The following is a 50,870-nucleotide window of genomic DNA, read 5'->3' as shown; positions in this document are numbered from 1 at the left end:
CGCCACGAGCCGATGGAGGATCAGGCGGAAGCACCCGATGACGTCGATCTGCGCATCCTGCTCGATGGTATGCACATCGGATCGCACCCAGGACGCGAAGCGGTCGTTGGGGGCGGTATGCGCGCACAAGATCTTGGCCTGGGCGCAGGCCTGCCGGAAGGACCGTGCGCCTGCGCGGGTACGCGCCGACAGGTTGAGCACGTCATTCTGGCCGAGGCCGGCCAGCGCGCGCAGCGCGCTACCCTCGTTGGCGCCGGGCAGGCGACCGAGCAGCGTGGCGGCGTCTGTCAGCCGATATCCGAAGATGGCTGCGCGTGGGTGCTCCAGATGGCGGTCCAGCCAATGCAATAAGGTGTCGGCGGGATCGGATGGGCGAAGAACGGTGCTGTCGAGTACGAAATTTACCCGGTCGCCTTCCGGCTGGGCAGTCAGGATCGCCGCGCCGACCGGGATGGTTCGGTCGAGGCCGAGCCTTGAACCGACATCCAGTTCGGCGATGTGCACGGTTTTGATGGGGGCAGGTATCATGAAGATGCTCCGGATGCACGACATCGACCCAGACCGCGCAGGGCGGTGGACATGAGGACGCGCAGTTGCTGGGGATGGCCGGCAGAGCCGACCTCGACGAAGGGCTGATCAAGCGCAGCTCGGCGGATGCCGAACTTAATTTTCCGCTCTTTCAGAACCTTCGCTTCAACCTGCCTTCAAATTCACCTTGGCCGAGGGCTTTTCCATGCTGCCGTCATGGCAGCGGCCGACGTCGCAATCTGCTAGGCTCCGATCGCAGTATTCACACCCGGTACCTGTCCAATCACGTGATCGTCGGCCGCTGCGAGAACTGGCGGGCAGCGCGCTGTTGGAAGCGCCGATTTGCCGCGGCCTGTTCTTCGACCGCCGCCCAGAGCTCGGATCCAAGCCGGCGCAGCTCTTCGGCGGCGTGTGGATCCTTTAGCGCGACAGCCGCGCGACGGTTGCGCTCGCCAATGGGGATGCTGTTGCCGGCCTCCGCCTGGGCACGGTGCGCTTCCAGCCACTGCGCGACGAGTGGGTGCTCGGCCGCAGGGGGTACAGCCGGCACTCGATCCATCGGAGCTTCAGCGACAGGTTGAACCGGCGTGGGCGTCGCTGGCCGAACAGCCGGCTCGACGGGCACCGAGGCTGATGGGATGGGTACTGGAATCACAAGCGCTCGCGCCTGCGAGTTCTCCTTAGCGGGCGTATGGATGGTCTGTTGCGCAGCGGGCGGCGCTACGCGACCCTCCTGCGAACGCCGAATGGCCTCGAGCCGGCGTTGTGCGGCTGCCCCCTCCAGGGACTCGCGCTCGATACCCAGACGGTTGGCGTCGGTCTCACGGATGGTGAAGCCGTTCTCGCCCTGGTGAATGGCGATCGCTGCCCTGGATATTTCGTCGATCGCCCGATGCACCTGCGGCGCGACGCCCCGATTGGCGGCCTGCTCCGCCAGCCCCTTTTCCTGCGCCGCGCGCAGCCGGTTCTGAACATCGGGATCGACGATGTACCGCTTCAGGCCATCCTGAAGATCGCCATCGCGATGAGCCAGCGTCCATTTGCCGTTCGCTTCCGCGGGGATGGTGAGGATCCCGGGTGCAGCTTCCACCGCTTTCACGATCCTGGCGATCAGGTGGTTCTGGCGGTCCCTGATCCTGCTGAGCGCCTTCAGCTGCCCCGGGGACGCGATGTTCAGCATCTCCACGTCACGGGACGTGATATCCAGGGGTTCAACCCGCCCATCACGCAATTTGAGTCGCCGCCGCTTGCCCTCAATGTCGGCGAGCCAGAGGTCGACCTCTTCCGGGTAACGAGCCGTTGCCGGCGTCGCCGGATTTGCCGATGTGGCAAGTGGTGGAAGACTCGTCTTGGCCGGCCCCGGCAACGCGGTTGCGGGCTTTTCGTCGGGGATGCTGGCTGCTGGAGCGGGCGGCACAAGCACGGGCCTGGGAGCCAGGCCGCGATCAGGTTGGACCTGGGTCGCCGCATTCTGTACGGCCACTAGCTCTGCATCGATACGCTTGAAAGCGACCTCGGCATCCCTGATCAGGGACTTGGCGAGCTCGACCTCGGGCGCGAACGCCTCTTCAAGGTCTGCGAGATAAGTGTTCGCCTCTCGCACCCGCTGCTCATAGGCTTGAAACATCCGATTTGCCGCTGGATCTTTGCCCCTGGCGCGGCACTTTTCAGCTTGTTCGACGGCGCGCCCCTTCATCTTCCGGGCGGTCTGCTCGGCGTTGCTGCGAGCCATGGCGTGGAAGATGTCGAGTAGAACTTCGCCCGTCCAGGCTGCGGCACGCGCCTCTGTCTGCGCGCGCTCCAACTCCGTCAGCTTCTCGCGCGCCTGAGAGGTATCGCCAAGGTTGGTGCGGAGTCCGCGAAATCGCTCTTCATCCGCCTTCTCGGCCTCCGCGAAGCGCTGGATCATCTGGAATTGACGCGCGCTCCACCCTTTCCGAGCGTTTTCGCGGTCCTTGCTAGGGGCCGCCCCACAGTCGGCAATGAACCCGACGCTCCGACCGAGGTGCTCTTGTGGCTCGGCGCAAAGGTGCATGTCGGCATACGAACGGGGATCGTAGCGGCGGACGCTTCCGATCGCCTCCAACTCAATGTTTACCGCTGCGGCGAAGCGCTTACGCATTTCCATGGGCCAAGTCTTGTGACCGACGCCGCGGTCCTTATTCTGGCGATGGGGATAAGTATCTCGAAAATTTCGCGTAGAAGACCGTACTTTCTGTACGATCTCAAAGTCCCATTGGTCGCCAATTTTGTCGCAGGGCCTTTCGTAATAGAGCAGGTGAAAATGCCAGTTGCGATTGTCGTTGGCAGCGCTCGGCGCGTGGAGTGCTACGAAATAGCGCAAGCCGCGGCGCTCCAATTCCCGTACCAAGCACTGCAAGACATGGCGACATTGGCTGAGATCAAGTTCGGCAGGCAGTTCGCCGGTGATGCGGCGCTGGACGATGCCGCCGCGCCCCTGACGGAGGTACACCTGCCCGAGGGCGTCGTGCTTTTTGAGCCAGCTGCGACAGCTGGAAATGTCGGCGTCTATCTGGAAAGGATGCGTCTTGCTCTTCTCGCTTGAGGTTTTCGGTACGCGATGTGCCTCCGGGTCTTCGAGGATGCGCGCGATGCCGGTCTTTAGCGCGGGTGGAATTGTGGGAACGTCGAGCAGCGTCCGCAACGCCGGCTCGTCGTAGGATTGCGACAGACAAATCCCGTCGAGGTGGCTGCTATTCTCATGCTCGAGCACTTTGGCAAAGAACGCCGCCGGATCTTCGACATTGGTCAGTATGATGGCGGTGCCGTCCGGATCGAGCGCAACCGCCTCGTCGCGAGCGACGTAACCGACATGCGCAACAGCCTCATGCACCTTCGGGGCGAGATCGGTGGCGACGGCCTCTTCCCGGGCCACATAGCCGACGTGGAAAACAGGGTCTGCATCTTTACCATCATTGGTCCGACACTTCCCGTCGACCCCTTTGGTGACGTTCGTAAGCGCAAAGTGAAAGGATTGGCGGCCATCCCGCGTGGTGGGGCGCCCACGTGGGGGACGCGGTATATGAAACTGTGCCGGAGGCAGACCCGAGCGAGATGGGTGCGGTGTTTCAGGGTCAAGCTGCCGCTTGGGTTCGTCCATCGGTCGCCGGCGCAGCAGCTTGAGCACGTCTGTTTCGCGGCCGGTGATGTAATCGTCCGATAGGTGCGCTCCATACTTCGCCATCGCGGCTCGAGCGCGCGCAGCCTTGGGCGCAGCAAGCGCCGCTGTGGGATCGAAGTCGAAGTCGAGCTGAATAGCCATGCGCATATTGTCCGATGCGCGCGACTCTAGCGCAATAAAAAACTGAAATTTGCCAGCCACTTCAGGTTATAGGATGGACTGGAAAAAACTAACGGCGTATAGCCGCCACTGCCGGTGACGGCAGTGACTATCACGAAGTGACCGCTCGCCAGAGCCTCCCCAATCTGGATGCACTGCATACGGAATTGGGGAATTGCGCGACTGGACTAACCTGGGATCTGACTTCCCAGAAAATGGGTTTGAAAGCCCTCGAAATCCGGGTTTTAAGGGAAACCGGATGGGGTCTGCCTCCCCAGAAATGGGCTCGGAAGCCGTGGAAATCCGGGTTTCCGGGGAGCCGGATGGGGCTAGCTCCCCAGAAATGGGCTCGGAAACCGTGAAAATCCGGGTTTTCAGGGAAGCTCCTGCAACTGGCGCAACTGGAGCAGCAGCGGCAATATTCGGAGCGGAGCGGAAAAACGGGAAAATTTCCGGCAGCGGAACTTGCCCCGGACCTGCCCGGGCGAATTTCAGCTGCGCTCCGCCACGAGCGAAAGGTCGAGATGCCGGCCGCCGAGCTTTTCCATGCTGCATTCATGCGCGCCCGCGCAGAAGGCTTGATCGAGGATGATTTCCTGGCGGGTGCGTCGGCCGGAGCCGAAGGTGACGTGGTCGGCGCCCTTTCCACCGGATTCGTGTTGCCGCCGGCGGACTTCGAGAAATCGGGCCGCCCGATCTCGCGACCCTATTGGGATGCCGTCCGAAAATTCCCGTTCCATTGGCCGCTGGATCTCCCGATCGGCGATGGCTCGAATTTCGAGTGGGAAGACGATCCCATGCCGCGCTTCGCCAGCTACGAATTGATGATCCAGAAGGACGACACCTTCGCGTGGTGGGCCAAGCAAGCGCAGACACGCTTCGCCAACCTGTCGATGCTGATCCGGATGATGCACCAGAGCCGGCGCAATGACGACGAGGATATTCGACAGTGGGCTGACCACGAATATACCGAGATAATCGGCTCAACTGAAGCGGAAGTGCCCGATCGAAATCTCGCGCGTTTGTTGGGCGAGGACTACAACATTCTCATCGACGATGAACGACTGCGAATTTGGTGGAACTGGGCAGAGTGCCATTGGGCAATCGCCGGCTTTCTTTCGCAACGGCACGGCTATCACACGGCGGCCGATCCATTCGACGATGATCTCATCGCGACTTGGCTGTTCCTATTGGTCGGACGGCACGTGACCAACGAGTGGAGCCAGCCGGCATGGTTGCGCAGCCGCCTGTTCGACTGGCGCCAGCTACCGCTGTTCGCGGTGCCCGTTCCGGCGGCGCGCCTTCTCGTACCGAAGGGCGCGCTGCCGCTTCATGGCCCTGCGACACTCAAGCAGGAATAGGCCGGGCATGCACGTCGCGGCTTTCGCTTAGCCGCAAGCATCCGACGAAGGCCGTGAAGCTCATGATCGACGTCGAACGCGGGAAGACGTCTCCGCGATAAATTCGATCTCGACTAGAACGACTTACGCAGCGTGAAGCTGACCATCCGCCCCAGCGGATCGAGATACGCGGGCTGATAGCTGAGCGGCGTGTTACCCGCTTGATCTCGGACGGACGGCCGCGTGTTGAACAGGTTGGTGATGCCGAGGGTGGCGCGCGCACCTTTCAGCCATTTGGGCGCGTGAACGCCACCGAGGCGCTCGGCAAGGTTCGCGAACACGGTGAGGTTCACGACCGCGTAGCCGCCGAAGTGCAGATCGCCCTGGGCACTGCCCCATCCGCGAATTTCCGTCCCGCTCTGCCAGTTGACGGTCATTCTGGCGCCCAGGCCGCGCTTGAAGGCCCCGGCCTGGAACTCGACTTCGTGCCGGCGGCGACCACCGCGTACGTCCACCGCACCGCCGTCCAGCAGATCAAGTCGCGCGACGCCTGCCCGTGGCAGGATCGAGTCCTCGAAATACCAGTTGTGATAGACGCTGAGGAACAGTCGGCTCGATAGATTTCCGATGCTACGGGCCGCGGCGCTCCCCGGATCGGCTTGGGTGAACACGGCGCCCGGAAATGCGCGGCGCGCCTCCGCTTCGCTTCCGAACACCCGAACGTTCCCATTCTGCAGGCCGGGCGGCACCGGACCAAGCGGCTTGACGAAGTTCACGCCCCAGCGCAGCTGCTTCTGCCGGGCATCGGCGAAGTTCAACGGCCGTCCGTCAATCGCGGACAAGACCCCGTCACCGCGCCGCGTGAACCGGCCCGGAAACGCATCCTCGATTTGTGGCGTCAGGATCGGGAAGGCGGCGATCGGGCTGTCGATGCGCGACGCCACATAGTCGATGCTCAAGGTCAGATCGGTCCGCGGGATCGGTCGGAGGGTCACGCCCAGCTTGACGAGGTGTCGATCCTCCGCGCGCAGGGCGGCATTGCCCCCGAAGATCCGGGTTGTGTCGACCACCTCCTGCCGGACGAGATCGAAGGTGCGGACGTTCGGTGTCACCAGCAGCGGGGCACCGAGCTGCTCCAGGGTCGGGGCGGTCTGGTCGTCGGCCACGGACAGGATGACGCCAACCGCCGACGACGGGCTCCAGCGCAGACCATAACCGAAGCTCCGCAGTCTCCCCGCATCGGAAAGCTGCTCCAGCGCAAGGTTCACATTGGCTGAGAGATTGCCGAGCACCGCCCCGTGCTTGTCGCCGCGGTGGAAGATGGGCAGATCGAGGTCCAGCTGCGCTGCCCCGCGTTGGCGCGAGGGAGAAACGTGCCCGGCAGTCGCACCGAGGCCCCAGCGGCTGTCGAACGTCGAAACCTCCACGGCCGCGTGCGCGCTTGCCGACAAGGGCCCCGCCGGCAGCGGCACGATCGGCCCGTTGAGCAGCAGGTCCGCCATGGTGCGCGCGTCCGTGGACCGCGCCGGCTCCCGCCCCGCAGCGCCGTCGCCCAGATCCGTGCGGGTGTTGCTGGTCGACCGATCGTGTCTGGCGGTGACGGTCCAGAGCCATGGGCCGCTGCGCCCGCTCAGTGTCGTGCCGAGATGCGCGACGCCTCGGTCGCTATGGCGGCGCAGCGGACGAGTGCCGATCGCACCCAGCAGGCTTTCGGTCCGCGTTCCCTCGAAGCGGCCGTTCAGCGTTGCCGCGATATCACCGGGGAGCTGCCCGCTCACCATGCCTTCCAGCGTCACCTGGTCGCTGTTGGGCAACAGCGTTCGAAACTGCCCGAGCTCGGGTGTGTCGGCAAACTGCCGCAGGCTGCGCGCGCTCTCCAGCAGCGACGCGGCGCGGGTGTAGGTCGCGCCCAGCGAAAGCCGCGTATCGCCGCGGATCGCGAGATAGTCGACCTTGCCCGTGCCGCTCTCCCGGCCGCCTTCGGTCGGCGCAAGCAGACCCAGTTGGCCGATACGGGATCGGAAGCGCTCCAGCGTGACGACGTTCAGGACCTTTTGGTCGGCGCGGTAGCCATAGCGAAGCGCCAGTTCCTCCGGGAACACCTCCATCCGTTCGATCGCCTCGGCGGGGATCCGCGCGACTTCCAGCAGGCTGGATACGCGCCGGCCGTTCAGCAAGACGACCGGGTCGCTATCTCCCCGCCCACGCGCGCTGGCCAGCTGGGGCCCGAGGATATCGAGCAGCGCACCGATATTGTCCGCGCCGAGCGCGCGGACGTCGAGCGGGCCGAACGTGCGCTCGGGAGGCACGTCGCCGATCACGGCGCCGCGCGCGCGGCGGGTCGTGACCAGAATATCGTTTCCGGTGCCGCGCTGCTGCTGTGCGCTCCCGTTGCCCAGAAGCGCGGACGGATTGTTGCGCAGCTGCTCTTCCAGCTTGCGCTGGATCTCCGGCGGCAGCGGCTTGCCATCCGCACCCCGAAACTGGACAGGGGCGGGGCTGTTCTGCCCCGGCGTCGGAGAGCCGGCCGGTTGCGCCGCGGGGGAAGACTGGGTTGTCGCCGCGTCGGATTTCGCGCTTCCCGCGGGCGATGCCTGCTGGGCCTCCACCACGGCGGGGACGATACCGCCTATCACCCCGACAAGTCTTCTGATCGTCCGCCCCACGTGCACCTCCCGAACCTGTGTTGGTGGGATTGCAGCAGAAGGGCGTAGCCTGGGGATGCCCGCTCGGTAGCGCGCGCTGTTACGCAAATGCTACAATGGGCTGCTACACATTGTGCATGCACGCAGAGGTGATTGCCACGAACACGGTCCTCATCGTCGACGACGATGCCAGTATTCGGGATGCGCTTGCCGACTTCCTGAGCGGCCACGGCTATGCCGTGCGGACCGCCGCCAGTGCAACGGCATGCGACCGCCAGCTCGCCGAAGCGTCTGCGGATCTGATCGTGCTCGACGTGATGATGCCCGGCGAGGATGGGCTGTCGCTCTGTCGCCGCCTGTCGAATGCGAACACACCGATCCTGATGCTCAGCGCGCTCGACGCCGTCACGGACCGGATCGTCGGTCTCGAAGTGGGGGCCTGGGACTATCTGACCAAACCCTTCGAGCCGCGGGAGCTGCTGGCGCGGGTGCGGGCGCTGCTGCGGCGGCCGTCGCGGGCAGGGGACGAACAGCGCCCCTCCCGCGGGGGCGTGACGTTCGCCGGGTGGTGGCTCGATCTGGAGGAGCGGCGGCTACGCGATCCTGCCGGGCGTGCCGTGTCGCTCAGCGAGGGCGAACACGCGCTCCTCGCCGCTTTCGTCCAGCGCCCGGGACGCATCCTGACGCGCGATGCGCTGCTCGACTTGGCGCGGGGCATGGACGCCGCACCCTATGACCGCGCCATCGACGTCGCGGTCAGCCGCTTGCGCCGCAAGCTCGCCGAGGCGGACCCGATGCCGGTGATCGAGACGGTGCGCGGCGTCGGATACCGCTTCCTGCCGACGGTGCGAGCGGCGTGAAGCGGGCGCCCAGCGCGCTCGTCGCGATCGGCGGCTTCGGCGTGGCCGTGGCGACGCTGAGCGTGGCGACCACCGCCGCCATCGTGCTCCTGGCGCCGCAGCCCCCGGCCGTTCGCGTCAGCGCCGCCGAGGCGATCGCCGCGCTCCGCAATCCGATGCCGGGCTTCGAGCGCCGGATCGTCCCCGAGCCGCTGCCCGGACCGCGCACGGCGGTGCTGGAAGCGATCATCGCGTCCGAGCTGCGGCGGCCTATCGGCGATGTTCGGGTCGTATCGTCCGGCGCCAAGCCACTGGGCGATAAGGCCGCGACCGTCGTGGGGAGCGTATTGCGGGCCGACAAGACCGATGCACCCCCGTCCTTCGTGCTGGTCCAGCGGGGGCGCGGAAGGTTCGAGATGGTGTCGCCCGGTACGGTGAGCAGCGCGATCCGCAATGCCATGATCGGGCTGCCGGTGCCCGCCTTCACGGCAAGCGTGCGGCAGTCGGATGGTCGATGGCTGAGCGTCGCACCTGCCCGGCCGTTCTTCGCGCGTTGGCAGGTGAACATCCTCATCGCCCTGGCCGTCAGCCTGATGCTGCTGGCACCGATCGCCTGGATCTTCGCCCGCCGCCTGACCCGGCCGTTCCGGACCCTCGCCAATGCGCTCGACTCCGGTGGGGCGGTGCGCATCCCGGAGGAGGGGCCGCGCGAGCTGCGCGAAGCCGCGGCGGCGATCGCCGCGATGCAGGCACGGCTTGCGGCGGAAGCGGCCGAGCGGGCACGGATGCTCACCGCCATCGCACACGACCTGCGCACGCCGCTGACCGGGCTGCGGCTCCGGATCGAGAGTACGCCCGAGCCCCAGCGTGGCCGGATGGTCGCCGATGTCGAGCGCATGCAGGGAATGATCGGCGAGGTCCTGGCATTCGCACGCGACGCAGCGACACCGCCCGAAGCGCTCGACGTGCGCGCGCAACTGCACGCGATCGTGGACGCGTTGAACGAACGCGCTGCGGCGATACGGCTGCTGCCTGGCGACGAGGCCCGCATCTTCGCGCCCGAGCCCGCCTTTCGCCGCGCCATCGAGAACCTTCTCCGCAACGCCGTCGACTATGCTGGCGGTGGGGAGATCGGCGTACAGCGGATCGAGGATCGAGTGCTCATCTCGGTTACAGACGCAGGGCCGGGGGTCCCCGCCGCAGATCGCGAACGCCTGCTGCTGCCGTTCGAGCGGGGTGAAGCCTCACGGAACCGCGAGACGGGCGGGGCGGGGCTGGGCCTCAGCATCGTCCGTGATTTCGCGATCCAGTGGGGCGGCGACTTTTCTTTGGGTCAAGCTCGCAGCGGCGGCACCGCTGCGAACCTGTTGTTGCCCGTTGCTTGATTTTGCGCGCTCCGCGCACGCCCGCAATCAGGCGGCTTTGGTATCCACGAACCCGCTACGCACCTCGCGCAAGCGCTCCGCGATTTCCGCGTGCGACGCACCGACACCAGCTTCGCCAGCGAAGCGTGGCCAGTCGGATACTGCACCATCGACTGCGTCGACGATCTCCGCGATCCGGCGCTCGGCGATGCCATGCATCCTGCCGATACGGTCGACATGCTCGCGCGTCGGTCGCCGCCCTTCGCCGGCAACCGCGAGATAATGCTCGCCGCCCGGGCCGGTCGAATAGGTCAGGTCATAGGCTGGCGCCAGCCGCCAGCGCCCGGTCTGGTCCATCAGAAAGGCATGCTGGCGGGTATGGTCGTCGCGATTGCAGGCCAGCACGTTGAAGACCATACGGCGGAACGCTTCCTCCACGTCGCGCACGTCGCGGGTGATCGCGAGAGTCGCCCGCAGGAAACCGTCATAGTCGAGGCTCGGCACATGCGGCGGCGCCTCGACAGCGCCGGCGAGGCTGAGCATGTGCAAACGCCGGCCAGCCCCGGGACGGTCGAAGCGGCGGGTGGCGAAATAGCCGGGGCCCTGCCGCGCCGGCAGCAGGCGGCTGTCGGCCATGGTGATACCCGCTGCTCGCGCCATCTCAGCATAGGCCTGCTCGATGGGGCCAATATCGACGGGATCTAGCAACGCGGGAAACTTCACGATCCAGCTTTCGAAGCCGGGCGCGTTCTCGCCCTCGTCGATGCTGACCGCGCCGTTGGCATCGAAGCCGACATGCACCTTCGGTCGCGCGCCGCCGGAGGCACCGCCAAGTCGGGCAAGGACATCGACAAGGTTGGCATCGTTCCCCAGCAGAATCGACTGCGACTGCGCGGCGAGCGCATCCAAGTCGAGCCCCGCTACCTCGGCAGGCGGCGTTGTCGCCGGCGCGAAAACCAGAGCCCCGCGCCCTTCCTCGCCGACAAGCGCAAGGCGATCGACGGGGTCGAGAGTTTCCCAGCGCGTGCCCAGGCGCTCCACGCGGCGCTTCATCAGCAAGGCGCCCCAGCCATCCGGCAGACTGTCAGCGAGGAAGCCATGCAGCCCATCGAAGGCGCGGCTACGGGCTTCAACAAGGCCTCGTTCGGGCGGATAGAGCAACGGGGACACGGCGATGCCGGATGCGAGGACTTCCTTGCTCCACTCCAGCATCCCACGACCGTTCGCCATGACCGCCCGACCGACGGGCTGGTCGTCCGCACCATCCTCAAATCGCAAGCCGATCGCAATCGGCGTCCCCGGTGCGAGCTGCGTCACGTTGCCGACCTGGCTCGAGCTCGGCGACGCGGCGGAGCAGACCGTTCCCGTTTCTGCTGCTTCAGCAGATCGTCCATGCTGGCGGCCGCTGGGGGTGGGAACAGCTCCGCCAGCTGATGCTCGCAGCGGAGCAGGATCGCCGCCCGCGCCAAGTCTTCTATCGAGGCCTTACCCTGCGTTTCGAGGCGGCGCCAGGTACTGTAGGACACGCCGGATCGCTCTGCCGCCTCGGCCTGGGTGATTCCCATGGCAGCTCGACGTGCTTGAATACGAGCACCCAACTTGGCGATCGACTCGGATGGCGTGATCAACATAATCCTTATATGAGCACTTATGCCGAGATGCGCAATAAATTGCTCATATAAGGACATTTGGATTTGCTAAGGGCGGGCGATTTGCTCGATTGGCTAGCGGGGCCGTCGTCCTCGAGTCCCGCCGAAATTCTGGCGGTCCTTGGACCGAAGTTGCAGTACTCTCGGCTGAATATGCGAGGTTAATGGTGTCAACCACTGCAGCGCATCCAGCTTATCTTCGGGGGGGGGGCGGGTATCGACTACGTGCCCAGCTGGTACGGGAGCGGGGCGGGCTGCATGCGGCTGCATCCCGTCTCACAGGGTATACCCGGATGAACCATCCACATGAGACACCGAGAGCGTCTCAATAGGATTGATTTTGACCTATGAGACAGGCTATCGCTCATGGTCTAAATCCTATTGAGACGGAAGGACCATGACGACCATCATCGGCTACGCGCGTGTCAGCACGGACGATCAGGACTGCGCCATTCAAGAGGATGCGCTCCGAGCTGCGGGCTGCACCATCATCCGCAGCGAGAAGCGCAGCGGGACGACCACGGAGGGCAGGGAGGAACTGGAGACCGTTCTGTCGTTCCTCCGGCCGGGCGACACCCTGATGGTGACCCGCATCGATCGACTCGCCCGATCCGTTCGAGACTTGGAGGGCATCGTAGCTCGCCTGCGGGAGAGAGGCGCGCACCTCCGCGCGACGGAGCAGCCAGTCGACACCGCAACCGCCGCTGGGAAGGCATTCCTTCAGATGCTGGCAGTGTTCGCCGAGTTCGAGACGGCCATCCGCCGTGAGCGCCAGATGGAGGGTATCGCGAAGGCCAAGGCCGCAGGAGTCTACAAGGGGCGGCGACCGAGTGTCCCGACTCAAGAGGTGCGCGAGCTTCATGCGCAGGGAATCAGCCCGACAGAGATCGCGAAGCGTCTCCGCATCGGTCGAGCGAGCGTCTATCGCGCGCTCAGCCCTGCTCCTGTCGTGGTCTGACTTTTTCAATCGCAGCGTGGGGGTGACACCCGAAGGTGTCCCAAAAAGATGTCCCAACTTTACGAACCGATTCCTCGTAACCCGTTGATAATCAACGAAAACGAGAAAGTGGTCGGGGAGAGAGGATTCGAACCTCCGGCCCCTGCCTCCCGAAGACAGTGCTCTACCAGGCTGAGCTACTCCCCGACGGAGTCCGGTCTACGATGCTTTCGGGAGCAGACCGGCTTGAGCTTGGAGGCGCGCCTATAAGGGTGGGTTGGCCGAGCCGTCAAGCGGTTCGTTGCAGCAAAAAGAAGCTGGCGCGCTTTTTTTCCGTGGCTCATCCCGCGCGGCACTCTCGACCGCGGGGGCAGCGGCCGATACATCCGCTTCCCGTGTCCCCGATCGAAGCCGTCGCAACCCTGCTGGGTATCGCCAATGTCGCGCTGGTCGTGCGGCGCAGCCTGTGGAACTATCCCTTCGCGCTGGCGATGGTCACGCTCTATGCCGGGATCTTCTACGAGGCGCGGCTGTACAGCGATGCGTTGCTCCAGGGCTTCTATTTCGTCGTCAACGGCTATGGCTGGTGGAACTGGCGGCGCGCGCGCGATGCCGAAGGGGCGGTGCCGGTGGTACGGCTGGGCTGGCGGGCGCGGTCCGGCTGGGCGCTGGGCGGGGTCGTGACCGCCCTTTGCTGGAGCCTGATGATGCAGCGCCTCACCGATGCGGCCTATCCCTGGTGGGACGGCACGATCGCGGTGCTGAGCATCGTCGCGCAGATCCTCCAGTCGCGCCGGGCCTGGGAATGCTGGCTCTTGTGGATCACGGTGGATCTGCTCGCGATCCCGCTTTTTCTGGTGAAGGGCCTGTGGCTCACCGCCGCGCTCTATTGCCTTTTCCTGGCGCTTTCGGTGTGGGGGGCGATCGACTGGAACAAGGCGCGCGCATGATTCCCCGTACCATCTGCCTGCACGGGCCGGAGAGCACCGGCAAGACGACAATCGCCCCGCGTCTGGCGGCGGCGGTCGGCGGCACCGTGCTCGACGAATATGGCCGCGAATATGCAGAGGCGCGGGGCATAGACTTCACGATGGGCGACTTGGTGGAGATCGCCAAGACCCATGATGCCGGCACCCGCATGATGGCGGCGGCTTCCAGTGCGCCGCTGATTCTCGATACCGATCCGCTGATGACCGCGGTGTGGGCCGACATGCTGTTCGGCGCGCGGGATCCGTGGTTCGATGCGTGGGACAACACCGCCGATCTCTATCTGCTGTTCGACATAGATCTGCCCTGGGTGGCGGACGGCACGCGCCTGTTCGGCAATGCCGAACAGCGCCGCCGCTTCTTCGATCTCGCCCATGCGGAGCTGGAGCGGCGGGGCGTCCGCTGGGCCTGGGTGCGCGGCGAGGGTGAGGCGCGCTATGCTGCCGCAATGGCGGCAATTCAGGCATTTAGCGCCGATCGTTAACCGCGCTGCGGTGCGGTGCCATGCCCGCTTTTGGTCACAGGAAGTTCACAATCCGGGCCTAGCGCGGCCGGGACGGCATCGGGGGATCCACCAGCCATATCGCTGTGCAGCGGGACGTCCGTCGCGCTGCTTCGTCGCGTGCCGTTCACACAAAAACGATCAAAACCTTTTCGGGGAAAGAACCATGCTGAACCTCATGCGCGACAAGCGCAGCCTGATGATCGGCGCCGCCCTGGGCGCGCTGTTCGTCTCCCAGTCCGCCTTCGCGCAGGACGGCGCCACCGCCGCTGCGAACGACGAGGAAGGCCTTGCCGAGATCGTCGTCACCGCCGAGCGCCGCCCGGAGAACCAGCAGGACGTGCCGCTCTCGGTCGCGGTGCTGCCCGCCGCGCAGGCGCGCGACTATACCGCCGGCGGCGACGACACGCTGCTCGCGCTTTCGGGCCGCGTCCCCGGCCTGTACGTCGAATCCTCGACCGGCCGCATCTTCCCGCGCTTCTACATCCGCGGCCTCGGCAACGTCGATTTCTACCTCGGCGCCTCGCAGCCGGTGTCGATCATCCAGGACGACGTCGTCCTCGAGCATGTCGTGCTGAAGTCGAACCCGGTGTTCGACGTGAACCAGATCGAGGTGCTGCGCGGCCCCCAGGGCTCGCTGTTCGGACGCAACACCACGGCCGGCATCATCAAGTTCGATTCGGTGCGCCCGACGCAGGAATTCGAAGGCCGCGCGACCGCGAGCTATGGCAGCTATAACAGCGTCAACGTCGATGCCGGCGTCGGCGGCCCGATCATCCAGGACAAGCTCGCCTTCCGCATCTCGGGGCTCTACCAGCACCGCGACGACTATATCGACAACAGCTATACCGGCCCCAGCGCCGACGGCACCCGCGTCGGCCGCAAGAACGCCGCCGGCGGCTTCAACGAGCGCGACGTGCGCCTGCAGCTGCTCGCCACGCCGAGCGAGAGCCTGTCGATCCTCGCCTCGGGCCATGCCCGCTGGTATGACGGCACGGCCACCGTGTTCCGTCGCGGTGCGCTGAACCTGGGCTCCAACCAGATCAACGGCGTGCAATTCACCCGCGCGCGCTGGGACGAAGGTGCGGACAATCCCCAGAAGTACAACACTGCCGGCGGCTCGGTGCATGTGAACTGGGACCTGGGCCCGGTCACGCTCACCTCGATCACCGGCTATGAGACGCTGTCGGGGCGCAGCCGCGGCGATACCGATGGCGGTGCGGCGGTCGATTTCGGCGGCGCCGGATTCGGCGAGTCGATGGGCCGGGTGAAGGGCCTCGACCAGTGGACCGAGGAACTGCGCCTTGCCAGCAACGGCAGCGGCCCGCTGAAGTGGCAGGTCGGCGCGATGTACTTCGATTCGCGCGACATCACCGAATTCTACCAGCGCGGCTATTTCCTGACCGGTGCGGCGAACAATCCGAACAACTGGGTGCGCCTGCACAACCAGAACACCAGCTGGGCGGTGTTCGGCCAGCTGAGCTACGAGATCGCGCCGAAGCTGACGATCACCGCCGGCGGCCGCGTGACCGAAGACACCAAGACCACCGATCTGCTGAAGACCGCCGACACCGCAGCGGGCGTCGTCACCTATACCGGTCGTCGTCATGTCCGCCTGTCCGATACCCAGCCGAGCTGGGACCTGAGCGCGCGCTATGAAGTGAACCCGGATGTCAGCGTCTATGCCCGCGTCGCCAAGGGTTTCCGCGGCCCGACCATTCAGGGCCGCTCGGCGGTGTTCAATGCGGACTTCACCACCGCGAACTCGGAAAAGATCCTGTCGTGGGAAGCCGGCGTGAAGACCCAGCTGGGCCGCACGCTGCGCGCCAACCTGTCCGGCTTCTACTATACGGTCGACGACATCCAGCTGAACGGGAACGACCTGAACGGCAACGGCGTGCTGCTCAATGCCAACAAGGCGAAGGCCTATGGCATGGAAGCGGATGTCGACTGGCGCCCGGTGCGCAACCTGTCGATCCAGGCGGGCCTGAGCCTGCTGCACAGCAAGATCGAGGACAAGAACCTCGAGGCGCAGGTCTGCGCGTTCGGCGGAGCGGTGACCTGCACCGTGCTCGATCCGCTGCGCCGCCAGGGGGCGCTGTTCCTCGCGAAGATCGACGGCAACCCGCTGCCGAACGCGCCGGAGTATAATCTCAGCTTCAACGCGCGTTACGATATCCCGATGGACATCGGCGGCAAGCTGTTCCTCGCGACCGACTGGAACGTGCAGGGCTATACCAACTTCGTGCTCTACGAGACGAAGGAGTTCACCTCGAACGGCAATTTCGAGGGCGGCCTGAAGATCGGCTACACCGCCGAGAACAACGCCTGGGAAATCGCGGGCTTCGTCCGCAACCTGACGGGCGAGAAGAACCTGAAGGGCGTGATCGAGAACTACCGTGCCGCCGTGCTTAACGAGCCGCGCGTGTTCGGCCTCTCGCTGAGCGGCAAGTTCAACTGAGCGGAACCGTTGGCACCTCCTCCCCGGGGGGCGGTGCCAGCGACCAAAGAAAAGGGCCGCCGCGGAGACACCGCGGCGGCCCTTTTGCTTTAGCTGCGTCCGATCAGTTCGACGGCGCGAGCTTGGTGTTCAGCACCCAGCCGACATTGTCGTTCTCGTCGGCGACTTCCCACCACAGGCCGTTCTTGTTGCCGGTGGGATAGACGATCGCGCCCACCGGCAGCGTACGGATCACCTTGCCGGCCGCGGCCGGGGTGGTGCGCATCGCGACCGGCGCCTGGGCGGTGAAGGTCTTGGCGGGGGCGGCCTGCGCGGTGCCCTCGTCGCCGGGGCGCACCAGGCCCAGTTCGTTGACCATTTTCGCATAGGCGTCGATGAAGGCCAGCGTCACGATCCGGCCGATGTCGGTATTGTCATAGCCGCCGCCGACCGCGCCCACGCCGCCGCCCAGGAAGCCCACGCCGCCGCCGGCGCCCCAGGAAACGCTGTTCTTGGAGGCATAGCCTTCCTGCGTCGCGATCGTCTCGGTCGTGCGGACGTTGGTGAGCGAGAGGACGGTGTTCGCCTCCATCTTGCGCGACTTGATGCCGCCGATCAGGCCGCCGATCGGACCGCCGATGATGCCGCCGGCCGCACCCGCCACGCCGCTGCCGCTGGCGTTGCGGTTGGATGCCTGCACCTCGGCCACCAGCACATAGTCTGCCGCCTTGATCTGGCCCTGGCCGACGTTCGAGCCGCGCTGCAGGCCGAGATTGCCGCCGATGTTGCGCTCGCGCTCCGCCGCCTGCAGGCCCGAGCCGCGATCGACCAGGTTGAAGCAGCCCGAACGCTGCACCAGCACCTTCAGCAGCTTCTGGGGCGGCGCCAGCGAATATTGCGTCCAGCCGCGGGGATCGTCGCCGTCGACGATCGAAAGGGTGCCGAGCTTGCGCGCGCAATGCGGCACGTCCTGCACGGCCTGCTCCTGGGTGCGCTGCGTCTTGGTCGGCTTGCTCTGGGCGAGGGCGGGAGCGGCGCCCGCGCACAGCGCCATTGCCCCGGCAGCGCCGAGCAACTGCTTCATCATCGTACTAAAACCTCCCTGTACAATCGGTCAGAAACACAGTCCCCGGGCGGGCGCGTAACAGATTGGACCGCCTGGGCCTAGCGATGCGGTAAAATCGGGTACTTTGGCTTTCGCGCGCCACCTGCTATCGCGCGCGGAATCATGGCCACCGATATCACCAAGATCCGCAATTTCTCCATCATCGCGCACATCGATCATGGCAAGTCCACGCTTGCCGATCGCTTGATCCAGCGCACCGGCGGCCTGGCCGACCGCGAGATGTCCGAGCAGGTGCTCGACAACATGGACATCGAGAAGGAACGCGGCATCACCATCAAGGCGCAGACCGTGCGCCTGGAATGGAAGGGCCATGTCCTCAACCTGATGGACACGCCCGGTCACGTCGACTTCGCCTATGAGGTGAGCCGCAGCCTCGCCGCCTGCGAGGGCGCGCTGCTGGTGGTCGACGCCGCGCAGGGCGTGGAGGCGCAGACGCTCGCCAACGTCTACCAGTCGATCGAGCACGACCACGAGATCATTCCCGTGATCAACAAGATCGACCTGCCCTCGGCCGAGCCGGAGAAGGTCCGCGCCGAGATCGAGGACGTGATCGGCCTCGACGCATCGAACGCCGTCCTCGCCAGCGCCAAGAGCGGCATCGGCATCGACGAGATTCTCGATGCGATCGTCGAGCGCATCCCGTCGCCCAAGGGCGATCCCAGTGCCCCGCTCAAGGCGATGCTGGTCGACAGCTGGTACGACCCCTATCTCGGCGTCGTCATCCTCGTCCGCGTGATCGACGGTTCGATCCGGAAGGGCCAGCAGGTCAAGTTCATGCAGACCGGCACGACCCATCTGGTCGACCGCGTCGGCGCCTTCCGCCCCAAGATCGAGCAGCTGCCCGATCTCGGCCCGGGCGAGATCGGCTTCATCACCGCGCAGATCAAGGAAGTGGCGCAGGCCCGCGTCGGCGATACGCTGACCGATGCCAAGAAGCCCGCCCTGGAAGCACTGCCGGGCTTCAAGGAAGTCCAGCCGGTGGTGTTCTGCGGCCTGTTCCCGGTCGACGCGGCGGATTTCGAGAAGCTGCGCGAGAGCATCTCCAAGCTGCGCCTCAACGACGCGTCGTTCAGCTTCGAGATGGAAACCTCGGCCGCGCTCGGCTTCGGCTTCCGCTGCGGCTTCCTCGGCCTGTTGCACCTGGAGATCATCCAGGAGCGGCTGATGCGCGAGTACGACCTCGATCTCATCACCACCGCGCCGAGCGTGGTCTACAAGATGCGCCTCACCAAGGCAGCCGGCGAGGCCGAGGCCAAGGAGATCGAACTCCACAACCCCGCCGACATGCCCGATCCCAACCGGATCGAGGAGATCGAGGAGCCGTGGATCCAGGCGGTCATCTACGTGCCCGACGAATATCTCGGCCCCATCCTCAAGCTGTGCCAGGATCGCCGCGGCATCCAGAAGAACCTCACCTATGTCGGCGGCCGCGCCCAGGTGACCTACGAGCTGCCGCTCAACGAAGTGGTGTTCGATTTCTACGATCGCCTCAAGTCGATCAGCCGCGGCTATGCCAGCTTCGACTATGAGCAGATCGGCCACCGCGCCGGCGACCTCGTCAAGATGAGCATCCTCGTCAACAACGAGGCCGTCGACGCGTTGAGCATGATCGTCCACCGCTCTACCGCCGAGAGCCGCGGCCGCGGCATGTGCGAGCGCCTCAAGGACCTGATTCCGCGCCACCTGTTCAAGATCCCGATCCAGGCGGCGATCGGCGGCAAGGTGATCGCCCGCGAGACGATCGCCGCACTGCGCAAGGACGTGACCGCGAAATGCTATGGCGGCGACGCCAGCCGCAAGCGCAAGCTTCTGGAAAAGCAGAAGGAAGGCAAGAAGCGGATGCGCGAATATGGCAGCGTGCAGATCCCGCAGGAAGCCTTTATCGCCGCGCTGCGGATGGGCGAAGAGTAAGCCGCCTTACCCCGCCGGGGACGGCGGGGGCGGGAGCGTGCCCGGGCTGCGCCGTGTCGCCCGCACGATTGCGGCGGACCCCAGCACCGCGCTGGCCACAATGGCGGCGACGGCGAGCAGCCCACCGGTGGTGATGCTTGCCTCCAGCGAGACGGCCTTGCCGATGCGAAGCGTGGCACGCGCCCCCGAAGGAGCCGGGGCGGGCGGGGCGGGCGGGACAGCGCTGGTCATGCCGCCTTCTACGCGATCGGCGGGGATTCGTCGCGGTCGCGCGTGCCGGCGAGGTTGCCGAGCGCCTCGAACAGCAGGTGCGGCACCGCGACCACCGACAGCAGCTGGAAGGCGAGCGCCGGATCGATGCCGTGGGCAAGATCGACGAAGCGGGGGCTGAACAGCGCCCAGCCGGCACTGGCGAGGAGCGCCAGCAGCGCGGCGGACAGGCCCGGATGCGGTTGTCCCCTGCCGCACGCGCCGAATTCGTCGAGAATCGCGACGATGTGGCGGCGCGAATGGAGCAGCGCGAAATAGGTAGGGAAGGCAAGGGTCGGCGGCGCGGCCGTCAGTAGCAGCAGCGCGGCTCCCTGGGCGGCGGCCCAGCGACGCGATCCGCCCTGCCATGCCGCCGCGATCGCCACCGCCGCCACCAGCAGCGCGACCGGCGCAACCAGCGTGACCAGCGCTACGGCGAGCCGACCGGTCGCCGGATCGGTCATCGCCGCAAACAGCGCCGTTACGGCTGCCCGCTGGCCCAGCACCGCCGCGGCGATCGGCGCCAGACCCGCGGCCGTGCGCAGCAGCCGGTCGCGCGGCAGTTCCCAATCCTCGGAGAAATGCCAGGCCGCCAGCGCGAGAAAGGCCAGCATCGCCGCCAGCGGCGCAGCCCACCATGCGATTGCCATTGCGGCGGCAGCGGCGACATAGCAGGCGAGAAACAACGCCAGTGCACTGCCGCGCATCCGCCAGCGCTGCCGGGCAACCAGCAGGTCGTGACCTCCATGCGGCAGGCCGCCCACCAGCATCAGCAGCATGCCGGCCTGGGTGGCCAGCGGCCCGCCGAGGTCCAGCCCCGCGCCGACCGCGACGGGCAGGGCGATCGCCGCCAGCCAGAAAAGCCCAGGCACCGCCCGGTCCTGCGCGAGTGCGCGGGTCCGAACGGTGGCGTGGGTTGCCGGGTTCAGGGTGGGGGTGCCGGCGGGCGTCACGGGTCAGGCCGTGTGCGGCGTGCCGTGCCCTTCCACCTCGGACTTGCGCTGGGCGATCGCGAAGATCAGCAGGCCGACGCCCGCCTTCGCCACCAGATCGGCGATGGTGTAGCCGATCTGGATCACCGTCTGCGCCTCGGGGCCGGTAATCTGCGCATAGGGCGCCATGTAGACGATCGGATAGAAGCCCCAGGAGGCGAAGGTCAGCAGACGTGCCTGTTTGACGAGGCCGCGCACCGCTTCCGGCTGGCGGTCGATCGACTTGCCGAGGCCGCTGAACAGTTCCCAGACGATGTAGACGAACGGAATTGCCGAGAGCGTGCCCCACAGTGCACGGGTGGGAATGTCGGCGGCAATCTCGCCGGGATAGCCGAGCACGATCATCAGCGCAGCGGCGAGACCGAGCCGCCAGCCTTTCTGCACGGTTTCCTCGCGGGAGAGGCGCATCACGAGCACCAGCTCGATCAGCAGCAGGGGTACGGTGAGCAGCCAGTCGACATAGCGATAGGCGTCGTTAAACGCGATGCCCGTCGCGGTGACGACGCCGTTCTGATAATGATAGGCCGATTCCCAGCTCTCGAAGATCCGAAAATAGTGATAGGCCGCAATCGCCGTGACCAGGCCAGAGATCGTTACTGCGTTCTTGTAGGCGGAGGACACCTGGGATCGCCCGAACCACAGGTAAATGGTCGCTGCTGCCATCGTTGCGAACGTAAACGAAAAGGCGTTGTAGATCAGCGAGTACTGAAATGGCGATACAATTGCCGTCTCCATCAGGTGCTCTCCTTCGGACGAATGTCCTTACCGCGCGCATACTGGTTACACGTCGTGCGGTAGGCACTGTTGTTGACGCCGGAATGGCGGTGGCTGTTGTGGCCATAGAGAGGTAATGTGCCAAAGCGCGCCGCAGAGAATTGCGACGCGGAACGGTACAAACTCTGTAGAACCAATATCAATACTACGTCGTTTCTACGATAGATCGATACGTACCTAGGGGATGGCGGATGTTATCTTGCACTGCGGCATTTTCGGCGCGCACAGCGCACGCGCTGCCCCGTCCTGGCGCGATTCCGGTTGCCGCGGCGTAGAACCGTTTTGCAGGTCGAACGTTGTGGAGCCGAACTAAAGGAACCGAACGTGACCGCAGCAACCTCGCCCTTCGGCATCGTGCCGCCCCCCGCGGGATCGCAGTGGGGTGCGATCCTACGGGCTGCGGCGGTGCTTGGGATCGGCACGGTCTCTGCGCTTCCGGCCGCTGCGCAAAGCTATGCCGCCCGGCAGATCGGCGCGTGGACGGTGGCCGCCAGCAAGGACGGGTCGGGCTGCTTCATCAGCCGCAGCTTCGATCAGCCCGGCAGCACCACGCTGTTGCTGGGTATGGATCGCGACGGCAGCAACCATTTCTCGGTGCTCAACGAGAATTGGTCGATCCGCCCGCAGGACCGGCTCAAGCTCACCTTCCGCCTGACCCAGGGCGGCTATCCCAATCACCAGGCGATCGGCATTGTCGCGGACGGCAAGCAGGGCTTCGTCGCGGCGTTCGATCCGAAGTTCCCGACCTCCTTCGCCGGGTCGAAGGCACTGCACATCGATCGTGGGCGGACGCCGGTCGCGCGGCTGCCGCTCGACGGCAGCGGCGCGGCGGTGGCCGAGCTCAGGCGCTGCGTCGAGGCGCAGCATGGCCCCGAAAAGGCGCAGGCGAGCGACGATGGAGTCCCGCGCGATCCGTTCGCTGCGCACGGCAAGCGGAAGGAAAGGCGGCGATGATCGCCCCTCGCAACTCCGCCCACCGGACAAGAAGCACAGCCGGGCAGAATCGGGATTGTTGCGGTCCCGTTGCTCCGGCTTGGTGATCGAGCCTTAGTTAACGAGTGAAAGGTGTGTTTATGCGTACTGGTATGAAGTTTGCTCCCCTCGCGATGCTCATGATCGGCGCGGTGGGCCTGAGTGGCTGCGCCACCAAGAAGTTCGTCCGCGAACAGATCGCCCCGGTGAGCCAGCGCGTCGACGCGCTCGAAACCCGCCTTCAGGAAACCGACGGCACCGCCAAGCAGGCGCTGTCCCAGGCGCAGGCCGCCTCGGGCCAGGCGCAGCAGAACGGCCAGCGGCTCGACCAGCTGACCGGCCGCGTCGATACGCTGGACCAGCAGCAGCAGGCGCTGTCGCAGCGCGTCGACCAGCAGAACGCGAAGCCGCGCAAGCGCGCACGCAACTAAGCGGAACCATGCCGCATCGGTGTCACGCCGGTGCACCCGGGTGGTCGTGCTTCGGGGCGGCCACCCCTTTTTCGTGAGCAACTGAATCGATGATCCAAGGCTTTCTCGCGCTGGCCGGGCTGGCGATGCTCGCGGCCCCTTACGGTGTCGCCGTCCAGGATGCCAAGCCCAAGGTCGCTGCCGCCAAGACCAAGGCAGGCGCGGCCAAATCGAAGCGCGTTGCCGCGCCTACCTCGAAGGCGAAGCCCAAGGCCAAAGCCGTCGCCGATGCGCCGAAGCTGCAGCCCTCGGCCGATACGCTGCGGGTGCACGATTGGGTCGCGTCTGCCGGCGACAACAATGGGCTGCCCTATCTGATCGTCGACAAGCCGCACGCCGCGCTGTTCCTGTTCGACGGTGCCGGCAAGCAGCTTGCCGCCGTGCCTGTGCTGATCGGCATCGCGCCGGGCGACGACGCGACGCCGGGGATCGGCGCCAAGCAGCTGTCCGAGATCGGACCGGCGGAAAAGACGACGCCGGCGGGCCGCTTCCTCGCCAAGTTCGGCCTGGCAGTAGGCAAGGAGCGGGTGCTCTGGGTGGATTACTACACCTCGGTCGCGCTGCATCCGGTGCCGACGGGGGCGCCTGCGCGCAAGGAGAAGCGCCGCGAGCGCCTGCTCTCGCCCACGCCGGACGACAACCGCATCACCTTCGGCTGCATCAACGTGCCGAACGCCTTTTACACCAGGCTACTCAGCCCGATGTACAAGAAGAAGGGCGGCTATGTGTACGTGCTGCCAGACAGCAAGCCGATCGAGGAGGTGTTCCCGGCGCTGCACGTGCAGACCGCCGTCCGCACGGACTGAGCCAAAGAAAAGCCCGGCCGCTCGGGGGAGAGCGACCGGGCGAGGTGCTGGGGGTGAACCGTCAGAAGGCGAAACGGACCGAGGCTGCCAGCGTGCGGCCCTGCACCGATCGCGCCCAGCCGATGCCGGTGGTGGGCATGGTGGCCTGGCTGATGTCCAGGAAACCCTTGGCATTGAACAGGTTGGCACCGGTCAGCGCCACGTCGATCGCCTTGGTTGGATGCAGGATCACGAAGCCGCCGACGGTGGTGAAGCCGGGCATCTTCAGCTGGTTGACGTCCTGCGCATAGCTGCTGGTGATCGTCACCACGCTGGCGCCGATCGTGGCATATTTGGTGTCGACCTGCGGCGTCGCCTGCAGGGTCCAGGCGGGCTGGTGGCGGGGTTCCTTGCCGGTCAGGCTGGAGTCGAAGAAATCGGTGGTGATCTTCGCCTTGGTATAAGTGGCCCCGGCATTCATGCTGAACGGGCCACGGCGGATGCCGCCTTCCATTTCCAGGCCATAGGTGCGGTACTTGCGATAGGTCCAGGTCGCGGTCGCGTTCAGCTGGTTGTGATCGTCTGCATAGGCGAGGAATGCGGTGGCGTTGAACGTGATGCCGTTCTTTCGAAACTTCAAGCCGCCTTCCAGCTGGCGAACGATGTCGACGGCGTGCTCCGACCCCGTGAGCGCGCCGGTGCCGACGTCGATTGCGGAGGTGTACAGGATCTTGTCGGCATTGGCGCGGCCGCCGCGGCTGTAGCGGGCGAAGAAGGCGAGCGGTTCGGCGGCGCGATAGTTGATGCCGGCCGAATAGCTCCAATAGTGGAAGTCATAGTTGACGGGGGCGGGCTGGCCCAGCGGCAGCGCCGAGACGCGCGTCTCGGGGGCGCTGATCCGGCCGTCGCCGTTCATGTCGTAGCTGATCGTGCCGTTGCGACCGCCACCCAGATCGGCGCCGATCATCCAGCCGCGTGCCTTGCCGGAATCGTAGCGCAGGCTGCCGCCGATCGCGATCTTGCCGAAATGGTAGTTCACCGAGGCATAGGGCGCGAAGAAGCTGTAGTCGACGTCGAACGAGCGGCGCAGGCGCGGTCCGTTGCGGCTGAAGGCATAGATGCCGTCCTGGGTCTGCGCGACGCCGGCCGCGCTGGTCAGGTTCACCAGCGATCCCTGGCCGCCGCCGACCACGTCGGTCACCATCGAGATCTGCAGTGCCTCGACCGCGATCGTCTGCGTCGCGACGTAGAGGCCGCCGGTGACGGTCAGGTCGCCGGCGCCCATCTTCCATACGCGGGTGCCGCGGAAGTCGTTGGCGAAATGGTTGCCGTTGCGCAGATTGTAGGTGTTGACGAAGAAATTGGAGAGCAGCCCGTTGCCATTGGCGTTGGCGGGCACCGCCTTGCCGGCGTTCGGGCCGCTGGCATAGGTGGCGGTGGCGCCGGCACCCGCCAGCGAGGCGGCGATGGTTGCCATCGGGCCGACGCTGCTGGGGAAGCCGCGCAGGAACTCGCCCGAGGTGTCGGCGTAGCGCATGCGGTTCGTCAGCGTCCAGCCGCCGACGTCGAACTGTGCTTCCAGTCCCAGTGACTTGGATTGGGGGTTCTGGCCGTTCTTGATCGGGAAGCGCTTCACCTGGTTGTTGCCGTCCAGCGTGATCATCGCGCTCACGTTCGGCGAGAACATCGTGTCCTTCAGGATGTCGAAGCCGGTGATGTTGCCGATCGCCGGGTTCTCGTTGGTGCCGGTCAGCGTCACCGGATAGGTGGCATAGCTGGGCGCCCGGTCGTCGAGCAGCTTGGCATAGGCGCGGATATAGCCGTTGGCGAAGGTCCTGGTGACGTTCAGCTTGAGCTGGCCGCCCTGGAACGACGTCATGCCGGTCGCGCGCGGGCCCTCGCCCACGCGATAGAAGCCGCCCACATGGAAGCGCAGGCTGTCGCTCAGCTTGGCGCCATAGTCGAAGTCGACCCGCTTGAGGTCATAGTCCAGCCCGGCGGTGACCTGCACGGCACCGCCTTCGACGTCGCCGGTCTTGGAGATCAGGTTGATCAGGCCGCCGGGCGATCCCGTGGCGAAGGTGGAGGCCGATCCGCCGCGGATCGTCTCGATCTGGGCGATGGAGGAGTCGAAGCGGACGAAACTGTCACCCGCCATATTGAAGATGTCGTTGAACTCGAGGACCGGCAGGCCGTCCTCTTCGATCTGGACGTACTTGGAGCCGCCCGAGCCGATCGGCAGGCCACGCACCGTGTAGTTATTGTTCCCTTCGCTGATGCCGTTCTCGACCCGGATCCCGGCCATGGTGCGCAGGATGTCGGCAAGGCCGACCGGCCCCAGTTTCTGCGCTTCGCTACCCTTCAACGAGCTGGTCGAGGTGGCGCTGTCGAGTCGGTCGCGGCCCTTGGCGACGCCCGTGGAGAAGACTTCCTTCTCCGGTGCTGCCTGCGCATCTTCCTTCTTGCCGGCTTGGTCCGTCGTCTGTGCGATTGCCGGCGCCGTGAAGGCGCTCGTCGCGATCAGCGGAAGTATCAGTCCACGAAGGTTCACTATCCCACCCTGTCGATTTGAATTTCGATCGCCCTCGGACCATTTATAGAATTGCCGGAATGAATCGGTTGCGCAGGGATGCAGATTTATCCGATGTGCAACCGTCCATACGTGGATGTACGTATGATGTTGGCGCAGATGAGGTGCGCGTTCTCACAAAATCGAAGAAATATTCTGAAACAATCCAAGTGTTAACGATCATATCCATTTTGGGTAGATCTATAGTGGGAGGTTTCTGTTGTCGAAGCTGCTTAGAGCAGATCGATTTCGCGCCTGCCGCAAAAACAAGCACACAGCATCGATTATGTCCCTTGACGGTCCTGTGTTCGGCAAGGTTAACTATGTCACGGCGCAAGCACCGGCGCTGGAAAATGGGGGAAACAATGTCCATCGCGAAGAATATGAAGGCGTGGATTGCCTGTGGCGTTGCAGCAATCGGTCTAATCGGCGCCGCTGCGCCGGCACAGGCGCAACTCAAGATCAACCTGATCGACAATGGCGGCGTGACCGGAAGCCGCGCCGAGATGGGTTTTAAGATCGCCGCCAAGTTCTGGGAAAGCGTGATCTCGAACAATGTCGAGATCAACCTTGGCGTCGGCTATAATGCGCTGGACGCTGGCGTGATCGGTTCGACCAGCAGCACGCGGTACAGCATCCCGATCGCGACGGCGCTCAACCAGCTGCAGCTGAACGGCGAGACGCCCCTCGACGCGGCGCTCGTGCTCCCCACGCTTTATCAGAGCGGTTCGAACGTCGGCACCGTCATGATCCGCAACGCGCCGGTCGCGAACGGGCAGGGCATCGACCCGACCAAGGTCGTCTACGACACGTCGCTCGGCGCGAACAACACGCGAGTCGTCGCCACCGAGGCCAATCTGAAGGCGATCGGCTTCATCGGTTTCCCGCCGGGGAATGATGCGGACATCGAGTTCAGCTCGGCATTCAGCTTCGACTTCAATCCCCTCGACGGGATCGCGGCCGGCAAGATGGATTTCATCGGCGTGGCGATCCACGAGATCGGGCACGCGCTGGGCTTCATCAGCGGCGTGGATACGTACGATATTCTCAGCGGCGTGGGGCCGCTGGCGCCGACGGGCAATACCGTCAACTGGAATACGCAACCGGTTGGCACGCTGCTGGATCTGTTCCGATACAGCAACGATCCCAAGAATGTGGTGCCTGGCACCGGGCCCGCGCTCGACTGGTCCATCGGTACGGCTTCCTATTTCTCGATCGACGGCGGCCAGACCCAGTTCAACGACCGCGCGCTGTTCTCCACCGGTGCCTATAACGGCGATGGCCGCCAGGCGTCGCACTTCAAGGACACGCCGGGTTCGGCGGGCGGATGCGACGGCTACAACCAGATCGGCGTGATGGACCCGACCTTCTGCTACGGCGAAATGGGCGTGATCACGGCGACCGACCTCGCTGCCTTCGATGCCATCGGCTGGAACCTCTATTTCGACGTGCTGGCGAACAAGACGGCGAACATCAACACCGCGCAGTTTACCGCTGCATTTTTCGCGGTGCCCGAGCCGCTGAGCTGGGCGACGATGCTCATCGGCTTCGCGCTCGCGGGCGGAGCGATCCGTCGCCGCGGATCGCGGGGCGTAGCGCTCGCCGCCTAAGTCCTTGCGAAAAACAGTGAGGCCGGCCCGGGTGACCGGGCCGGCCTTGCTGCGTTTTACGCTTTTCTAAGCCGTGTCTGCCATGGTCTCCCACCTTCCGCCGGTTCCGTCGGAAGCGCATCTGGGGAGATGAGCATGCAGCGGTTGCCGCTGATCGCACCGCGACCGCCGCGGCTGAGCGCCATGACCGACGCACTGCGCGCGATCGAGGTGCGCGGCGTCTATTCGAACGGCGGCCCGGTGGTGCGGGAGTTCGAAGCGGCGGTAACCGCGCGGCTGTTCGGCGGCGAGGGTGCCAGCCTGGCGGTCAACAACGCAACGATCGGACTGATGCTCGCGATCCGCCACGCGGCGGGTCCGCGCGCGGGTAGCGGGGCGCTCGCGCTGGTTCCCGCCTTTACCTTCGCCGCGACCGCGCAGGCGGTGCAATGGGCGGGCCTCACCCCGGTGCTGTGCGACATCGATCCCGAGGATTGGACCATGGCGGCGGCGGCGGAGGCCGCGGCGTTCGACCGATATGGCGACCGCATCGCGGTGGTGGTGCCCTATGCCACGTTCGGCGCGGGCATCGATCTGGCACGCTACCAGGACTACCATCGGCGAGGCATCGGCGTGGTGGTGGATGCGGCGGCCTCGCTCGGCACGCTGGATGCCGAGAGGCGCGCCTTCGGGGCGGGGATGCCGTTTCCGATCGTCTATTCGATGCATGCGACCAAGGTATTCGCCACGGCCGAAGGCGGCCTGATCCACAGCGGCGACGCGGCGCTGATCGAGACGCTGCGCAGCCTCACCAATTTCGGCTTTGTCGGCGCGCGCTCGGCGGAGGGGCCTGGACTCAACGCCAAGCTGCCCGAAGTGCTGGGCCTGCTCGCCATCGCCAGGCTGGCCGAGCTGGAGAGCGTTGCCGCGCACCGTGCCGCGCTTGACCAGGCCTATCGCGCGCGGCTGGCCAGCTTCGTGCGCGGGCACGGCTTCGAATTCCAGGCGCTCCACGGCTCGCGGCCGGCGCTGCAGTTCCAGTCGCTGCTGCTGCCGCGCCCCTTTGCCGGACACCGCGCGGCGATCATCACGCAGCTCGACGCGCAGGGGATCGGGGCCGGCCAGTATTTCAGCCCGCATCTGGGCGAGCAGCCCTGGTTCCGGGCGAGCTGCGTGATCGACGGGCCCCTGCCGGTCGCCGACGAGATTGCCGGTCGCATCCTTTCCCTGCCGGTTACCGACGACATGACGATCGACGATGTCGATACCGTCTGCACCGCGCTGATCGACGCCTGCCGCTCCGTCGGGCTGGACGGTCTGCGGGTCGAGCGACGGGGGCGCGCGGTGCATTCGGCGTTGATCGTCGGTGGTGGGCCGGCGGGCACCGCGCTGCTCACCGCCGCGACCAAGGCGGACCAGCTGATCGGGCTGGCCGAGACGGGTCTCGCCATCGTCGAACGCGACGCGGTGCTCGGGCGCGGCGAGATCGGCAGCTATGCGATCACCTCGGACAGCACGGCCGAGACCTTCCTCACGGCGGTGAAGGACAATGTGCACGATGACATTGCGGCGCTGACCGAGCATCCGGCGGGCCGCGAGGTGGCGCTCCATGCCGGCCGGCTCGGCGTGCCACTGGCCCGCACGACGCCGCTGCTGGAGGCGACCGGCGCGCGGCTCGGGTCGATCGTCGCCCAGCATGGCGGCGTGGTCGCCACCCGATCCGAGGTGATCGAGGCGCGTCGCACGCCGCAGGGCGAATGGGCGGCACGCGTCCGCAATCTGCTGACCGGCGCCGAGCGGGTGATGCGCACCACCAACCTCGTGCTCGCCACCGGCGGCCGGCAGGAACGGGCGCATGTCGCCGCCGAGAGGATCGCCGGGACGACGCTGGGAGAGCTGGCGGGGGACCGGCTGGTGCTTGGGGACGATTTCCTGCGGCTGGGCGGGCTCGATCGGCTGCGCGCACGGCTGGCCGAGCAGCGGGCGCCGCGGATCGCGATCATCGGCGGCTCGACCAGCGCGATGGCCTCTGCCGTGCTGCTGCTCAAGGCGAGCCCGGCGCTGCCGCTGGGGGGGGAGGCGCTCCGGCTCTACCATCGCCGCCCGCTGCGGCCCTTCTACCGATCGGCGCAGGAGGCGCAGGCCGATGGCTTCACCGATTTCGGGCCGGACGACATCTGCCCGCTGAGCGGCTTCGTCTATCGCCTCGCCGGCTTCCGGCTGGAAGCGCGCGAGCTGGTGCTCCGAATGCTCGGCGTCGGCGGTCGCGCCCCCGATCCGCGCATGGCGCTGCGCTGCCTGAACGGCGAGGACGATGCCGCGATCCGGGCGGAGCTTGCCGAGGCGGACGTGGTGATCGGGGCGCTCGGCTATCGCCCGCGCGCGCTGCCGCTCTATGACGTGAACGGCACGCGGATCGCGCTGATGGCCGATCATCCGGGCCGCCCCCGGCTGGTCGACCAGCGCTGCCGCGTGCTCGATGCGGAGGGGCGGCCCTTGCCCGGCGTTTACGGCCTGGGGCTTGCCTCGGGCCATGTGCCGGACGGGCCTCTGGGCGGCGAGGCGAGCTTCACCGGCAAGGCCAATGGGCTGTGGCTGTGGCAGAACGATATCGGCCGGATGATCGTCGACCAGATCCTCGCCGACCGGGCACGCGCTGCGGCATGAGTGTCGCCCCCGCCATTTCCGTGGTGATGGCGACCTATAACGGCGCGGCGCTGCTACCGGAGACGCTGGCCAGCCTGCAGGCGCAAACCTTTCCCGACTGGGAACTGGTCGCGGTCGATGACGGCTCGCACGACGAGACGGTGGCGGTGCTGCGGGGATGGGGCGACCCGCGCATCCGGGTGATCGAAAGCGCGGTGAACGGCGGCCCGGTGGTCGCGCGCAACCGCGCCTTTGCCGAAGCGCGCGGACGCTATGTCGCCGGGCTGGACCAGGACGATCTCTGCCTGCCCGATCGCTTCGCCGCCCAAATAGCCTGGCTGGAGGGGAACCCCCGCACGGTGCTGGTGAGCACCGCGACCGATTGCCTGCTGGGCGGCAAGGTCCGGCCCGGCCAGTGGCCGCGCCCGCTCACCGGAGGGCTGATCGACTGGCTGATGCTGGTGCAGAATCCGCTGGTGTGGTCGTCGGTGCTGTTTCGCGCCGACGCCGCGCGCCTGCTGGTGCCGTTCGAACGGCCCGAATGCCGCTATGTCGAGGATTTCGACCTCTACCACCGGCTGCGCGCCTTTGGCCGGATCGAGCAGATCGACACGGTGCTGACCCGCTACCGCATCCATGCGGGCGGTGCCTCGCAGATGTTCAACACGACGATGACCGCGCATGCCGAGGCGCTGCTGCGCGAGCGCCACCGGGCGCTGCTGGGCGAGGGGGCGCCGGACATTGCCGGGCTGCTGGTCCGACACGTGATGGCCAAGGCCCCGATCGGCAGCCGCGCCGACCTGCGTTGCCTGTTCGACGGCATCGCGGTGCTGCGCGCGCATTTCGGGGCGCAGCACCGCGATGCCGAGACGCTGGCGCTGGTCGACCGCGAGATATCCCGGCTGTGGTGGCGGGTGTGCCGGGCGGGGGTGCGATCCGGGCGGCTGCCGTTGCGGCATGCGATCGCATCGCGTCACCCCGATGCGGCGATATGCGACGCACGCGCCGTCGATATGGTGACGAGCGGAATGATCGGTGCCGTCCGCGCGGCGTTTCTCGCCGGCAAGGGCGGCTGAGCGCTTTCCCTCTTGGGCAAAAGCCCTTCGCCGCTATGCTTCGACTGGCCGGCGCTGTCGGCGTACCAGGCCGCAGAGGAGGCCGAAGCCGGCGAGCAGCGTCACCCAGCTCTGTGGTTCTGGAACCGCGATCGGTGTGATCGATACCGGGCCGCTATAGCTGATGTTTTCCGGGTTCGGTCCGTACACTTCGAGCGCGCCCGCTTGGAACGATGTCTGGCCATGACCCGTGAATATCTCGGCGAGAGTCCGATCGGTCATGTCGTCTTGAAACGTTGTTACCAGCCAGTATTTGGTCTGCTTGCCGCTGACATCATTGGCATAGGCATAGAGCTCGAACGTTTGTCCGTAGAAGCGGATGTTGCTTAGAGCGCCCCATGTCGCATCCGAGGTGTCGATGGTGAAAGGGGCGGTGAACCCGAAATCCGTCCATACTGCGCTGCTGAACGAAGCGGAGGTAAGATTGTACCACGCGTCCGGTACCGACGGGAGCGGTACGTCGCTTGTTCCGGGTATGCTGAAGGAAATCAGCGAGGTGTACGGTTTTGTGGTCCAAACGCCGTTATAGTCGTAGGACATGTTGCCCTTGATCTGAAGCGTGTGGTTGCCGGCGAAGGCGGGTGACCAGAGCATGGCGCTCAGGGCAAATGCGGCCGACATGGTCTTGATGTTCATCGAATCACCTCCTGCGCTATGAACCGAACGTTGTACGTGACGAGCGATCGCCGTCATTCTGTTTGCATCTTCACAGGGCAGTACGTGCCGGGACTCACCAGGATCGATGGGAGCGGCCTTAACTACTATGCGATTGAACGGTGGTGCGCATACCATGATCGTGGGAGTGTCGGCGGCAGGGCATGTTGGACGCGACGGAACGTATGGGGGGAACAGCATTGTCGAGCGATCCGGTACCAGAGCTGACACGGGCGTTTCTCGCCGCCCCGTTTGCCGAGCGCGGCTGGCTGGCCGCGTTGGAGCAACTCGCTGCCGCAACCGGTTCGTCCCGTGCGCACATCATCGGGATCGGCGGTGGGCAGGATGTGCACTTCAACCACATCGCCAATCTCGACAGCCCACGGCTGCTCGCCGAATTCGCGGCGATCGGGGGTGGATCGCCGCTGGTGAACTGGCGGATCGCGGCGCAGCGAGCGCCGTTCGAGCTTGTCGCCGAAGCCCAGTATCGCGAGGTGCAGCAGGCGGGGAAGTTCGATGCCTATGACGATCTCGTCGCGTCGCTAGGCTTGCAACATGGCTGCCAGACCACCTTACGCAGCGAGGCAAGCGGGTTGCTGCTGGGCTACGCGCTGCTGCGGAGCACCGCGGACGGCGAGACGAGTGACGACGCCAAGACGCTGTTCTTGCGTACCGCGCCCGCGGTGCTGCGCGCCATCGACCTGCAAATCGCGCTGGATCATCAGGGCGCGGCGCTGATCGCGAGGAGCATGGAGGCGATGCGGGCGACGGCCTTCGTGCTGTCCGGGCAGGGTTCGGTGCTCGCGCTCACGCCGGCCGCGGATGCCGAGGCGCGGGGGGCGGGGCTCCTGACGCTGCGTGGGAGCAAGCTCTGTGCGGCCGATCGGCGGCGCCGGGCCCCGTTCGCTCGCCTGCTTGCGAAGCTTTGTAGCGGCGAGACGGGACAGGGGCAGCTCTGGCTGCCGGATGTCGTCTCGGAGGGGGAAGGCGCGACGTGCAGCCTTTTCGCATTGCCCGGGCACAGCTTGGATTTCGGGTGCGCGGCGCGCATTCTGGTGACACTGCGGCGCCCTCAATCGGCCGATGGCGCCACCGCGCAGCTGTTGAGATCTGCCTGGGATCTGACCGTGGGCGAGGCCGAGATTGCGGTACGTATCGGCGACGGCATGTCGCGCCGCGAGATCGCCCGTCGCCGTGACGTGTCCGAGCAGACGGTCAACGCACAACTCAGATCGATCTTTCGCAAAGCGGGCGTGGGGCGTGAGGCCGCGTTGGCGGCGCGGGTGCGGGCGATTGGCGCCTAGCGCATCATATGGCCTCTCAGGGTTGACACCATAGCCCGGAGCCGCGAACCCCAGCCGGCAATCGACCGAAAGGGTACCCGCCGATGTCGCCATCGACTTCGATACGCCGCCTCGTCCTTGCGGGCATTGCGCTGTACTTGTCCTTTCCAGGAGTCGCCTACGCCGCCCCGCGGCCTCCCATCGTCCTCGCGGCGGCCAGCCTGCAGGAATCGATGAACGCCGCCGCCGATGCCTGGGCACAGATGGGGCATGCGCGGCCGGTGTTGTCCTTCGCGGCCTCCTCGGCGCTGGCCCGGCAGATCCAGTCCGGGGCCCCCGCAGACCTGTTCGTCTCGGCCGACGAGCCCTGGATGGAGGCGGTGGAGAAAGCCGGCAAGCTCGTCCCCGGCACGCGCGTGGCATTTCTCGGCAACCGGCTGGTGCTCGCGGCGTCGGCGGGCGACCGGCGGACCGTGGCGCTGGACCGCGCCGCGCCGCTGCTCGCCGCGATCGGACAAGGGCGACTGGCAATGGCCGATCCCGATGCGGTGCCCGCCGGCCTGTATGGCAAGGCGGCGCTCCGGAAGATCGGCGCGTGGGACCGGCTGGAGCCCCGCGTCGTCCGTGCGGAGAATGTGCGGGCGGCGCTGGCCTTGGTCGAGCGGGGGGCGGTGCCGTTCGGGATCGTCTATGCGACCGACGCCCGCGCTTCGGGCAAGGTACGGATCGCGGGCATCTTCCCGGCCGCGACCCATCCGCCGATCCGCTATCCCGTCGCGCGTCTCAGGACCGCCGCCAGCCCGGAGGCGGAGCTGTTCCGCCGTTTCCTGATCAGCGCGCGCGGCAAGGCGATCTTCGCGCGCTACGGCTTCACCCCACTATGAGCATCGGCGGATGCTGAGTGCCGAGGAATGGAGCATCGTGCTGCTCTCGCTCCGGGTGGGCGGGGTGGCGGTGCTGGCCGTGCTGCCGCTCGCCTTCGGGCTGGCTTGGCTGCTCGCACGCACGCGCTTTCCCGGCAAGCTGCTGCTTGATGCGCTGGTGCACCTGCCGCTGGTGGTGCCGCCGGTGGTTACCGGGTGGATCCTGCTGCTCGCCTTTGCCCCCGCCGGGCCGATCGGGGGCCTGATCGAGCGCTGGTTCGGCGCCACCGTGCTGTTCCGCTGGAGCGGCGCCGCGATCGCCTCCGCGGTGATGGCGCTGCCGCTGATGGTGCGGGCGATCCGGCTGTCGCTGGAAGCGGTGGACCGCCGGCTGGAACAGGCGGCGCGGAGTCTGGGGGCGGGGCCCTGGCGCACCTTCGCCACCGTCACCCTGCCGCTGGCGCTCCCTGGGGTGCTCGCCGGCCTGGTGCTCGGCTTCGCGCGTGCGCTGGGGGAGTTCGGCGCGACCATCACCTTCGTTTCCAACGTACCCGGCGAGACCCAGACCCTGCCGCTCGCCATCTATTCCGCGCTGCAACTGCCCGGCGGCGAGGGGCAGGTGCTGCGCCTCTCCGCCCTGTCGGTGGCGATCGCCCTGGTCGCACTGCTGGGGTCGGAGATGGTCGCGCGGCGGGCCGGGCGGGGCACGCATGTCCTTTGACATCGACGTTCGCCGCCGTCTGGGCGAGACCGAGATCGCCTGCCGGATCGAACCCGGGGCGGGGGTGACCGTGCTGTTCGGCCCCTCGGGCGCCGGCAAGACCAGCGTACTCAACATGGTCGCCGGGCTGCTCCGCCCGGAGCGCGGCCATGTCCGCGTCGGCGAGCGGACGCTGTTCGATGCCGCCGCGCACATAGACCTGCCGCCGGAGGCGCGGCGGGCCGGCTATGTCTTCCAGGAGCCGCGGTTGTTCCCGCACCTGCGGGTGCGCGCCAACCTGCTCTATGGCCACCGCAAGGGCGCGGTGTCGGACGTGGACGGGGTGATCGGCCTGCTCGGCATTGCGCCGTTGCTCGATCGCTGGCCGCGCACGCTGTCGGGCGGCGAGGCGAAGCGGGTGGCGATCGGGCGGGCATTGCTTGCCGACCCCGCCTTCCTGCTGCTCGACGAGCCGCTGGCGTCGCTGGACCGCCCCCGGCGCGAGGAGATCCTCCGCCTGCTGGAGCGACTCCGCGACAGGTCTGGCCTGCCGATCCTGCTCGTCACCCACGACCGGAGCGAGGCCGAACGACTGGGCGATCGGATCGTCGCGTTCGGCTGAGGCTGCCGGCGCCGCGGCGGCCCTACACCCACTCGCCCTCCGCCACGCGCTCGGCCGGTGCCGGGAGCGCTGCCGCAGGAGCGCGCCGGGCAGGGTGGGCGGGGCGCTCGTTACCCTGCTGGGTGCGGAACCTGTCGGCGCGGTCGGCCAAGTCGGCGACTTCGGCCATCAGGTTGCGCGCGGCCGCCGAGGTCTCTTCCACCATCGCCGCATTCTGCTGGGTAGACAGGTCCATGGTGTGAATCGACTCGTTCAGGCGCGATAGCGCTTCCGATTGCACCCGGTTGTCGTCCGCCACCTTGGCGAGCAGCTGGTGCACCGACTGGGCGTTCTCCGAAATGGCATTGAACGCGCCGTCGACATCCTCGACGGCGGCGACCGCGGTGCCGATCTCGACCTGGGTGACGGTGAGCTGGTCGCGGGCGCGGCCGGCCTCTTCCTCGGCGCGCATCGCCAGGGCGGAAACGAGATCGGCGACCACCGCAAAGCCCCGGCCCGCTTCGCCGGCCCGACCGGCTTCGACCGCGGCGTTCATCGCAAGAACCCGCGTCTGGAAGGCGATCTTGTCGAGACCCTCTATCACGGCGTCGATGCCCTTGGCGCTGTCCGACACCCGGCTCATCGCGGTGACGGCGTTGCTCACCCGGCCGCGACCGGCGGTGACGGCCTCCATCGTCTGGTTGGCGCGGGTGACGGTGCCGGTGGTCGCCTCCAGCGACGTCTTCAGGCGCCCGTCGATCTCGCTGACGACATGGGCGGTGGTCTCCAGGCTGGCGGCATTGGCTTCGGTCCGCTTGGCGAGGTCCTCCGAGGCGGCGGCGATCTCGCTCGATCCCTGGCGCAGCGCGACCGCGCCGCTGCGAACCGAACCGACCAGTTCGCGCAGGCTGTCGATGGCGGCGTTGAAGTCGCGTTTCAGTCGCTCGAACGGCCCGGAGAGCGCGGCATCGATGCTGGTCGTGAAATCACCCTCGGCAAGCCGCTGCAGGCCGCTGCCGACAGTTTGCACGATCAGATCGGTATTGGCGTTCTTCGCTTCTTCCGCGCGCACGACATGCTCGTTGAACTTGTCGATCGCGCGGGCGAGTTCGCCCAGTTCGTCCTGGCGCTGCGTCTCGGGCACGGTGGCGGTGGCGCCGGGTTCGAGGCCCTTCACCGTGTCCGCGAGGCCTGCCAGGGGCTCGACGAGCGTGCGGTGGACCATGCGAGCAAGGAACAGCGCCCCCGCGATGGCAATGGCCAATGTCGCGACGAGCAGGCAGATGGCGATGATGCCGAGCCGTGCGCCGCTTCGTGCGGTTTGCTCGGAATAGGCTTCGATCGCGTCCGACGCCTTGCTCATCGATTCCTCCAGCGCGGAAAACTGCGTCATGAAGTCGGGCAGGCTCCGCTTGGCTGTAGCGGGGTTGGCACCCGCGGCTTCGACGATCTGTTTGGCGGCATTGGCATAGGCGGTCATCGGCGCCGCGATCGCTGCCGTCGCTGCTTGCACCGCGGCATTTCCCCGGAAGGCGGAATCCTCCGCGATCGTCGTGCGCAGCAGATCGAGATGTTCGCCAAGGTCCTTCTCGGCGTCCTCGCGCTTGAGCCGCATCGACGGGTCCGCCGAGGCAAGTGCGGCGAGCACGTCGCTGCGCACCGCATCGTGCATCATGTCCGCCTCCATATGGTTGCGGAGCAGCGCCGCGCCCACCGCCTGGCGATCGAGCGCGGCGGACAATTGCCATGCCGCCAGGATGCCGGTTCCGCCGCACAGGAGAAAAAGGCCGATAATCGCGCCGGTTATCTTACGACTTGACTGAGAAATCGACGACAAGGTCACGCTCCTAGCCCTGCGGTTTCCCCCGACCCGAAAATATGTATCCCAGCAAAATTATAGCAAAGATTCCGTTAGGCGGAGTGGTTCACCTAAAAATGATGTCGAGGGGTGAAAGGATGCTTTGTGATGAAGCGAGTTCTGCTTGCCCTAACGTTTGCACTGCTTGGTGCAACTTCGGCCAAGGCGCAATCCGCGGTAGAATTGCACGTCGCCGAGACGATTGATCTCCTGTCTGCGGTGCGCGGTAGCGACGATAGCCGTGCCTATCTTCTCGACGATCTGCGGGTGACGGCGGACGTCGACCTGGAAAAGCTTGTCGGTTGGAAAGGCACGACCGCGCATGTGCAGGTGATGAACAATCTTGGCGCATCGCCCAACAACGGCATCGGCACCTTGCAGGGTGTCGACAATATCGAGGTCGCCAGCCATCGATTCCGACTCTACGAAGCATGGGTGGAACACCGGATCGGTGCGCGGACCAGCGTACGCGCCGGTCTCTACGATCTGAACAGCGAGTTCTACGTCAACGGGTCCGCCGGCCTCCTCATCGGGCCCGCCTTCGGCGTCGGCTCGGAGCTGTCCGCAACCGGGGTCAACGGGCCCTCCATCTTCCCGTCGACTTCGCTGACGGTGCGGGTGGAGCAGCGCGTGGGCAAGGTGGGCTATGTCCGCGCGGCACTGCTCAATGCCACCGCCGGATGTCCGGGCGAGCCGCGCGGCGTGGACTTCCGCTTCAGCAACGGCGTGCTCGGCATCGGCGAGGTGGGGTTGGAAGGCTCGCGGGGGAAGCTCGCGGTCGGCTATTGGCGCTACAGTAAGCGGCAGGAGGATTTCACCGAGACCGATGCGGACGGCAACCCGCTGCACCAGCGGGCGCACGGCGCCTATGTCGTGGCCGAGCTGCGACTGGCCGGGGGCGACGACCGGCGGACGCTGACGCTGTTCGGCCGGGCAGGGGCCTCGGAGGGCAGGACCACGCCCTATCAGGGCGGCTGGCAGGCCGGCTTGCTGATCGAGCGGCTACTGCCGGGGCGCCCGGCGTCGTCGCTGTCCTTCGGCATGAACCAGGGTGTGACGACGCGGGGCTATCGTGCCGTCCTCGCGGCCCAGGGGCTGCCGCCGGCGCGGGCGGAGAGCGCGCTGGAAGTCACCTATTCGGACCAGGTCGCGCGCTGGCTGACGATCCAGCCGGACCTGCAGCTGATCTTCGACCGCGGCGGGGTCGACAAGACGCCGACGACCGTCGTTGCCGCCCTGCGGACGCGCATCGCCTTCTGATCGCCGTGCCCCGCGACCGGCGGCGCCGGAGCGTGAACACAACGAAAAAAAAAGCCACCGCCCGGGATCCCGGACGGCGGCTCTTTTCTTGGTTACGCTCGGTCAGGCTGGGAGCCCCCGAACGGGGCGGATCACTCCGCCTCGTTCAGATACTCGCCGGCATCCGCATCGGTGCCGTGGCCCGAGGGTGCAACCTGCGCCAGGGGATCATCCCCGGTGCCGGCGGCATCGCGCGGGCTACGGGCCAGCTCGGCCGCATGCTCTTCCGCCGCGCTCGCCGGAGCGATGAGCGAGGCTTCCTGCATCCGGCGCTGGGCGACGCGGAGCGCCGCATCGCGCGAGGTGGCGGCAACGCGCAGGCGACCCATGCCCGCACCGGTACCGGCGGGGATCAGGCGGCCGACGATCACATTCTCCTTCAGGCCGAGCAGCGTGTCCTTCTTGCCCTGCACCGCGGCTTCGGTGAGCACGCGGGTGGTCTCCTGGAACGACGCGGCCGAGATGAAGCTGCGGGTCTGCAAGCTTGCCTTGGTGATGCCGAGCAGGATCGGCTTGCCCTGCGCAGGCTGCTGGCCCGGCTGGAGCTTCTCGTTGTGCTCGTCCATCTCGTCGCGATCGACCTGTTCGCCCGCCAGCAGCGTCGTGTCGCCACCGTCGGTGATCTCGACCTTCTGCAGCATCTGGCGAACGATTACCTCGATGTGCTTGTCGTTGATCTTGACGCCCTGCAGTCGATAGACTTCCTGGATTTCGCTGACCAGATATTCGGCCAGCGGCTCGATGCCGAGCACTTCCAGAATGTCGTGCGGATCCGGCGAACCGCCGATCAGGTTGTCGCCACGCTTGACGTAGTCGCCTTCCTGAACGTCGATCACCTTCGACTTCGGGACCAGATACTCCACGACCTCGCCGCCGTCCTCCGGCTGGATGCCGATCTTGCGCTTGGCCTTATAGTCCTTGCCGAACACCACGCGGCCCGAGACCTTGGCGATGATGGCATTTTCCTTGGGCTTGCGCGCTTCGAACAGCTCGGCGACGCGCGGCAGACCGCCGGTGATGTCGCGGGTCTTGGCAGACTCGCGGGCCACACGAGCGAGAACGTCACCGCCCTGCACCGTGGCACCGTCCTCGACCGAGATCACCGCGCCCGGCGCCAGCATGTAGCGGGCGGCTTCGGCGGCATTCTCGCCGGTGAGGGTCATGCGAGGACGCAGGTCCTCCTTCTTGCCCGCACCGCGGAACTCGGTGACGACGCGCTGGGCGATGCCCGTCGCTTCGTCGACCTGCTCGGTCATGGTCTTGCCTTCGATGATGTCCTGGTACTTCACGGTACCGCCGGTTTCGGTGATCACCGGCATGGTGAACGGATCCCATTCGGCCATGCGATCGCCGGCGCTGACCAGATGGCCGTCGTCGAACATCACATAGGCGCCGTACGGGATCTTGTGCACGGCCAGCTCGCGGCCATCCATGTCCATGATCGCGATCTCGCCCGAGCGGCTGAGCACCACGCGACGGCCGCGCTGATCCTCGATCAGGCGCAGGTCGCGGAACTCGGCCTTGCCGTCCACGGGGGCTTCGAGGTTCGACTGCTCGTTGAGCTGCGCCGCACCGCCGATGTGGAAGGTACGCATGGTCAGCTGCGTGCCCGGCTCACCGATCGACTGCGCCGCGATGACGCCGACCGCTTCGCCGATGTTCACCGGCGTACCGCGGGCGAGGTCACGCCCGTAGCACTTGGCGCACACGCCGAGCTTGGCTTCGCAGACCAGCGGCGAACGGATCTTCACCGCAGGCGTGCTGAGCGCCTCGATCTGCGCGATCATCGCCTCGTCGAGCAGCGTGCCGACCGGGATCACGACCTGGTTGGTCTTCGGATCGACGATGTCCTCGGCCGTGGTGCGGCCCAGGATGCGCTCGCCGAGCGAGGCGATCACCGAACCGCCCTGCACGATCGCCTTCATCTCCAGCGCGCGCTCGGTACCGCAATCGTCCTCGAGGACGACGCAGTCCTGGCTCACGTCGACCAGACGACGGGTGAGGTAGCCCGAGTTCGCCGTCTTCAACGCGGTGTCCGCGAGGCCCTTGCGCGCGCCGTGGGTCGAGTTGAAGTATTCAAGGACGGTCAGACCTTCCTTGAAGTTCGAGATGATCGGCGTTTCGATGATCTCGCCCGACGGCTTGGCCATCAGGCCGCGCATGCCGGCGAGCTGCTTGATCTGCGCCGCCGAACCACGGGCACCGGAGTGCGCCATGATGTAGATGGCGTTGTCGGGCATCTGGCGGCCGGTCTCGGGGTCCTTCTTGACCGCCTTGATCTCGTCCATCATCGCCGCGGCCACCTGGTCACCGCAACGGCTCCAGGCGTCGATCACCTTGTTGTACTTCTCCTGCTGCGTGATCAGGCCGTCCTGATACTGCTGCTCGAAGTCCTTCACCAGCGCCTTGGTCTCGTCGACCAGACCGACCTTGGCGTCCGGGATGATCATGTCGTCCTTGCCGAACGAGATGCCCGCCTTGAACGCGTTGCGGAAGCCGAGGCTCATGATCGCGTCGGCGAACAGCACGGTCTCCTTCTGGCCGGTGTGACGATAGACCTCGTCGATCACGTCACCCACGTCCTTCTTGGTGAGCAGGCGATTGACGACGTCGAACGGTACCTTGTGGCTCTTCGGCAGGCACTCGCCGAGCAGCATGCGGCCAGGCGTGGTCTGGTAGCGCTTGAGGTAGGTCTGGCCGTTCTCGTCGGTCTGCGGCACGCGGCTGGTGATCTTCGAGTGCAGCGTCACCGCGCCGGCGTTGAGGGCCTGGTGAACCTCCGCCATGTCGGCGAGGATCATGCCTTCGCCCGGCTCGCCTTCCTTCTCCATGGTGATGTAGTAGAGACCCAGCACCATGTCCTGCGACGGCACGATGATCGGCTTGCCGTTGGCGGGGGACAGGATGTTGTTGGTCGACATCATCAGGACGCGCGCTTCCAGCTGCGCCTCGAGGCTCAGGGGCACGTGGACGGCCATCTGGTCACCGTCGAAGTCGGCGTTGAACGCCGAGCAGACCAGCGGGTGGAGCTGGATCGCCTTGCCTTCGATCAGCACCGGCTCGAACGCCTGGATGCCCAGACGGTGGAGCGTCGGCGCGCGGTTGAGGAGAACCGGGTGCTCGCGGATCACTTCGTCCAGTATGTCCCAGACTTCCTTGCGCTCCTTCTCGACCCACTTCTTCGCCTGCTTGAGGGTCATGGACAGACCCTTGGCGTCGAGACGGGCGTAGATGAACGGCTTGAACAGCTCGAGCGCCATCTTCTTCGGCAGGCCGCACTGGTGCAGCTTGAGCTCCGGACCGGTCACGATGACCGAACGGCCCGAATAGTCGACGCGCTTGCCGAGCAGGTTCTGACGGAAGCGGCCCTGCTTGCCCTTGAGCATGTCGGACAGCGACTTGAGCGGACGCTTGTTCGCACCGGTGATGGTGCGGCCGCGGCGGCCATTGTCGAACAGCGCGTCGACGGCTTCCTGCAGCATGCGCTTTTCGTTGCGGACGATGATGTCCGGCGCGCGCAGCTCCATCAGCCGCTTGAGGCGGTTGTTCCGGTTGATCACGCGGCGATACAGATCGTTGAGATCCGAGGTCGCGAAGCGGCCGCCGTCCAGCGGCACCAGCGGGCGCAGTTCGGGCGGGATCACCGGCACGACGTCCAGGATCATCCATTCCGGGCGGTTGCCGGATTCGATGAAGCTCTCGACGACCTTGAGGCGCTTGATGATCTTCTTGGGCTTCAGCTCCGACTTGGTCGTCGCCAGCTCTTCCAGAAGCTCCTTGCGCTCGCCCTCGAGGTCGAGATCCATGAGCATGATCTTGACCGCTTCCGCGCCGATGCCGGCGGAGAAGGCGTCCTCGCCATATTCATCCTGCGCGTCGAGCAGCTCGTCCTCGGTGAGGAGCTGGAACTTCTCGAGCGGGGTGAGGCCCGGCTCGGTGACGATGTAGCTCTCGAAGTAGAGTACGCGCTCGAGCTGCTTGAGCTGCATGTCGAGCAGCAGGCCGATGCGGCTCGGCAGCGACTTCAGGAACCAGATGTGCGCGACCGGGGCGGCCAGTTCGATATGGCCCATGCGCTCGCGGCGGACCTTCGAGACGGTCACTTCCACGCCGCACTTTTCGCAGACGATGCCCTTGTACTTCATGCGCTTGTACTTGCCGCACAGGCACTCGTAATCCTTGATCGGACCGAAGATGCGCGCGCAGAACAGGCCGTCACGCTCGGGCTTGAACGTGCGATAGTTGATCGTCTCGGGCTTCTTGATCTCGCCGAACGACCAGCTGCGGATACGGTCCGGCGACGCGATCCCGATCTGGATCTGGTCGAAGGTTTCCGGCTTGGCGAGCGGGTTCGCGAAGTTGGTAAGTTCGTTCATTTTTCAGTCCCTCTAGAGGGTAAAATCCATCGACCAGCAAAGGCCAGGAGGCAGATTGCGAGCGCGAAGGCGATGGTGAGCGAGTTTCCAAGGCTGCGGACGGATGCCGGGAGGCTCACGTCCATCAAAAACGCCAAGTTGAAAGCCGCTACGAGCAGGCCCGTGATACGCAACGTCCAGTCAAGTATCCGGTGCCTGCTCATTTATCGCCTTACTCCGCCGCCTCGGCCAGACCGTCGTCTTCTTCCTGGCTCTTCAGCTCGACGTTGAGGCCCAGCGAGCGCATTTCCTTGACGAGCACGTTGAAGCTCTCCGGAATGCCGGCCTCGAAGGTGTCGTCGCCCTTGACGATCGCTTCGTAGACCTTGGTGCGGCCGACCACGTCGTCCGACTTCACCGTCAGCATTTCCTGGAGCGTATACGCCGCGCCGTAGGCCTGGAGCGCCCACACTTCCATTTCACCGAAGCGCTGGCCGCCGAACTGCGCCTTACCGCCCAGCGGCTGCTGGGTGACGAGGCTGTACGGCCCGATCGAACGCGCGTGGATCTTGTCGTCGACCAGGTGGTGCAGCTTGAGCACATATTTGTACCCCACCGTCACCTTGCGGTCGAACGCCTCGCCCGTGCGGCCGTCGAACAGCGTGACCTGGCCGGATTCGTCCAGGCCCGCCATGCGCAGCATCGCCGAGACGTCGGCCTCCACCGCGCCGTCGAACACCGGGGTGGCCATCGGCACGCCCGAACGGACGTTCTGCGCCAGGTCCACCAGCTGTTCGGTCGTGCGCTGGCGCAGCTCTTCCTTGTAGGTGTCGCCATAGACGGTGCTGAGCAGCTCCCGCACCGCTTCCGGCGGTTCGCCGGCCTGCGGATTCGGGTTGGCTGCACGCCAGGCATCGAGCGCGTCGCCGATCTTCCGGCCCAGGCCGCGCGCGGCCCAGCCCAGATGGGTCTCGAAGATCTGCCCGACGTTCATGCGGCTCGGCACGCCCAGCGGGTTGAGCACGAAGTCGACCGGCGTACCGTCCTCGAGGAACGGCATGTCTTCCTGCGGCAGGATGCGGCTGATGATGCCCTTGTTGCCGTGGCGGCCGGCCATCTTGTCACCCGGCTGCAGCTTGCGCTTCACCGCGACGAACACCTTGACCATCTTCAGCACGCCCGGCGGCAGCTCGTCGCCCCGCTCCAGCTTCTCGCGGCGGTCCTCGAACTTGTCCTTGATGCGCTTCACGGCCTCGTCATACTGGCCCTTCACCGCTTCCAGGTTGCCCTGCATGGTGTCGTCCTGCACCGCGAACTTCCACCATTCGTGACGGTCGACGCTGTCCAGCACGTCCTCGTCGATGGTGATGCCCTTCTTCAGGCCCTTCGGCGCGGCGGTCGCAACCTGACCCAGCAGCATCTCGCGCAGACGCGACCAGGTCGCGCGGTTGAGGATGTTGCGTTCGTCGTCGGCGTCCTTGCGCAGGCGCTCGATTTCCTCGCGCTCGATCGCCAGGGCACGTTCGTCCTTGTCGATGCCGTGACGGTTGAACACGCGGACGTCGACGATCGTGCCCGAAACGCCCGGCGGCAGGCGCAGCGAGGTGTCGCGCACGTCGCTGGCCTTTTCGCCGAAGATGGCGCGGAGGAGCTTTTCTTCCGGCGTCATCGGGCTTTCGCCCTTGGGCGTGATCTTGCCGACCAGGATGTCGCCCGGCTCGACCTCGGCGCCGACATAGACGATGCCCGCCTCGTCGAGGTTGCGCAGCGCTTCCTCGCCGACGTTCGGGATGTCGCGCGTGATGTCCTCCGGCCCGAGCTTGGTGTCGCGGGCCGCGACCTCGAACTCATCGATGTGGATCGACGTGAACACGTCGTCCTTCACGATGCGCTCGTTGATCAGGATCGAGTCCTCGTAGTTGTAGCCGTTCCACGGCATGAACGCGACGAGCACGTTGCGGCCCAGCGCCAGCTCGCCGAACTCGGTCGACGGGCCGTCGGCGATCACGTCGCCGGCCTGCACCATGTCGCCCACCTTCACCAGCGGACGCTGGTTGATGCAGGTCGACTGGTTCGAGCGCTGGAACTTCATCAGCGTGTAGATGTCGACGCCGCTCTCGCTGGCATCGACGTCACCCGTCGCGCGCACCACGATGCGGGTCGCGTCGACCTGGTCGACCACGCCCGAACGCTTGGCGGCGATCGCGGCGCCGGAATCGCGGGCAACGGTCGCTTCCATGCCGGTGCCGACGAAGGGCGCTTCCGCCTTCACCAGCGGCACGGCCTGACGCTGCATGTTCGAGCCCATGAGTGCGCGGTTCGCGTCGTCCTTCTCGAGGAAGGGGATCAGCGAGGCGGCGACCGAAACGAGCTGCTTCGGCGACACGTCCATCAGCGTCACCTGATCGCGCAGCGCCATCAGGAATTCACCGCCCTGGCGGGCCGAGACCAGCTCGTCGACGAACGCGCCGGTCTCGTCGAGCTCGGCCGATGCCTGCGCGATCGTGTGCTTCTGCTCTTCCATCGCCGACAGGTAGACGACCTCATTGGTCACCTTGCCGTCGATGATCTTGCGGTACGGCGTCTCGATGAAGCCATACTTGTTGACGCGGCTGAAGGTCGCGAGGCTGTTGATCAGACCGATGTTCGGGCCTTCCGGCGTTTCGATCGGGCAGATACGGCCATAATGGGTCGGGTGAACGTCGCGGACTTCGAAGCCGGCGCGCTCACGCGTCAGACCGCCCGGCCCGAGCGCCGAGACGCGACGCTTGTGCGTCACTTCGGAGAGCGGGTTGGTCTGGTCCATGAACTGCGACAGCTGCGACGAACCGAAGAACTCGCGCACCGCGGCGACCGCGGGCTTGGCGTTGATCAGGTCGTTCGGCATCACCGTCGACACGTCGACCGACGACATGCGCTCCTTCACGGCGCGCTCCATGCGGAGCAGGCCGACGCGGTACTGGTTCTCGAGCAGCTCGCCCACCGAACGCACGCGGCGGTTGCCGAGATTGTCGATGTCGTCGACTTCGCCCTTGCCGTCCTTGAGGTTCACGAGCGTCTTGACGACCTCGAGAATGTCCTCGGTGCGCAGCGTGGTCACGGTGTCCGGGGTGTCGAGGCCCAGGCGCATGTTGAGCTTCACGCGGCCCACGGCCGAGAGGTCGTAGCGCTCCGGATCGAAGAACAGGCCGGCGAACAGCGATTCCGCGGTCTCGAGCGTCGGCGGTTCGCCGGGGCGCATGACGCGGTAGATGTCGGACAGCGCCTGCTGGCGCTCTTCGGCCTTGTCGACCTTGAGCGTGTTGCGGATCCACGGACCCGTGGCGATGTGATCGATGTCGAGCAGCTCGATCCGGTCGATGCCGGCCTTGTCGAGCTTCTCCAGATTCTCGGCCGAGACTTCGTCGCCGGCTTCGATGTAGATCTCGCCGGTCTGCTCGTTGATCAGGTCATAGGCGCTGTAGCGACCGAAGATTTCCTCGGTCGGGATCAGCAGCGTCTCGAGACCGTCCTTCGCCGCCTTGTTGGCCGCGCGCGGGCTGATCTTCTGGCCGGCCGGGAACACGACCTCGCCCGACTTGGCGTCGACGATGTCGAACATCGGCTTCGAACCGCGCCAGTTCTCGACCTGGAACGGGATCTGCCAGCCGTTCGGACCGCGCAGGAAGGTGACGCGGTTGTAGAAATAGTTGAGGATCTCTTCCGAGCTCAGCCCCAGCGCATACAGCAGGCTGGTGACCGGCAGCTTGCGCTTGCGGTCGATACGGACGTTGACGATGTCCTTGGCGTCGAACTCGAAGTCCAGCCACGACCCGCGATACGGGATCACGCGCGCGGCGAAGAGATACTTGCCCGAAGCGTGGGTCTTGCCGCGATCGTGATCGAACAGCACGCCCGGCGACCGGTGCATCTGGCTGACGATGACGCGCTCGGTGCCGTTGATGAAGAAGGTGCCGTTCTCGGTCATGAGCGGCATGTCGCCCATGTACACGTCCTGCTCCTTGATATCGAGCACCGATCGGGCTTCCGTATCGGGATCGACCTCGAACACGATGAGGCGCAGGGTGACGCGCATCGGCGCCGCATAGGTGATGCCGCGCTGACGGCACTCGTCCACGTCGAACTTCGGGTCCTCGAGCTCGTAGGTCACGAAGTCGAGCTCGGCGGTGCCGGCGAAGTCGCGGATCGGGAACACGCTGCGGAGCGTCTTCTCGAGGCCGGACACATAGCCGATCGAGGGATCGGACCGCAGGAACTGTTCGTAGGATTCGCGCTGAACCTCGATCAGGTTCGGCATCTGCACCACTTCGTGGATGTCGCCGAACACCTTGCGGATGCGGCGCTTCAGCGTGCCGCCCTCGATTGCTTTGGTAGCCATAGGTGTGTGTTGCCTCGTCAGCCGTAAACTCGCTGCCCCTGTCCGGGAGCCAGGACGTGCAAAGCGACGCCGAAAGGCCGCGCGACCCCCGATGTTCGGGTTTCGGCAGCTCTACGGGCGTCTGACAAGCCGTTCCGATCCATTCCTACGACACGCTGCGCGACGGCGCGTCATTTCCCGATCGGAGGGCCAGAGCGAGGATATAGGGGATAGGGGAGGGGATGTCAAAGGCGCGAACTGGCCTCATTTTTCCTTCGAATCGCGCGCGTTTGCGCATCGCAATATTTTTGTCGCGACGTTGCAGCGTTGCCTTAACAAACCGGCGGCAACCGGCTCCCTGAACAGGGAGAAAATCATGAACGGTTCATCGGGTCTCGTCGCCATCCTTCTCGCCGGTGTCTCGGCAACCGCCGCGCACGCGCAGGCCGGCCAGCAGAACGAAGGCGCGGGCGACATCATCGTCACCGCGCAGAAGTTCGAACAGAAGCTCCGCGACGTGCCGATCACGGTCACCGCGGTGACCCAGGCGCAGATGAAGCGGCTGGGCGTCGACGATCTGGACGAGCTGTCCAGCTATGTCCCCGGGCTCAACATCCAGGAGCAGAGCGCCAACAACCCGGGCATCGTGATCCGCGGCATCACCTCGGACAGCGGCTCGGCGCAGCAGGCGGCGCGGGTTACGGTCTATTACAACGGCGTCGACATCTCGCGGTCGCGCGGCGTCTACCAGGCGGTCTACGACGTCGACCGGATCGAGGTGGTGAAGGGCCCGCAGGCCACCCTGTTCGGCACCGCCTCCACCGTGGGTGCGGTCAGCATCCTCTCCGCCAAGCCGAAGCCCGGAATCGAGGGCGAGGCGACGGCGGGCTATGGCAACTACAATGCCTATCTGGCCGGCGGCCACCTCAACATCGGCAACGACGTGATCGCCGCGCGCATCGCCGGCGAGTGGAAGAAGCGCGACGGCTATGTAAAGAACCTGTCGACCACCCAGGGCGACCTCTATGCCCAGAACCAGCTCGGCCTGCGCGCCTCGCTGCGCTACACGCCGACCACCGCGCTGACCGTCGACCTGGTCGGCACCTATGACCGCCAGCGCAACAGCGGCACGCCGTTCATCTCGAAGCGCTTCGCCACCTCGGCAGGCCCGGCCGACCCCTTCGGCGCGGCAAATCTTTCGGGCTCGCCCTTCTCGAAGCAGGTGCTGGGCAAGGACAAGCTCGGCCTGACCCGCGACGTCTACGACGTGAACCTTACCGCCCGCTACGACATGGGCGACGGCTGGAGCTTCACCACCGTCAACGGCTACCGCGCGTTCAGCTCGCTCGAGGTGTTCGATGCCGACGGCTCTGCGGCCTGGTGGCTGGAATTCGCCGAGGGCGCCTATGGCTCGCAGATCAGCCATGAATCGCGCTTCGCCTATAGCGACGACCATGTCCGCACCAGCTTCGGCTGGAACGTGCTGCACGAGAACAGCCGCCAGGAAGTGCCCTTCTCGACCGAGGAAGGCACCTACATTCAATGCGCCACCAACCGGTTCGCCGATCTGGGCTGCGTGAATGCGGCAGGGGTCGTTACTGCGGCACAGGCTACGGCGCGGTTCACCGGCGGTGCACTCACCCAGATCCCCTACAGCTCGATCTTCACCAACAAGGGCATCAACGACCAGTATTCGATGTTCGGCGAGGCGACCTGGATGCCCAGCCATCGCCTCGAGCTGACCGCGGGCCTCCGCGTGCTGATCGAGCAGCGCAAGTCGGGCTATGTCTCGGTCGCGCCCAAATCGGTGCTGAGCGGCGCGCCGCTGATCCCGGGCCAGGCGACCACCAAGGGCACTCTGTGGAGCCAGGACAGCTTCCAGGCGCTGCTGCCGCGCTTCAACGCGTTGTACCGGGTGAACGACGCGCTGAACCTCTATGCCACGATCTCGAAGGGCCGGCGCTCGCCGACCGTCAACCAGACGCCGACGACGACCTCGGTGATCCCGGAAGAGACGGTGTGGAACTATGAGGGCGGCGTGAAGCTGTCGCGCGGCATGTTCGACGGCTCGCTGGGCGTTTATTACCAGAAGTACAACAACTTCCAGATCAGCCGCACGGTGACCGACCCCAACGACCCCTCGGGGCGCCCGGTCGGCTCCAACATCACCGAAAGCGCGGGCACGGCGAGCAACCTGGGTGTCGAGGCCGAAGGGCAGCTGCGCCCGACCGCGTGGCTGACGATGTTCGCCAATGCCGGCTTCATCGACGGCGGCATCGACCGGACAAGGGCGAACGGCATCTATGCCGGCAACCGCTTCCGCCTGCAGCCGCGGATGCAATGGTCCGCCGGGTTTACCGTCGACGCGCCGGTGGGCAACGGCGTCCGCCTGTTTGCCACGCCGAGCGTGACCTATCGCAGCAAGATCTTCTTCGAGATCCCGAACCGCGAGGCGATCTCGCAGAACAAGGTTACGCTGGTGAACCTCAAGGCCGGCCTCAGCTTCGCCGAGGGCAAGTACGAGATCGCCGGCTATCTCCGCAACGCCACCAACGCGCGCTATCTGCTGGACGCCGGCAACACTGGCGGCGGCTTCAACAACCCGACCTATATTCCGGGCGAACCGCGCTTCTACGGGGTGCAACTGACCGGCAAGTTCTGATCGTTCCGCCTTCGCAACGGGAATGGGGCTTGCAGTGCGAAAGTACTGCAAGCCCTTTTGTTTTCAACATGTTGCGCGCGTATTTCAGGCGCCGGCAAGGGCAAGTTCCGTGCCTGAATGGCCGGTGAATGGATCGGGTCACCGCTTTGCCGCCTCCGCCGGCCGCAGCGGCAGGGGCCGATTTGCGGGTTCCGTCCGTTGTACCTCTGTCATGAAACAGTGTCAGACCCCGCTTCGCCCCCGCGCCGCACTGTTGATCGGTGCCGCGTTCCTTGCCACCCCCGCGCTCGCCCAGGAGGCAGCGTCCCAGCAGACCCTATCCCCGCCGCCACCGGTCGAGGCGCCCGCGCCCCAGGCGGCGACGCCCGCCCCGGAGATGCGGATGGCCCCGGCCAGCCCCGTCGTCCAGCAGGTGCCGCCGGTAGAGGAGCAGATGGCCGGCAGCCCGAACCAGGGCCGCTCGGCCGCCGATACCGCGCCCGCCGCCCGTCCGGCACGCAGCGCCCGC

34 protein-coding genes, 1 tRNA gene and 1 pseudogene are annotated in these 50,870 nt (G+C 66.1%); 21 read left to right on the top strand and 15 right to left on the bottom strand.

The annotated features are described in order from the left end of the window. Positions 1-528 (bottom strand): hypothetical protein (locus KK7_RS0111970; RefSeq protein WP_010544889.1); only part of this gene is annotated, 528 nt, incomplete at its 3' end. A gap of 283 nt (positions 529-811) precedes the next feature. Further along, a complete protein-coding gene (locus KK7_RS21890) occupies positions 812-3,811 on the bottom strand; it encodes a MobA/MobL family protein (protein WP_158000002.1) in 3,000 nt (999 codons plus the stop codon). Between the two features lie 542 nt (positions 3,812-4,353). Here KK7_RS21890 and KK7_RS0111950 point away from each other — a divergent pair. Continuing rightward, the gene (locus KK7_RS0111950; RefSeq protein ID WP_010544885.1) at positions 4,354-5,190 is read left to right on the top strand and encodes a hypothetical protein; all 837 of its coding nucleotides are present in this window, start codon (positions 4,354-4,356) and stop codon (positions 5,188-5,190) included. Positions 5,191-5,303: 113 nt separating this feature from the next. On the opposite strand, the gene KK7_RS0111945 is transcribed toward KK7_RS0111950, so the two are convergent. Next, positions 5,304-7,835: a porin family protein gene (locus KK7_RS0111945; RefSeq protein WP_138983952.1), complete on the bottom strand. Its 2,532-nt coding sequence runs from the start codon at positions 7,833-7,835 to the stop codon at positions 5,304-5,306. Positions 7,836-7,951: 116 nt separating this feature from the next. Between KK7_RS0111945 and KK7_RS0111940 the strand changes: the two genes are divergently transcribed. Together KK7_RS0111940 and KK7_RS0111935 are read left to right on the top strand one after the other, a co-directional pair. Next, positions 7,952-8,674, top strand: coding sequence for a response regulator (locus tag KK7_RS0111940; RefSeq protein ID WP_010544883.1), 723 nt, complete (start codon positions 7,952-7,954; stop codon positions 8,672-8,674). Further along, positions 8,671-10,038 (top strand): sensor histidine kinase, encoded by a 1,368-nt coding sequence (locus tag KK7_RS0111935; protein WP_010544882.1) that lies wholly within the window; start codon positions 8,671-8,673, stop codon positions 10,036-10,038. Before KK7_RS0111940 ends, KK7_RS0111935 begins: the two co-directional genes overlap by 4 nt. Before the next feature lie 27 nt (positions 10,039-10,065). Here KK7_RS0111935 and KK7_RS0111930 read toward each other — a convergent pair whose 3' ends face one another. Further along, positions 10,066-11,295 carry a type II toxin-antitoxin system HipA family toxin gene (locus KK7_RS0111930; RefSeq protein WP_202798679.1) on the bottom strand — a complete coding sequence of 410 codons (1,230 nt, stop codon included), beginning with the start codon at positions 11,293-11,295 and terminating at the stop codon, positions 10,066-10,068. A gap of 35 nt (positions 11,296-11,330) precedes the next feature. Beyond that, the gene (locus KK7_RS0111925; protein WP_040598490.1) at positions 11,331-11,648 is read right to left on the bottom strand and encodes a helix-turn-helix domain-containing protein; all 318 of its coding nucleotides are present in this window, start codon (positions 11,646-11,648) and stop codon (positions 11,331-11,333) included. 415 nt (positions 11,649-12,063) lie between these two features. Here KK7_RS0111925 and KK7_RS0111920 point away from each other — a divergent pair, with 415 nt between their 5' ends. Continuing rightward, a complete protein-coding gene (locus KK7_RS0111920) occupies positions 12,064-12,624 on the top strand; it encodes a recombinase family protein (RefSeq protein WP_010544879.1) in 561 nt (186 codons plus the stop codon). A gap of 109 nt (positions 12,625-12,733) precedes the next feature. Here KK7_RS0111920 and KK7_RS0111915 read toward each other — a convergent pair. Next, a tRNA-Pro gene (locus KK7_RS0111915) sits at positions 12,734-12,810 on the bottom strand. Positions 12,811-12,998: 188 nt separating this feature from the next. Between KK7_RS0111915 and pnuC the strand changes: the two genes are divergently transcribed. The 3 genes from pnuC to KK7_RS0111900 all read left to right on the top strand — a co-directional run bounded on the left by pnuC (position 12,999) and on the right by KK7_RS0111900 (position 16,553). Next, a complete protein-coding gene (gene pnuC / locus KK7_RS0111910) occupies positions 12,999-13,553 on the top strand; it encodes a nicotinamide riboside transporter PnuC (protein WP_010544878.1) in 555 nt (184 codons plus the stop codon). Continuing rightward, the gene (locus tag KK7_RS0111905; RefSeq protein ID WP_010544877.1) at positions 13,550-14,074 is read left to right on the top strand and encodes an AAA family ATPase; all 525 of its coding nucleotides are present in this window, start codon (positions 13,550-13,552) and stop codon (positions 14,072-14,074) included. Before pnuC ends, KK7_RS0111905 begins: the two co-directional genes overlap by 4 nt. Positions 14,075-14,258: 184 nt before the next feature. Then, positions 14,259-16,553, top strand: coding sequence for a TonB-dependent receptor (locus tag KK7_RS0111900; RefSeq protein WP_010544876.1), 2,295 nt, complete (start codon positions 14,259-14,261; stop codon positions 16,551-16,553). Between the two features lie 103 nt (positions 16,554-16,656). Here KK7_RS0111900 and KK7_RS0111895 read toward each other — a convergent pair whose 3' ends face one another. Beyond that, a complete protein-coding gene (locus KK7_RS0111895; protein WP_010544875.1) occupies positions 16,657-17,619 on the bottom strand; it encodes a CsgG/HfaB family protein in 963 nt (320 codons plus the stop codon). Positions 17,620-17,760: 141 nt separating this feature from the next. On the opposite strand from KK7_RS0111895, the gene lepA reads away from it, so the two are divergent. Further along, positions 17,761-19,569, top strand: a complete 1,809-nt coding sequence (gene lepA, locus KK7_RS0111890) for a translation elongation factor 4 (protein ID WP_010544874.1) — start codon at positions 17,761-17,763, stop codon at positions 19,567-19,569. A gap of 6 nt (positions 19,570-19,575) precedes the next feature. Here the strand turns inward: lepA and KK7_RS0111885 are convergent, their stop codons facing one another. Genes KK7_RS0111885 through KK7_RS0111875 form a run of 3 tightly spaced genes read right to left on the bottom strand, consistent with a single transcriptional unit; the run spans position 19,576 to position 21,545 of the window. Further along, positions 19,576-19,800: a hypothetical protein gene (locus tag KK7_RS0111885; protein ID WP_010544873.1), complete on the bottom strand. Its 225-nt coding sequence runs from the start codon at positions 19,798-19,800 to the stop codon at positions 19,576-19,578. 8 nt (positions 19,801-19,808) lie between these two features. Then, complete coding sequence (locus KK7_RS0111880) at positions 19,809-20,771, bottom strand: beta-carotene 15,15'-dioxygenase, Brp/Blh family (RefSeq protein WP_010544872.1); 963 nt, start codon at positions 20,769-20,771, stop codon at positions 19,809-19,811. Between the two features lie 3 nt (positions 20,772-20,774). Next, the gene (locus KK7_RS0111875) at positions 20,775-21,545 is read right to left on the bottom strand and encodes a bacteriorhodopsin-like (RefSeq protein WP_010544871.1); all 771 of its coding nucleotides are present in this window, start codon (positions 21,543-21,545) and stop codon (positions 20,775-20,777) included. 363 nt (positions 21,546-21,908) lie between these two features. Between KK7_RS0111875 and KK7_RS0111870 the strand changes: the two genes are divergently transcribed. The 3 genes from KK7_RS0111870 (at position 21,909) to KK7_RS0111860 (ending at position 23,832) form a co-directional block, all read left to right on the top strand. After that, positions 21,909-22,538 (top strand): hypothetical protein, encoded by a 630-nt coding sequence (locus KK7_RS0111870; RefSeq protein WP_010544870.1) that lies wholly within the window; start codon positions 21,909-21,911, stop codon positions 22,536-22,538. Between the two features lie 131 nt (positions 22,539-22,669). Beyond that, on the top strand, positions 22,670-22,987 hold the full coding sequence (locus KK7_RS0111865; RefSeq protein ID WP_010544869.1) for a hypothetical protein: 318 nt from the start codon (positions 22,670-22,672) through the stop codon (positions 22,985-22,987). An 89-nt stretch (positions 22,988-23,076) separates the two neighbouring features. Continuing rightward, entirely contained in the window at positions 23,077-23,832 is a 756-nt protein-coding gene (locus KK7_RS0111860) for a hypothetical protein (protein ID WP_010544868.1), read from the top strand. A gap of 61 nt (positions 23,833-23,893) precedes the next feature. Here the strand turns inward: KK7_RS0111860 and KK7_RS0111855 are convergent, their stop codons facing one another. Further along, a complete protein-coding gene (locus KK7_RS0111855; protein ID WP_010544867.1) occupies positions 23,894-26,362 on the bottom strand; it encodes a TonB-dependent receptor domain-containing protein in 2,469 nt (822 codons plus the stop codon). A 401-nt stretch (positions 26,363-26,763) separates the two neighbouring features. Between KK7_RS0111855 and KK7_RS0111850 the strand changes: the two genes are divergently transcribed. From KK7_RS0111850 to KK7_RS0111840, 3 genes are all read left to right on the top strand, one after another. Further along, entirely contained in the window at positions 26,764-27,990 is a 1,227-nt protein-coding gene (locus KK7_RS0111850; RefSeq protein WP_040598486.1) for an NF038122 family metalloprotease, read from the top strand. 135 nt (positions 27,991-28,125) lie between these two features. Next, complete coding sequence (locus tag KK7_RS0111845) at positions 28,126-30,636, top strand: DegT/DnrJ/EryC1/StrS family aminotransferase (protein WP_010544865.1); 2,511 nt, start codon at positions 28,126-28,128, stop codon at positions 30,634-30,636. After that, positions 30,633-31,691 carry a glycosyltransferase family 2 protein gene (locus tag KK7_RS0111840; RefSeq protein WP_010544864.1) on the top strand — a complete coding sequence of 353 codons (1,059 nt, stop codon included), beginning with the start codon at positions 30,633-30,635 and terminating at the stop codon, positions 31,689-31,691. The genes KK7_RS0111845 and KK7_RS0111840 overlap by 4 nt, the downstream gene beginning before the upstream one ends. 33 nt (positions 31,692-31,724) lie before the next feature. Here the strand turns inward: KK7_RS0111840 and KK7_RS23245 are convergent, their stop codons facing one another. Beyond that, entirely contained in the window at positions 31,725-32,366 is a 642-nt protein-coding gene (locus KK7_RS23245) for a PEP-CTERM sorting domain-containing protein (protein ID WP_010544863.1), read from the bottom strand. Between the two features lie 182 nt (positions 32,367-32,548). Between KK7_RS23245 and KK7_RS0111830 the strand changes: the two genes are divergently transcribed. The 4 genes from KK7_RS0111830 to KK7_RS0111815 all read left to right on the top strand — a co-directional run bounded on the left by KK7_RS0111830 (position 32,549) and on the right by KK7_RS0111815 (position 35,852). Beyond that, positions 32,549-33,688, top strand: a complete 1,140-nt coding sequence (locus KK7_RS0111830) for a helix-turn-helix transcriptional regulator (protein ID WP_029623212.1) — start codon at positions 32,549-32,551, stop codon at positions 33,686-33,688. Positions 33,689-33,771: 83 nt separating this feature from the next. Then, entirely contained in the window at positions 33,772-34,551 is a 780-nt protein-coding gene (modA, locus tag KK7_RS0111825) for a molybdate ABC transporter substrate-binding protein (protein WP_040598480.1), read from the top strand. 10 nt (positions 34,552-34,561) lie between these two features. Then, a complete protein-coding gene (gene modB, locus KK7_RS0111820; protein ID WP_010544860.1) occupies positions 34,562-35,251 on the top strand; it encodes a molybdate ABC transporter permease subunit in 690 nt (229 codons plus the stop codon). Continuing rightward, positions 35,241-35,852 (top strand): ATP-binding cassette domain-containing protein, encoded by a 612-nt coding sequence (locus KK7_RS0111815; protein WP_010544859.1) that lies wholly within the window; start codon positions 35,241-35,243, stop codon positions 35,850-35,852. Before modB ends, KK7_RS0111815 begins: the two co-directional genes overlap by 11 nt. Positions 35,853-35,874: 22 nt before the next feature. On the opposite strand, the gene KK7_RS20550 is transcribed toward KK7_RS0111815, so the two are convergent. Beyond that, complete coding sequence (locus KK7_RS20550) at positions 35,875-37,572, bottom strand: methyl-accepting chemotaxis protein (RefSeq protein ID WP_010544858.1); 1,698 nt, start codon at positions 37,570-37,572, stop codon at positions 35,875-35,877. 225 nt (positions 37,573-37,797) lie between these two features. Here KK7_RS20550 and KK7_RS0111805 point away from each other — a divergent pair, with 225 nt between their 5' ends. Continuing rightward, entirely contained in the window at positions 37,798-38,949 is a 1,152-nt protein-coding gene (locus tag KK7_RS0111805) for a carbohydrate porin (RefSeq protein WP_029623209.1), read from the top strand. Between the two features lie 131 nt (positions 38,950-39,080). On the opposite strand, the gene rpoC is transcribed toward KK7_RS0111805, so the two are convergent. Then, a complete protein-coding gene (rpoC, locus tag KK7_RS0111800; protein ID WP_010544856.1) occupies positions 39,081-43,364 on the bottom strand; it encodes a DNA-directed RNA polymerase subunit beta' in 4,284 nt (1,427 codons plus the stop codon). 211 nt (positions 43,365-43,575) lie between these two features. Beyond that, complete coding sequence (gene rpoB, locus KK7_RS0111795; protein WP_010544854.1) at positions 43,576-47,721, bottom strand: DNA-directed RNA polymerase subunit beta; 4,146 nt, start codon at positions 47,719-47,721, stop codon at positions 43,576-43,578. Positions 47,722-48,076: 355 nt separating this feature from the next. Between rpoB and KK7_RS0111790 the strand changes: the two genes are divergently transcribed. Beyond that, positions 48,077-50,362 carry a TonB-dependent receptor gene (locus KK7_RS0111790; RefSeq protein WP_010544853.1) on the top strand — a complete coding sequence of 762 codons (2,286 nt, stop codon included), beginning with the start codon at positions 48,077-48,079 and terminating at the stop codon, positions 50,360-50,362. A gap of 211 nt (positions 50,363-50,573) precedes the next feature. After that, a pseudogene (locus KK7_RS22920) lies at positions 50,574-50,870 on the top strand (hypothetical protein); the annotation flags it as partial.

The organism is Sphingomonas elodea ATCC 31461 (assembly GCF_000226955.1).
Lineage (GTDB): Bacteria > Pseudomonadota > Alphaproteobacteria > Sphingomonadales > Sphingomonadaceae > Sphingomonas > Sphingomonas elodea.
The sequence above is the reverse complement of the archived record's forward strand: the minus strand, read 5'-3'. Positions and strand labels throughout refer to the sequence as shown.

Excerpts from the sequence above, each read along its gene's own strand:
- KK7_RS0111845 (WP_010544865.1), top strand. The coding sequence starts at position 28,126 with ATGCAGCGGTTGCCGCTGATCGCACCGCGACCGCCGCGGCTGAGCGCC.
- KK7_RS0111805 (WP_029623209.1), top strand. The coding sequence starts at position 37,798 with ATGAAGCGAGTTCTGCTTGCCCTAACGTTTGCACTGCTTGGTGCAACT.
- KK7_RS0111950 (WP_010544885.1), top strand. The coding sequence starts at position 4,354 with ATGCCGGCCGCCGAGCTTTTCCATGCTGCATTCATGCGCGCCCGCGCA.
- KK7_RS23245 (WP_010544863.1), bottom strand. The coding sequence starts at position 32,366 with ATGAACATCAAGACCATGTCGGCCGCATTTGCCCTGAGCGCCATGCTC.
- KK7_RS0111875 (WP_010544871.1), bottom strand. The coding sequence starts at position 21,545 with ATGGAGACGGCAATTGTATCGCCATTTCAGTACTCGCTGATCTACAAC.
- KK7_RS0111900 (WP_010544876.1), top strand. The coding sequence starts at position 14,259 with ATGCTGAACCTCATGCGCGACAAGCGCAGCCTGATGATCGGCGCCGCC.
- KK7_RS0111940 (WP_010544883.1), top strand. The coding sequence starts at position 7,952 with ATGCACGCAGAGGTGATTGCCACGAACACGGTCCTCATCGTCGACGAC.
- KK7_RS0111925 (WP_040598490.1), bottom strand. The coding sequence starts at position 11,648 with ATGTTGATCACGCCATCCGAGTCGATCGCCAAGTTGGGTGCTCGTATT.
- KK7_RS0111895 (WP_010544875.1), bottom strand. The coding sequence starts at position 17,619 with ATGATGAAGCAGTTGCTCGGCGCTGCCGGGGCAATGGCGCTGTGCGCG.
- KK7_RS0111905 (WP_010544877.1), top strand. The coding sequence starts at position 13,550 with ATGATTCCCCGTACCATCTGCCTGCACGGGCCGGAGAGCACCGGCAAG.
- modA (WP_040598480.1), top strand. The coding sequence starts at position 33,772 with ATGTCGCCATCGACTTCGATACGCCGCCTCGTCCTTGCGGGCATTGCG.
- KK7_RS0111860 (WP_010544868.1), top strand. The coding sequence starts at position 23,077 with ATGATCCAAGGCTTTCTCGCGCTGGCCGGGCTGGCGATGCTCGCGGCC.
- KK7_RS21890 (WP_158000002.1), bottom strand. The coding sequence starts at position 3,811 with ATGGCTATTCAGCTCGACTTCGACTTCGATCCCACAGCGGCGCTTGCT.
- KK7_RS0111865 (WP_010544869.1), top strand. The coding sequence starts at position 22,670 with ATGAAGTTTGCTCCCCTCGCGATGCTCATGATCGGCGCGGTGGGCCTG.
- KK7_RS0111790 (WP_010544853.1), top strand. The coding sequence starts at position 48,077 with ATGAACGGTTCATCGGGTCTCGTCGCCATCCTTCTCGCCGGTGTCTCG.
- rpoB (WP_010544854.1), bottom strand. The coding sequence starts at position 47,721 with ATGGCTACCAAAGCAATCGAGGGCGGCACGCTGAAGCGCCGCATCCGC.
- rpoC (WP_010544856.1), bottom strand. The coding sequence starts at position 43,364 with ATGAACGAACTTACCAACTTCGCGAACCCGCTCGCCAAGCCGGAAACC.
- KK7_RS0111850 (WP_040598486.1), top strand. The coding sequence starts at position 26,764 with ATGAAGGCGTGGATTGCCTGTGGCGTTGCAGCAATCGGTCTAATCGGC.
- KK7_RS0111920 (WP_010544879.1), top strand. The coding sequence starts at position 12,064 with ATGACGACCATCATCGGCTACGCGCGTGTCAGCACGGACGATCAGGAC.
- lepA (WP_010544874.1), top strand. The coding sequence starts at position 17,761 with ATGGCCACCGATATCACCAAGATCCGCAATTTCTCCATCATCGCGCAC.
- modB (WP_010544860.1), top strand. The coding sequence starts at position 34,562 with ATGCTGAGTGCCGAGGAATGGAGCATCGTGCTGCTCTCGCTCCGGGTG.
- KK7_RS0111840 (WP_010544864.1), top strand. The coding sequence starts at position 30,633 with ATGAGTGTCGCCCCCGCCATTTCCGTGGTGATGGCGACCTATAACGGC.
- KK7_RS0111830 (WP_029623212.1), top strand. The coding sequence starts at position 32,549 with ATGTTGGACGCGACGGAACGTATGGGGGGAACAGCATTGTCGAGCGAT.
- KK7_RS0111815 (WP_010544859.1), top strand. The coding sequence starts at position 35,241 with ATGTCCTTTGACATCGACGTTCGCCGCCGTCTGGGCGAGACCGAGATC.
- KK7_RS0111885 (WP_010544873.1), bottom strand. The coding sequence starts at position 19,800 with ATGACCAGCGCTGTCCCGCCCGCCCCGCCCGCCCCGGCTCCTTCGGGG.